General features: G+C 63.8%; 44 protein-coding genes and 2 pseudogenes (1 of these 46 running past the window's edge). 16 read left to right on the top strand and 30 right to left on the bottom strand.

The window, feature by feature from the left end:
* On the bottom strand, nt 1-2,861 hold the 5' portion of the coding sequence (locus CQW31_RS25560; protein WP_099815698.1) for an NEL-type E3 ubiquitin ligase domain-containing protein. Its footprint begins 2,692 nt before the window's first position; the window shows 2,861 of its 5,553 coding nt (coding positions 1-2,861); it begins with the start codon at nt 2,859-2,861; its stop codon lies beyond the left edge, outside the window.
* Between the two features lie 150 nt (nt 2,862-3,011).
* Complete coding sequence (locus CQW31_RS25555) at nt 3,012-8,555, bottom strand: NEL-type E3 ubiquitin ligase domain-containing protein (protein ID WP_099815697.1); 5,544 nt, start codon at nt 8,553-8,555, stop codon at nt 3,012-3,014.
* Nucleotides 8,556-8,728: 173 nt separating this feature from the next.
* Here CQW31_RS25555 and pip point away from each other — a divergent pair, with 173 nt between their 5' ends.
* The 7 genes from pip to CQW31_RS25520 all read left to right on the top strand — a co-directional run bounded on the left by pip (nt 8,729) and on the right by CQW31_RS25520 (nt 17,543).
* Nucleotides 8,729-9,700 carry a prolyl aminopeptidase gene (gene pip, locus CQW31_RS25550; RefSeq protein ID WP_099815696.1) on the top strand — a complete coding sequence of 324 codons (972 nt, stop codon included), beginning with the start codon at nt 8,729-8,731 and terminating at the stop codon, nt 9,698-9,700.
* Nucleotides 9,697-10,134, top strand: a complete 438-nt coding sequence (dtd, locus tag CQW31_RS25545; RefSeq protein WP_099815695.1) for a D-aminoacyl-tRNA deacylase — start codon at nt 9,697-9,699, stop codon at nt 10,132-10,134. The genes pip and dtd overlap by 4 nt, the downstream gene beginning before the upstream one ends.
* A 263-nt stretch (nt 10,135-10,397) precedes the next feature.
* Nucleotides 10,398-12,134, top strand: a complete 1,737-nt coding sequence (locus CQW31_RS25540; protein ID WP_212632771.1) for a glucan biosynthesis protein G — start codon at nt 10,398-10,400, stop codon at nt 12,132-12,134.
* On the top strand, nt 12,127-14,700 hold the full coding sequence (gene mdoH / locus CQW31_RS25535; protein WP_054884281.1) for a glucans biosynthesis glucosyltransferase MdoH: 2,574 nt from the start codon (nt 12,127-12,129) through the stop codon (nt 14,698-14,700). Before CQW31_RS25540 ends, mdoH begins: the two co-directional genes overlap by 8 nt.
* Before the next feature lie 276 nt (nt 14,701-14,976).
* On the top strand, nt 14,977-15,774 hold the full coding sequence (locus tag CQW31_RS25530; RefSeq protein ID WP_025752328.1) for a transporter substrate-binding domain-containing protein: 798 nt from the start codon (nt 14,977-14,979) through the stop codon (nt 15,772-15,774).
* A gap of 79 nt (nt 15,775-15,853) precedes the next feature.
* Entirely contained in the window at nt 15,854-16,816 is a 963-nt protein-coding gene (locus CQW31_RS25525) for an amino acid ABC transporter permease (protein WP_054884282.1), read from the top strand.
* Nucleotides 16,809-17,543 carry an amino acid ABC transporter ATP-binding protein gene (locus CQW31_RS25520; protein ID WP_054884283.1) on the top strand — a complete coding sequence of 245 codons (735 nt, stop codon included), beginning with the start codon at nt 16,809-16,811 and terminating at the stop codon, nt 17,541-17,543. Before CQW31_RS25525 ends, CQW31_RS25520 begins: the two co-directional genes overlap by 8 nt.
* Nucleotides 17,544-17,642: 99 nt before the next feature.
* Here CQW31_RS25520 and CQW31_RS32240 read toward each other — a convergent pair whose 3' ends face one another.
* The 12 genes and pseudogenes from CQW31_RS32240 to ubiE all read right to left on the bottom strand — a co-directional run bounded on the left by CQW31_RS32240 (nt 17,643) and on the right by ubiE (nt 27,735).
* Entirely contained in the window at nt 17,643-18,347 is a 705-nt protein-coding gene (locus tag CQW31_RS32240; RefSeq protein ID WP_371858395.1) for a methyl-accepting chemotaxis protein, read from the bottom strand.
* 198 nt (nt 18,348-18,545) lie between these two features.
* Nucleotides 18,546-19,496: pseudogene (locus CQW31_RS32235) on the bottom strand (methyl-accepting chemotaxis protein); the annotation flags it as partial.
* Between the two features lie 220 nt (nt 19,497-19,716).
* Nucleotides 19,717-21,633 (bottom strand): methyl-accepting chemotaxis protein, encoded by a 1,917-nt coding sequence (locus CQW31_RS25510; RefSeq protein ID WP_099815693.1) that lies wholly within the window; start codon nt 21,631-21,633, stop codon nt 19,717-19,719.
* Nucleotides 21,634-21,733: 100 nt separating this feature from the next.
* On the bottom strand, nt 21,734-22,441 hold the full coding sequence (locus CQW31_RS25505) for a 16S rRNA (uracil(1498)-N(3))-methyltransferase (RefSeq protein ID WP_054884286.1): 708 nt from the start codon (nt 22,439-22,441) through the stop codon (nt 21,734-21,736).
* Nucleotides 22,438-23,229, bottom strand: a complete 792-nt coding sequence (gene tatC / locus CQW31_RS25500) for a twin-arginine translocase subunit TatC (RefSeq protein ID WP_054884287.1) — start codon at nt 23,227-23,229, stop codon at nt 22,438-22,440. The genes CQW31_RS25505 and tatC overlap by 4 nt, the downstream gene beginning before the upstream one ends.
* Nucleotides 23,226-23,603, bottom strand: a complete 378-nt coding sequence (gene tatB / locus CQW31_RS25495) for a Sec-independent protein translocase protein TatB (RefSeq protein WP_099815692.1) — start codon at nt 23,601-23,603, stop codon at nt 23,226-23,228. The genes tatC and tatB overlap by 4 nt, the downstream gene beginning before the upstream one ends.
* Before the next feature lie 3 nt (nt 23,604-23,606).
* Nucleotides 23,607-23,894: a twin-arginine translocase TatA/TatE family subunit gene (locus CQW31_RS25490; protein ID WP_054884289.1), complete on the bottom strand. Its 288-nt coding sequence runs from the start codon at nt 23,892-23,894 to the stop codon at nt 23,607-23,609.
* Nucleotides 23,895-23,920: 26 nt separating this feature from the next.
* On the bottom strand, nt 23,921-24,256 hold the full coding sequence (locus CQW31_RS25485; protein WP_013974545.1) for a phosphoribosyl-ATP diphosphatase: 336 nt from the start codon (nt 24,254-24,256) through the stop codon (nt 23,921-23,923).
* A gap of 1 nt (nt 24,257) precedes the next feature.
* The gene (gene hisI, locus CQW31_RS25480) at nt 24,258-24,650 is read right to left on the bottom strand and encodes a phosphoribosyl-AMP cyclohydrolase (RefSeq protein ID WP_027592414.1); all 393 of its coding nucleotides are present in this window, start codon (nt 24,648-24,650) and stop codon (nt 24,258-24,260) included.
* Nucleotides 24,651-24,722: 72 nt separating this feature from the next.
* Nucleotides 24,723-26,345 (bottom strand): ubiquinone biosynthesis regulatory protein kinase UbiB, encoded by a 1,623-nt coding sequence (gene ubiB / locus CQW31_RS25475; protein WP_054884290.1) that lies wholly within the window; start codon nt 26,343-26,345, stop codon nt 24,723-24,725.
* Nucleotides 26,342-26,965 carry an SCP2 domain-containing protein gene (locus CQW31_RS25470; protein ID WP_054884291.1) on the bottom strand — a complete coding sequence of 208 codons (624 nt, stop codon included), beginning with the start codon at nt 26,963-26,965 and terminating at the stop codon, nt 26,342-26,344. The genes ubiB and CQW31_RS25470 overlap by 4 nt, the downstream gene beginning before the upstream one ends.
* Nucleotides 26,965-27,735: a bifunctional demethylmenaquinone methyltransferase/2-methoxy-6-polyprenyl-1,4-benzoquinol methylase UbiE gene (ubiE, locus tag CQW31_RS25465; RefSeq protein ID WP_054884292.1), complete on the bottom strand. Its 771-nt coding sequence runs from the start codon at nt 27,733-27,735 to the stop codon at nt 26,965-26,967. The genes CQW31_RS25470 and ubiE overlap by 1 nt, the downstream gene beginning before the upstream one ends.
* Nucleotides 27,736-27,859: 124 nt before the next feature.
* Here ubiE and CQW31_RS25460 point away from each other — a divergent pair, with 124 nt between their 5' ends.
* Nucleotides 27,860-28,135, top strand: coding sequence for a polyhydroxyalkanoic acid system family protein (locus CQW31_RS25460; protein WP_054884293.1), 276 nt, complete (start codon nt 27,860-27,862; stop codon nt 28,133-28,135).
* 27 nt (nt 28,136-28,162) lie between these two features.
* On the opposite strand, the gene CQW31_RS25455 is transcribed toward CQW31_RS25460, so the two are convergent.
* A complete protein-coding gene (locus CQW31_RS25455) occupies nt 28,163-32,827 on the bottom strand; it encodes a DUF6543 domain-containing protein (RefSeq protein WP_099815691.1) in 4,665 nt (1,554 codons plus the stop codon).
* 269 nt (nt 32,828-33,096) lie between these two features.
* On the opposite strand from CQW31_RS25455, the gene CQW31_RS25450 reads away from it, so the two are divergent.
* Together CQW31_RS25450 and CQW31_RS25445 are read left to right on the top strand one after the other, a co-directional pair.
* Nucleotides 33,097-33,516 (top strand): phasin family protein, encoded by a 420-nt coding sequence (locus CQW31_RS25450; protein WP_054884295.1) that lies wholly within the window; start codon nt 33,097-33,099, stop codon nt 33,514-33,516.
* A 10-nt stretch (nt 33,517-33,526) separates the two neighbouring features.
* Nucleotides 33,527-34,297, top strand: coding sequence for a phasin family protein (locus CQW31_RS25445; RefSeq protein WP_054884296.1), 771 nt, complete (start codon nt 33,527-33,529; stop codon nt 34,295-34,297).
* Nucleotides 34,298-34,428: 131 nt separating this feature from the next.
* Here CQW31_RS25445 and CQW31_RS25440 read toward each other — a convergent pair whose 3' ends face one another.
* The 14 genes from CQW31_RS25440 to gshB all read right to left on the bottom strand — a co-directional run bounded on the left by CQW31_RS25440 (nt 34,429) and on the right by gshB (nt 48,468).
* Nucleotides 34,429-35,043 (bottom strand): TetR/AcrR family transcriptional regulator, encoded by a 615-nt coding sequence (locus tag CQW31_RS25440; protein WP_054884297.1) that lies wholly within the window; start codon nt 35,041-35,043, stop codon nt 34,429-34,431.
* Nucleotides 35,044-35,056: 13 nt separating this feature from the next.
* Nucleotides 35,057-36,739, bottom strand: a complete 1,683-nt coding sequence (phaC, locus tag CQW31_RS25435) for a class II poly(R)-hydroxyalkanoic acid synthase (RefSeq protein ID WP_099815690.1) — start codon at nt 36,737-36,739, stop codon at nt 35,057-35,059.
* 67 nt (nt 36,740-36,806) lie between these two features.
* Complete coding sequence (gene phaZ / locus CQW31_RS25430; RefSeq protein WP_054884298.1) at nt 36,807-37,658, bottom strand: poly(3-hydroxyalkanoate) depolymerase; 852 nt, start codon at nt 37,656-37,658, stop codon at nt 36,807-36,809.
* A gap of 63 nt (nt 37,659-37,721) precedes the next feature.
* Nucleotides 37,722-39,401, bottom strand: a complete 1,680-nt coding sequence (gene phaC / locus CQW31_RS25425) for a class II poly(R)-hydroxyalkanoic acid synthase (RefSeq protein ID WP_099815689.1) — start codon at nt 39,399-39,401, stop codon at nt 37,722-37,724.
* A 353-nt stretch (nt 39,402-39,754) separates the two neighbouring features.
* Nucleotides 39,755-40,132: a gamma-butyrobetaine hydroxylase-like domain-containing protein gene (locus CQW31_RS25420; protein ID WP_054884300.1), complete on the bottom strand. Its 378-nt coding sequence runs from the start codon at nt 40,130-40,132 to the stop codon at nt 39,755-39,757.
* Between the two features lie 171 nt (nt 40,133-40,303).
* Complete coding sequence (hslU, locus tag CQW31_RS25415; RefSeq protein ID WP_054884301.1) at nt 40,304-41,647, bottom strand: ATP-dependent protease ATPase subunit HslU; 1,344 nt, start codon at nt 41,645-41,647, stop codon at nt 40,304-40,306.
* A gap of 74 nt (nt 41,648-41,721) precedes the next feature.
* A complete protein-coding gene (hslV, locus tag CQW31_RS25410) occupies nt 41,722-42,252 on the bottom strand; it encodes an ATP-dependent protease subunit HslV (RefSeq protein WP_054884302.1) in 531 nt (176 codons plus the stop codon).
* Nucleotides 42,253-42,496: 244 nt separating this feature from the next.
* The gene (locus CQW31_RS25405) at nt 42,497-43,768 is read right to left on the bottom strand and encodes a dihydroorotase (protein ID WP_099815688.1); all 1,272 of its coding nucleotides are present in this window, start codon (nt 43,766-43,768) and stop codon (nt 42,497-42,499) included.
* Nucleotides 43,765-44,769, bottom strand: a complete 1,005-nt coding sequence (locus CQW31_RS25400) for an aspartate carbamoyltransferase catalytic subunit (RefSeq protein WP_054884304.1) — start codon at nt 44,767-44,769, stop codon at nt 43,765-43,767. The genes CQW31_RS25405 and CQW31_RS25400 overlap by 4 nt, the downstream gene beginning before the upstream one ends.
* Before the next feature lie 13 nt (nt 44,770-44,782).
* Complete coding sequence (gene pyrR, locus CQW31_RS25395; RefSeq protein WP_054884305.1) at nt 44,783-45,301, bottom strand: bifunctional pyr operon transcriptional regulator/uracil phosphoribosyltransferase PyrR; 519 nt, start codon at nt 45,299-45,301, stop codon at nt 44,783-44,785.
* A 61-nt stretch (nt 45,302-45,362) separates the two neighbouring features.
* Nucleotides 45,363-45,788: a Holliday junction resolvase RuvX gene (ruvX, locus tag CQW31_RS25390; protein ID WP_054884306.1), complete on the bottom strand. Its 426-nt coding sequence runs from the start codon at nt 45,786-45,788 to the stop codon at nt 45,363-45,365.
* Nucleotides 45,788-46,357 carry a YqgE/AlgH family protein gene (locus CQW31_RS25385; RefSeq protein ID WP_054884307.1) on the bottom strand — a complete coding sequence of 190 codons (570 nt, stop codon included), beginning with the start codon at nt 46,355-46,357 and terminating at the stop codon, nt 45,788-45,790. The genes ruvX and CQW31_RS25385 overlap by 1 nt, the downstream gene beginning before the upstream one ends.
* Nucleotides 46,358-46,517: 160 nt before the next feature.
* The gene (locus tag CQW31_RS25380) at nt 46,518-47,423 is read right to left on the bottom strand and encodes an energy transducer TonB (protein WP_054884308.1); all 906 of its coding nucleotides are present in this window, start codon (nt 47,421-47,423) and stop codon (nt 46,518-46,520) included.
* A gap of 91 nt (nt 47,424-47,514) precedes the next feature.
* Nucleotides 47,515-48,468, bottom strand: a complete 954-nt coding sequence (gene gshB / locus CQW31_RS25375; protein ID WP_054884309.1) for a glutathione synthase — start codon at nt 48,466-48,468, stop codon at nt 47,515-47,517.
* Nucleotides 48,469-48,664: 196 nt separating this feature from the next.
* On the opposite strand from gshB, the gene CQW31_RS25370 reads away from it, so the two are divergent.
* Genes CQW31_RS25370 through CQW31_RS25345 form a run of 6 tightly spaced genes read left to right on the top strand, consistent with a single transcriptional unit; the run spans nt 48,665 to nt 57,465 of the window.
* A complete protein-coding gene (locus CQW31_RS25370; RefSeq protein WP_054884310.1) occupies nt 48,665-49,066 on the top strand; it encodes a PleD family two-component system response regulator in 402 nt (133 codons plus the stop codon).
* A gap of 45 nt (nt 49,067-49,111) precedes the next feature.
* Nucleotides 49,112-49,477, top strand: a complete 366-nt coding sequence (pilH, locus tag CQW31_RS25365) for a twitching motility response regulator PilH (protein ID WP_054884329.1) — start codon at nt 49,112-49,114, stop codon at nt 49,475-49,477.
* Nucleotides 49,474-50,028, top strand: coding sequence for a chemotaxis protein CheW (locus CQW31_RS25360; RefSeq protein WP_054884311.1), 555 nt, complete (start codon nt 49,474-49,476; stop codon nt 50,026-50,028). The genes pilH and CQW31_RS25360 overlap by 4 nt, the downstream gene beginning before the upstream one ends.
* A gap of 47 nt (nt 50,029-50,075) precedes the next feature.
* Entirely contained in the window at nt 50,076-52,100 is a 2,025-nt protein-coding gene (locus tag CQW31_RS25355; protein ID WP_189660540.1) for a methyl-accepting chemotaxis protein, read from the top strand.
* A 9-nt stretch (nt 52,101-52,109) separates the two neighbouring features.
* Nucleotides 52,110-56,999, top strand: a complete 4,890-nt coding sequence (locus CQW31_RS25350) for an Hpt domain-containing protein (RefSeq protein WP_099815686.1) — start codon at nt 52,110-52,112, stop codon at nt 56,997-56,999.
* Nucleotides 56,992-57,465 (top strand): chemotaxis protein CheW, encoded by a 474-nt coding sequence (locus CQW31_RS25345; RefSeq protein WP_054884314.1) that lies wholly within the window; start codon nt 56,992-56,994, stop codon nt 57,463-57,465. Before CQW31_RS25350 ends, CQW31_RS25345 begins: the two co-directional genes overlap by 8 nt.
* A 99-nt stretch (nt 57,466-57,564) precedes the next feature.
* Here the strand turns inward: CQW31_RS25345 and CQW31_RS31790 are convergent.
* Nucleotides 57,565-57,671 (bottom strand): annotated as a pseudogene (locus CQW31_RS31790) (IS110 family transposase); the annotation flags it as partial.

Below are 57,671 nucleotides of genomic sequence, written 5' to 3'. Positions count from 1 at the left end.
GCCGACCTGCGGGTGTGCTCGGGCAATCCGGTCGCGGCCACTGCGTCGAGCAAGGTCTGACGGCTGATGTCGGCGGTGGACGGCAGGCCGCCGCTCAACGGGTAGCCTACGCGCCCATCGGCAAGCCGCATGGGGGAGCGATAACCTGGGCGCACGGGGCGCATGCCCAGCACCGCACGCAACGCCGCTCGGGGTAGTAGCGGGCTGCGTTGCAGCAGGTGCTGCAAGTCGGTCGACCCGGAGACGCCCAGTTGCGTCATGGCTTCAGGCAATGCCGTGAAGAGCGCGGCCGGCAGGTTTGGGTAAAGGGGCGCGGGCGTGTCCGTCGGGCCATCGACATGGACGATGTAACCCGCTTCGGCGCTGCTGATGGTTTTCTGCAGGCGCGCATCGAGGGGGCCAATGCTGGCACTTTGGCTGGGCCAGAAGCGTCGTTGGCGCAGTTCCAGGCGCGTATCTGCCGGCCAGTGGGGCAAGCGCTGCAGGGTGTGGAGGATCAGGCAGTCGCTGTCCCAATTGCGCACGCTCGCCAGGAACAAACCCTCGTAGGCGCGGGCCAGGCGGGTCTGCTGTAGGTAGATGCGGGCTTCCTCGGCCAGGCGCAGGGGCATTTTTCTGCTGCCCAGTTCCTGCTGTTCACGGGCATCGGCACTGCGTGCCAGCTCGTCGATGACCGGGCCCGGTAGGCCGGGATAGACACGCCGGATGAGTTCACCGTTAGGTGCCTGGACAATGGGTAGGCTTTCATAGGCCCGTGCGAATGCGGCAGGCCAGGCTCTGCTATCTGGTATCTGGCGGATGCGTTGGTCGAGCTTGAAGCGCTGCAAGGCATCTTCCAGCAAGGCAGGCAGTCGCCCGTTTTCTGCCAGGGTTCGGCGGATTACGTCTTCGTGGGTAGCACTGATGTCGAGAATCCGCTGCAGCGTCGTTTCGTCGAAGTGTGCGCTCAAGTGACCGAGCCGGCGCAGTAACGCCGTGCCTGCCCATTGCTGCGGCTGCTCCCCGGGCAGCAGCCAGGCACCGGCGCCATTGTGCCTGAGGAGGGGCTGGTAGCGATGCGGGGTAGAGGGATGCCGCAGGCGGTATTCGCCCGTCGCCGGCGTTTGCTCGACCTGGTATTGCTGGCCTTCGACGACCAGCCATTGCTTGCCTTGGTGCTGGCGCAGGCCACGTTCATCCGGTTCGAGGCCATTGGGTAGCGCTTGGTTGCTTCGGTAGGGCGTCAGGTCGGGTTTCCACAAGCGGGTCTGGCCGTCGGGCATCTCGACTTCTTCCAGTTCTTCGATGAAGGAAGGTGTCTCCACCGGAATGCGCTCTACCTCGAGCTCTTCTGCCGGGCCGCTGGTTTCGCCCTTGATGCCTTTCAATGCCTGATGCGCAGCGGTGAGGGCAGCCATGATCGCAACGTTCTCGATCACGTCGACCAGGTAATTGAGCGCAGTGTCGCGCTCGTCGTTGTGCCAGGCTTCGATGCCGTCATAAACCTCGAAGGCCAGTTGGGTCACGCACACTGCAAGCATGAGCTGGCCTAGGCCAGGCACGAAGAAACCAGCGATGTTCAAGCCGGTCAACACACGGCCAAAGATCAGTTCGCGGTGGGCCTGGGCGGTACGGCGGTCAACGATTTCGGTAGGGACCGCATGGTACAGCGCATCCTTCTCATGGCGTTCGGCCTTCTTGAACGCCATCATGCCCTGGAACGCATGGCTGAACGGTCGGCTGACCGGGTACAGGCTGGTGTGTGGGTCAGGCACGCGCTCGTGCAGGCCGCGGGTGCTCCATTGGATGGGTGTCAGGCGGTCCGCTAGGCGGTATTGCACCGAGGCTTTGTCGCGGTCGGCAATGTGCGGGTCCAGGTAGTCGATATTCGCTCGTAGCCGGTCGCTCAGCTCTTTTTCCAGCATGTCGATGGAGCTGAAGGTCTTGATCGGTGTCTCGTCGTCCTGCGCATTGTAGAGGGCTTGGGTCTTTTGCCCATTTGCTTCCCGCGTGACGAGGACGATGCCGCTCAACTCGGCTTCCCAGAGGCTGAGTGTGCTGAAGGTGATGGTGGTATTCGCCGTCGGTGCCTTGTCCAAGGGCACGGCAAGGGCCGCTTCATAGAAGTCCTTGTCGATATCGCCCTTCAGCCGAGCGAAGTGCAAGGACTGCCTGAATGCCGAAACTTCGGCCCTGCCCAACGTCAGGTAAACATCCAGTGCCGCGTCGTCGGCGCTGCGCCCGGCCGTCGCGGCTGGGTAGTAGATGGCATGCACGAGGTCATGGTATCTGGCGCCAATATCCAGGTTGCGGCACAGGTCGGCGAAGGCCTCGGCGGTGATGTCGACCCCGTTGATGATCGGTACGGTGCCCATGAATCGCCGGTAATCGACGATGACTGACTTTTTCAGCAGCGTTTCGGGCGCGTCCATGCCATGTTCGGCCGCCGCGTCGGCATCGAAGTTGTGCAAGGCACAGTGCAGCAGCGAGCGCGTCGCCCGGTCCACGGCCTGGCGGCTGTGGATGGCATTGGTGATGTCAATCAGGCGAGCATCGATGAGGTAGGTATTGTCCACATCGATGGGGGACTCAGGCTTGAACCGTTCATTGATGGCGTCGGTCAGTGCTTTTCTGGCGTAGGTCTCAAGGTCGGGCAAATGGGCGAACAGCTTCTGCACGTCTGCCTGATGCTCACGATGCCGAGCATGTTCTTCGCTCCAGGCCCGAGCGACGTCTGGCTGTCGCTCGATGGCTGCTGCCAGCCAGGCCGGGGCCTGTTGCCAATTGCGTAGTTCGCGATGCAGGGACTCGGAGCTTCGTTTGAGCCAGGCAGGGATGTTCTTTTCGATGGTGGCGTAGTGCACATTGGGCGGGATGGGCATGGCCGGCTCCTTTGCTTGATGAGAGCAGCGGAATTTGCCTGTTCTGCCTGCCGTGCAAGTGGTAGATATCTGCACTTCAGAGACGGCCCTGCACCGGGAGCGGGTCGTCTCTGCCAAGCGTGTGCTGTTACCGCATGTTGGTTGCTTGCATCATGTCGGCGACTCCTGGCTCTGGCTCGCGAGGTGCGTCAGTTCGCGAATCAGCCCTTGCTCACGGTTGTTCTTTTCAGCTTCCAGGGTCGCGAACATGGGGCCCAACTGCTCGAGGGTCTGGTCGGGGAAGCGATCGGTCAGGCCGTTGACCTGCTGTTGGTATTCGCTTTCGATTTGTTCGAATCGCACGGCGTAGGCGCGGCGCAGGTGGTTCACCCAAGCCTCGTTATTGGCGGCATAGGTGAGAAATGCAGTGCCATGTTCGCCTTGTTGCACTTCGGACAGGACTTGGCTCAGCTCGAGCGCACTGACCGCGGCCGTGGCTTCGTACAGCATTCCGCCGGGCGGAACCGGCAGGTCCAGCTCCGCCGCCAAGCGCATGCGGTAGGCCAGGCGTACCTCCGCCTCGTCGCGCCCATTGCGCCGGGCAAGGGCGATGTCGTCCAAGGCCTGCATCCGGTACAGCCGGCGCGTGAGCCGATACAGCGCCGGCCCTTGATCTGCTTGTGGGATATCACGTAGCGCTTGCTGGTTGAACAGGCGCAGTTCGATCTGGTTGAACACCAGGTGGGCGCCGTCGTGACAGGTCTGGCTGCCGTCATCTTGCAGCAGAGCCTCTTCGGCGATCGCGCTGTAAAGCGCGCGTTCGTCGGCGTCGCTGGCGGCGTTTTGCAGCACGGCCCAGACCCGCCTGGCGAACGCCGGGCGCAGGCGGCTGTCGCGAAACGGTGCGCTCTGGCGCAGGCGTTCGACCAGTCGCAGCAGCCTGTCGCCCTGTTCGTCTTGTTCCAACGCTTGCCACGCCTGTTCGTGAAGCTGATTTTCCTCGGGCGTGTCGAGCAACCAGGGGTGCATCCCCAACACCTCGTCTTCCCCTTCCTCTTCGCCACTGGAGCCATGACTGGAACTTGGCGAATGCTCGCTCAGGGTGTCGGATGCGTCATCCTGCAGATGCGCCTGCAGGTCGTCTGGCAAGTCCATGACAAAGGCGTAGCGGCGGCCGTTGCCCTCGCTATGATAGGCCTGCCGCAGGCTGGCGTCGGTCAGTGGGTTGTCGCGTAGCGACACTTCCAGCAGCGGACGGGCGCTGACTGGGTTTTCGAGCACATGCTGGGGCAGCTCGCTGATCAGGTTGTGGTCCAGCCCCAGCAAGCGCAGTTCGCTGAACGCCTCCACCCAGGCTGGCCATTGCTGCAGGTTGCTGTTGCCCAGGTACAGTCGCTCGATCCGCGATGCCAGCGGGGCGGGCACCTGTGCAATGACGTCGAAGCGGTTGCCGGACAGGTCGAGCATGCGCAGGCTTTCTATCCGCGCCAGCAGATCCAGGCTCTGTTGCCCCACCAGCAGGCCTTGATCATGCAGGGTAAGGCCCTGCAGGTAGGTCAGCCCGGTGAGCGCCTCAGGGAGCATGGTCAAAGGCTGGACATGGCCCTCCAGATGCAACTGGGTAAGGTGGGTGAAGCGCTGAAGCAAAGCGTCCAGCTCCGCCAGTGTCATGCTCACCCGGGTCAGGGTGAGGCTGCGGACCTCGGCGGTAAAAGAGGCTGGAAGCTGCGGCGGGAAATGCGCCAGGGCGACGTCCGTGAGTGCCAGGGGCTCGCGCGCTGCTCCAGCGGGCAGGCGGTCCCAATATTCGACCAACATTCGGTTGATGGCTAACCGGCCAGCAAGGTTCGTATCGAATGGCGACGCCGTATCACTGGCAGTGTCCACCCAATGGGACAGTACCTCACGAAGTTCATCGCGCCCACGGAGGTGTTGCTCAAGCACGCCAAACGAGCCCCGCTGCACGCCCAGATTGAAGGTGAATCGATGGTTCGGGCCGTCAGGGTTGAGCTGGATCTGTTGGCCCACCGAGGCAAGCAGCGAGTTGCCACCCAGTGCAACGCGCGTTTGATGCGCTGCAGGCTCGGCATTGTCCAACAAGAAGCGCGGCAGCTCGATCAGCGAATTGTTGCGCAAAGACACCTCGGCGATGGTGTCTAACGCGTTGGCGTCCAGCCAGCTCGGCCAGCTGTAGAAACCCATGCGGTCGAGCCCCAGATAGTCGAGCGTCATGCCCGGCCCCGGCGCGCCGGCAGTCCACGCCAGGGCATTGCCGCTCAGGTCGAGATGGCGCAGTTGGCCCAGGGTGCCGAGGCGGTTCAGGTCGGCTGTGAGTATCATGGCGCCTTGGTTGACGAAGCTCAGGCGGGTGAGGGCCGGGAATTGGGTCGGAATCTGAATCAGCGCCATGGCGAAGATGGAGTATCTGTGGATCATGAACGCTGGGCGGCTGATTTCCAGGTCGACGACGTTCGCAAAGCGAGCCAGCAATGCCTGGGCCTGGGCCCAGTCGCTAGCCAGAGATGGTGAGGGGGCCAGGTTCATGTCAATGAGCTGCAGGCTGCGCGTTCGTTGGTAGATGAACTCGGGCAACGTGGCCGGGAAATCGTCGATGAATGCTTGCTCCAGACGCAGGGGCAGCCGCATCCAGGTGATTTCCGGCAAGCAGTTGGAGTACCAGTGCTGCCAGATGGCTCTGCCAATGTGGCTGCGGCTGGATGCCCTGGCCTCAGGGTCGGCCAGGGTTGCCGAAATTGCGTTCCATTGGCTCATGGCAAGGTCCAGACGCTGGCGTTCGTCCACCAGTTGCTGAAAGCGGGCGTTGATCTGGTGACGGGTCATGCCGGTTTCTTCCAGTGCCTGCAGAATGCGCTCGACCGAGACCGGCACATGGTCCTGAAAGCCAAGCATCCGCAGGCTGTCGAGCAACGTCTCCCTGAGGATGTAACCGCTCATGGCGCCCCTGCCGCTCAGCAGGTAGCCCAGGCGACCGCCAGCCAGGCGCATTGGCGGTACGTAGCCGGGCGTAACCGCTGGCAGGCCGAGCGCCTCGCGTATGTCTTGGCGAGGCGGTAGCGGAGCCTGCCGGACAAGGTCTCGCAGGCGCTCGCCGTCCCAGGCGCCAGGTACCCCCAAGGCATTGCGTTGGGCATCGGGAAGGGCATGGGCAAGCGCCGCGAAGAGGTTGTCCACCCCGTGCAACTCGCGACCGTCGGCTTCAAGGGCGCTGTAGCCGTCCGCATGACGTGCCAGGATACGAATGATCTGCGCGTCTTGCGGGCCGATACTGTCGATCAAGCTGCCCCGGCTGCCGTTAGCCCTGACTTCGATGCGCACCTGCGCCGACCAGCCCGGCAGGCGCGTCATGATGCGCAGGACCAATCGGTCCGTATCGGCGTTGCTGGCCGCAGGTATCAACAAGCCTTCGCCGGCTCGGCTGAGCCGCAGTTGCAGCAGGTAGGCGCGGATCTCCTCGGCCAGGCGCGCGGGCACCTTGCCTTGTGCCAGCTGCGCCCGTTCGCCAGGCGTGGCACCGTGCAGCACTTCGTCGCGCAAGGTGAACGGCAGGTCGGGGTAGACCCGCCGCAACAGGGCGGCATCGCTGTCATCGGTCGCCTGCAACGCCTCAAAGGCGCGCTCGAACCTGAGCCTGCGCTCGGCGGGGCTGAGCTCAGCAGGGATGGCGGCGTCCAGCTTGAGTCGCCAGAGCGTGTCCTGCAATTGTGCAGGCGGGCGCAACTGGTCGGCAAGCGTGCGCCGAAGCACGGCCTCGCTGGTGTCGGTGATCTCCAGGACGCGTGCCGCGGTGGCCTCGTCGAGTGTCGCGCCCAGCGGCCCCAAACGGCGGAACAGCGTGATGCCAGACCATTCCCGAGGCTTGTCCAGTCCATGCAGCCAGGCGCCCGCGCCATTGTGCCGGATCAGCGGCTTGTAACTTTCGGCCCTGGTCGGGTGCGCGAGTGTGAACTGGTCCGCCGCCTGGGTGGCGTCGAGTAGGTACCACCGATCCTCCAGGGCGAGCCAGGTCTTGCCCTGATAGGTGTACAAACCTGAGGCGTCTGGCTGCAGGCCTGCTGGCAGGACGATATCGTGGGCAAAGGGTGCCAGGTCGGGTTTCCACAAGCGGATGCTGGCGTCCGGCATTTCAACCGGGCCTAGGTCCTCGATGAATGAAGGTGCCTCCACCGGGATTCGCTCCACCGCTGGAATGGCGCCGCCACCGCCGGCTGCGGCGAGACCTGCCATCAGTGCGACGTTTTCCACCACATCCATCAGGTAGGTCAGCGCTTGATCGCGCTCGTCGCGTGTCCAGCTCTCGATCCCTTCGTAAACCTCGTAGCCCAGCTGCACCGCGGCCACCCCCAACATCGCGGCGCCCAGCGCAGGCACGAAGAACGCAGCGATGTTAAGTGCCTGCAGCGCGCCCTGGCCGAAGAACGCCAGCAGATGCTCAAACGATTGTTCGTCTCGCACCGCAGTGGGGACGGCATGGAACAGGGCATCGTCCTGCAGGCGCCGGGCTTTCTGGTTGGCCAACTGGGTGAGCATGGGCTGCAGCAGCGGCGACTCGCGCAGGTGCAGTTGCGCCGCAGGGTTGGGTTGGCGCTCCTGCCAGGCTTGACCAGGGGGCTGGGTCCATGGCCGCAGGCGGTTCTCGAGGTGGGTGTTGAGCGCCTGACTTGAGCGGGCGGGGATGAAACGTTGGAAGAACGCCAGGTAATCGCGGTCGAGCAGGCGATCACGCAGTGCATCGGCGAAGGCTTTGCTAGAGGCATAGACCTTCAGTGGCGAGACTGGGTCGTCAGGGATGTACGCAACTATGGGCACGCTCTGGCTGGCACCCTGGCGCGACGGCCCGATGATCAGGATGCTGGTCAGCTCCACGTCCCACAGCTTGAGGAACGAGCAGGTCAGCGTATCGTCAGTCGAGCCTGGCAAGGCGTTGAGAGCGCGGTGCCAAGTGGCATCAATGTCGCCCTTGAGCAATGCCAGATGCGTTTGCAACACAAATGCATGGTGCTCGGCTCCTTTCGCGGCAGCCATCACCGACGCTGCCGTCTCGCCGCCGAGCGGCCGCGCCGGCGGGTTGAAGAGGTTGCGGATACATTGCTGGTATTGGCCGCCCAGGTCCAGTTCACGAACCAGAGCGGCAAACGCGCTTGGCTCGATAGCGACGGGCTTTCCCTGTGGCATGAAGGCCAGGTAGCGGTCACTGTCGAGTATCTGGGCTTTCAGGTCGCCTTCGTCCAGGCCGCCCTCCCGTGCCTGCGCCGCCTCGAAATTTTGCAGGGCGCATTTCAACAATGGCTGCGTGGCCATTTTCAGCGCCGCTTGCGCCGTGGCCATTGAATCCCGTGCATCGTTGCTGCGCAGTCGGTAAGCGGCGGCCAACCTGGCGTTGAACAAGTAGGTGTGATCGACGTCGATGGTCAGGCCGAAACGCGTCTTGAGGGCGTCGACCAGGCGTGGCCGGGCGAAGTCCTCCAGGCCAGGTAATGGGGCCAGCAGCGTACGCCAGCGCGACTCGGCTTCGCGGTGGCGGGCATAGGCAGGCTGCAGTTCGCGACAGATGGCTGGGTTGGTCAGGCAGGCGTTTTCGAACCACGGCAGCGGCGTACGCAGCGAGTGTCGAAGCGTTTGGTGTGTGTCCGGTGCCGCCTTCATCCAAGCGGGAATTTTTTCGGCTATCAGGGCGTAGTGCGGGGGCAAGGTCATGATCGGGCTCGTGGTGGCGGGGCCTCGATCTTCGATGTGTGCCGGGTGCGGCAGGCGCTAGATATGTCTAGCCTCACGCGCTCGGAGGCTTTGCTGCTGCGCGGGCATGCTCAAACGGCCAATTCAGGTTTATGATGGCCCACGGCCAAATCCCCCTTCACACGGAGTGCGCAATGCAGACCCTCTACCCGCAGATCAAACCCTACGCCCGGCACGATCTGGCCGTGGAAGCGCCGCATGTGCTGTATGTCGATGAAAGCGGCTCGCCGGAAGGTCTGCCTGTGGTATTCATCCACGGTGGCCCGGGTGCGGGCTGTGATGCCCAGAGCCGTTGCTACTTCGACCCCAACCTGTACCGCATCATCACCTTCGACCAGCGCGGCTGTGGCCGCTCCACGCCGCACGCGAGCCTGGAGAACAACACCACCTGGCACCTGGTCGAGGACCTTGAGCGCATCCGCAAGCACCTGGGCATCGAAAAATGGGTACTGTTCGGCGGCTCGTGGGGCTCGACCCTGGCGCTGGCCTACGCCCAGACCCACCCCGAACGTGTTCACGGTCTGATCCTGCGCGGCATCTTTCTGTGCCGTCCGCAGGAAATCGAGTGGTTCTACCAGGAAGGCGCCAGCCGCATGTTCCCGGACTATTGGCAGGACTACATCGCACCGATCCCGGCGGAGGAGCGGGGTGACCTGGTCAAGGCCTTCCACAAGCGCCTGACCGGCAACGACCAGATCGCCCAGATGCACGCGGCCAAGGCCTGGTCCACCTGGGAAGGCCGTACCGCCACGCTGCGCCCGAACCCGCTGGTGGTCGACCGCTTCTCCGAGCCACAGCGCGCGCTGTCGATTGCCCGCATCGAATGCCATTACTTCATGAACAACGCGTTCCTGAAGCCCGACCAGCTGATTCGCGACATGCCGAAGATTGCCCATCTGCCAGCAGTGATCGTGCATGGCCGCTACGACGTGATCTGCCCGCTGGACAACGCCTGGGCGCTGCACCAGGCCTGGCCGAACAGCGAGTTGAAGGTCATCCGCGACGCCGGGCATGCTGCCTCCGAGCCAGGTATCACCGATGCCCTGGTGCGTGCGGCAGACCAGATGGCGCGCCGTCTGCTCGACCTGCCGCTGGAAGAAGCATGAAGGGCTTGCTGCAACGGGTGCGTGGCGCACGCGTGGAAGTGGGCGGGGAGATTGTCGGTGCCATTGACCAGGGCTTGCTGGTATTGGTGGCGGTGGAGCCTGAAGATACCCGTGAACACGCCGACAAACTGTTGCACAAGCTGCTGAACTATCGCGTGTTCAGTGACGAGCAGGGCAAGATGAACCTGTCGCTCAAGGATGTCGGTGGCGGCCTGCTGCTGGTGTCCCAGTTCACCCTGGCGGCTGATACCCGCAGCGGCATGCGGCCGAGCTTCTCGACCGCCGCACCACCGGCGCTCGGTGCGCAATTGTTCGACTATCTTTTGAGCAAGGCACGCGGCCAGCATGCCGATGTGGCAAGCGGGCGCTTCGGTGCAGACATGCAGGTGCATCTGGTCAATGATGGCCCTGTGACATTCTTGTTACAAATATGAGGTCGAAAAACCCTTTGTTAATAGGAAAACAAGGGGTTTTGTACGATAAATAGTTAGTCCACACTGATGCGTTGTAACGCATCCTGCTGGATAATCGCGCGCTGCGTGAGCCTGCGTTCGCAGGTTCGTTTCACTCTGACTCGAGCATTGTCTGGACCCGTTTGGGGAATCATTACGCCCTCATGGGGTCCGAACAGTGCTCGCCAACCCGGCATTTGTCGCTGGCCGTTGGTTTCATGATCTGTTTTCGGCGAGGGTTGCTCGTGATTGTTAGTCCCCAAAAAGCATCAAGAATCCCCGGCACCGGGCTGCGCAAGGCCCTGATGGCCAGTGTGGCACTGGTCGGCCTGATGAGCGCGGGCCAGCTGTGGGCATTCAATCTTGACGATGTTGCAGCCAAGGCAAAGGATCTGGCCGGCCAGAAATACGAAGCACCGAAGAGCAATCTGCCTGCGGTGTTCCGCGACATGAAGTTCGCGGACTACCAGAAGATTCACTTCCTGCAGGAAAAGGCCGAGTGGGCCAAGGACAAGACCCCGTTCAAGCTGTCCTTCTACCATCAGGGCATGCACTTCGACACACCGGTGAAGATCAACGAGATCACTGCCTCCCGTGTCGAGGAAATCAAGTACGACTCGAGCCGCTTCGAGTTCGGTGACGTGCCGCACGACCCGGAAACCGTCAAGAACCTCGGTTACGCCGGTTTCCGGGTGCTTTACCCGATCAACAAGGCCGACAAGCAGGACGAGATCATGACCCTGCTGGGAGCCAGCTATTTCCGCGTGGTCGGCAAGGGCCATGTGTACGGCCTGTCGGCCCGTGGCCTGGCCATCGACACCGCGCTGCCGTCGGGCGAGGAGTTCCCGCGCTTCACCGAGTTCTGGGTCGAGAAGCCCAAGCCGGCCGACAAGCATCTGGTGATCTACGCCCTGCTTGATTCGCCACGCTCCACCGGCGCCTACAAACTGATCCTGCGCCCGGGTACCGATACCGTGGTCGACGTACAGTCGCGCGTGTTCCTGCGTGACCAGGTCAGCCGCCTGGGTATCGCCCCGCTGACCAGCATGTTCCTGTTCGGCCCCAACCAGCCCTCCAAAGTGCTGAACTATCGCCCGGCCCTGCATGACTCCGAAGGCCTGTCGATCCACGCCGGCAACGGCGAATGGCTGTGGCGTCCGCTGAACAACCCGAAACACCTGGCCGTGAGCAACTTCAGCGTCGAAAACCCGCGTGGTTTCGGCCTGATGCAGCGCCAGCGCGCCTTCAGCGACTTCGAAGACCTCGACGACAACTACCAGAAGCGTCCAAGCGCCTGGATCGAGCCGAAAGGTGACTGGGGCAAGGGCACCGTCGACCTGGTCGAGATCCCGACCGCCGACGAAACCAACGACAACATCGTTGCCTTCTGGAGCCCGGAGAAGCTGCCTGAACCAGGCAAGCCGTTCGAATACGCCTACCGCCTGCACTGGACCATCGACGAGCAGCAGTTCCAGGCCCCTGACCTGGGCTGGGTCAAGCAGACCCTGCGCTCCACCGGTGACGTCAAGCAGTCCAACCTGATCCGCCAGCCAGACGGCAGCGTCGCCTTCCTGGTCGACTTCGCCGGTCCAGCCCTTGCCGCCCTGCCGGAAGACACCCCGGTGCGCAGCCAGATCAGCGTTGGCGACAATGCCGAGGTGGTCGAGAACAATCTGCGCTATAACCCGGAGACCAAGGGCTGGCGCCTGACCCTGCGGCTGAAGGTCAAGGAAGCCAACAAGTCCACCGAAATGCGCGCTGCGCTGGTGCGTGACGTGCCGGTCGAGCCGGCCAAGCCTGCTGCTGAAACCAAGCAGGAAAAGGCAGCAACCAAGCACGCCAAGCATGAGAAAACCGCCAAGGCGGAACCAGCCAAGGCCGAACAACCCGCCGCCGATGCGGCACCCACCAACGGGACCCCGGCCACCACTGAAAAAGTGCTGACCGAGACCTGGAGCTATCAGTTGCCTGCCGATGAGTAACTCAAGCGCAAGGCCAGAATCGCTTGGCGAATACCTGGCCCACCTCCCACTGAGCGATGAGCAGCGCGCGGAACTCGCCAGCTGCACTTCGTTCAGTGAGCTGCACCAACGCCTGGCGGCCAACCCGGTCGCCAACGCCACCGAGGCCGTGCAGGCCTCGGTCGGCCCGCGCCTGACCGTGGGCAGCGCCGCCGAGCTGGAAGATGCCGAGATGCTCGGTGTCGACGGCAGCGGCCGCCTGTGCCTGAAGATCGCGCCGCCGATCAAGCGCACCAAGGTCGTGCCCGAGCCATGGCGCACCAATGTGCTGATCCGCATGTGGCGGCGCATGACTGGCCGTGCCAACGCGCCGCAGCCGCCCAAGCGCGAGCTGCCAGCTGCGCGCTGGCGCACGGTCGGCTCGATCCGTCGTTACATCCTGCTTGCCCTCATGATTGGCCAGACCATCGTCGCTGGCTGGTACATGAAGGGCATCCTGCCATACCAGGGCTGGTCGTTCGTCGACCTGAACGAAGTCGTCAGCCAGCCGCTGTGGGACACCGTGGTGCAGGTTTGGCCGTATGCCTTGCAGACGTCCATCCTGGTGCTGTTCGGCATTCTCTTCTGCTGGGTGTCGGCAGGCTTCTGGACCGCGCTGATGGGCTTCCTCGAGCTGCTCACAGGGCGCGACAAATACAAGATTTCCGGCAGCAGTGCCGGCAACGAGCCGATTGCCCCCGAGGCGCGTACCGCCCTGGTGATGCCGATCTGCAACGAAGACGTGCCGCGTGTGTTCGCGGGCCTGCGGGCGACCTTCGAGTCGGTGGCGGCCAGCGGCAACCTCGACCGTTTCGACTTCTTCGTGCTCAGCGACACCAACGACACCGACATCGCCGTGGCCGAGCAACAGGCCTGGCTGGACGTGTGCCGCGAAACCAAGGGCTTTGGCCGTATCTTCTACCGCCGCCGCCGTCGCCGTGTGAAGCGCAAGAGCGGCAACCTCGACGACTTCTGCCGTCGCTGGGGTGGTGAGTACAAGTACATGGTCGTGCTCGACGCCGACAGCGTTATGAGTGGCGAGTGCCTGAGCAGCCTGGTGCGCCTGATGGAGGCCAACCCGGACGCCGGCATCATCCAGACCGGGCCGAAAGCCTCGGGCATGGATACCCTGTATGCGCGCATGCAGCAGTTCGCCACTCGCGTGTACGGCCCGCTGTTCACCGCCGGCCTGCACTTCTGGCAGCTGGGCGAATCGCACTACTGGGGCCATAACGCGATCATCCGTATGAAGCCGTTCATCGAACACTGTGCCCTGGCCCCGTTGCCGGGCAAAGGTGCGTTCGCCGGCGCCATCCTTTCCCACGACTTCGTCGAAGCTGCGCTGATGCGCCGTGCCGGCTGGGGCGTGTGGATTGCCTATGACCTGCCGGGCAGTTACGAAGAACTGCCGCCTAACCTGCTCGACGAGCTCAAGCGCGACCGCCGCTGGTGCCACGGTAACCTGATGAACTTCCGCCTGTTCCTGGTCAAGGGCATGCACCCGGTGCACCGTGCGGTGTTCCTCACCGGGGTGATGTCTTACCTGTCGGCGCCGCTGTGGTTCCTGTTCCTGGTGTTGTCGACGGCATTGCTGGCGACCAACACCCTGATGGAGCCGCAGTACTTCATCGAACCGTACCAGCTCTACCCGCTGTGGCCGCAGTGGCACCCGGAGAAGGCGGTGGCGCTGTTCTCCACCACTATCGTGCTGCTGTTCCTGCCCAAGCTGCTCAGCGTCATCCTGATCTGGGCCAAGGGTGCCGTCGAGTACGGTGGGCGCATCAAGGTCACCCTGTCGATGCTGATGGAGATGCTGTTCTCCATGCTGCTGGCGCCGGTACGCATGATCTTCCATACCCGCTTCGTGCTGGCGGCGTTCCTCGGCTGGGCGGCAACCTGGAACTCGCCGCAGCGTGACGACGACTCCACCCCCTGGAGCGAAGCGCTGCGCCGCCATGGTCCGCAGACCCTGCTGGGCTTCGCCTGGGCCGGGCTGGTGGCCTGGCTGAACCCGAGCTTCCTGTGGTGGCTGGCGCCAATCGTTGGCTCGCTGGTGCTGTCGATCCCGGTATCGGTCATCTCCAGCCGCACGCGCCTGGGCCTGGCGGCCAAGGACGAGAAGCTGTTCCTGATTCCCGAGGAATATGCGACGCCGCAAGAACTGCTGGCCACCGACCAGTACACCCACGAGAACCGCTGGCATGCCCTGCATGACGGCTTCGTGCGTGCGGTGGTCGACCCTCGGCAGAACGCGCTGGCCTGCGCCATGGCCACCGCCCGCCACGGCCAGGCCGCGCCGATCGAGGCGCTGCGTGCCGAGCGCGTGGCCAAGGCGATCGAGGTCGGGCCGAAAGGGCTGGACCTCAACACCCGCCTGGCCTTGCTCAGTGACCCAGTGGCCTTGAGCCGCCTGCACGAGCGGGTCTGGGCCGAGCACAATGCGGCGTGGATCGATGTCTGGCGTGCCTCGATCAAGAACGACCCGCATTCGCCGCTGCTGCCACTGCATCCGGAGAATGAAGGCCAACCGGCACTCGTCGGCGCCTGATGACCTTGGGGCCGCTTTGCGGCCCTATCGCGACACAAGGCCGCTCCTACAGGGATATGCATTCTCTTGTAGGAGCGGCCTTGTGTCGCGAAACGAGGGCAGAGCCCTCGCCTGCGATAGTCCTGCATAACGGATTTTGGCCAACAAAGTCTCCCCCGGCTCTAGGTCCGAGAGCCGCCATGCGTTAGCATCCCTCTCCGATAATCCGCATTGGCCGGTACGGCCGTGCCACGACAATAAGATTCGCTTCTTTTCTTGCTAGGGGACTTGGTGATGATCAAGAAATATCTTTCGCGACTGCTGGTCGGTGTCACCGCCCTGGTCGCCGTGACTGCGGCCCAGGCCGGCGCCATTGACGACGCAGTCAAGCGCGGCACCCTGCGGGTGGGCATGGACCCAACCTACATGCCGTTCCAGATGACCAACAAGCGCGGCGAGATCATCGGCTTCGAAGTCGATATCCTCAAAGCGATGGCCAAATCCATGGGTGTGAAATTCGAGGCTGTTTCCACCGCTTATGACGGCATCATCCCGGCCCTGCTGACAGACAAGTTCGACATGATCGGCAGCGGCATGACTCTGACCCAGGAACGCAACCTGCGCCTGAACTTCAGCGAACCTTTCATCGTGGTTGGCCAGACCCTGCTGATCCGCAAGGAGCTGGCGGGCGAGATCAAGTCGTACAAGGACCTGAACAACGAGAAGTACCGCCTGACCTCCAAGCTCGGCACCACCGGCGAGATGGTGTCCAAGAAGCTGATCGGCAAAGCCAAGTACCACGGCTACGACAACGAGCAGGAAGCGGTGATGGACGTGGTCAACGGCAAGGCTGACGCCTTCGTCTACGACGCGCCGTACAACGTGGTGGCGGTCGAGAAGGCCGGTGCTGGCAAGCTGCTGTTCCTCGAAGAACCCTTCACCTACGAGCCGCTGGCCTTTGGTCTGAAGAAAGGCGACTACGACAGCATCAACTTCATCAACAACTTCCTGCACCAGATCAAGCATGACGGGACCTACGATCGTATTCACGACAAGTGGTTCAAGAACAAGGATTGGCTGAAGGAAATGGAATAAGGCCCAGGCCACAAGCCCGGCTTTATGACCCCGACGCGCAGGCAAACCCTGCGCGTTCGCATTTACGGAAGTACCCCACGTGATCAAACACAAGAAAGCCCAGTGGCCCTGGCATGGCTTGACCGCCCTGGTCCTGGTGGGCCTGGCGTTCAGCCTGTACATGGCCACTTCGATGATTTCCTACGAGTGGCGCTGGAACCGCGTACCGCAATATTTCGCCTACAAGGCTGAAGAAACGCAACGCGCAGCCGGTTACGGCACCGTGCAGGAAATCGTCATCTCCGGCGACAATGCCCGCGTCACGCTGAAGGATGAAAGCGGCGCCGAGCAAGTGCTCGAGGTGGCCAAGGACAGCCTGCAACTGAGCCGCGGCGACGACGTCGCCGAAGGCGACCAGATCGGCGTGACCCGTCACTGGGCCGCTGGCCCGCTGGCCTGGGGCTTGTGGACCACCTTGTGGATCTCGGTGGTGTCCGGTGCGCTGGGCCTGGTGATCGGCCTGTTCGCCGGCCTGTGCCGGTTGTCGAACAACCCGACCCTGCGCGACCTGTCGACGGTGTACGTCGAACTGGTGCGCGGCACGCCATTGCTGGTGCAGATCTTCATCTTCTACTTCTTCATCGGCACCGTGCTCAACCTGTCCCGGGAGTTTGCCGGGGTGGCCGCGCTGGCGCTGTTCACCGGCGCCTATGTGGCGGAAATCGTCCGCGCCGGCGTGCAGTCCATTGCCAAGGGCCAGAACGAGGCTGCTCGCTCGCTGGGCCTGAACGCGGGCCAGTCGATGCGCCACGTGATCCTGCCGCAGGCGTTCAAGCGTGTGCTGCCACCGCTGGCCGGGCAGTTCATCAGCCTGGTCAAGGACACCTCGCTGGTGTCGGTGATCGCCATCACCGAGCTGACCAAGAGCGGCCGCGAGGCCATTACCACGTCGTTCTCGACCTTCGAGATCTGGTTCTGCGTGGCAGGCCTGTACCTGCTGATCAACCTGCCGCTGTCGCACATCGCCAGCCGGCTCGAGCGGAGGCTTGCGCAAAGTGATTGAAGTCCGTGACCTGCTGAAAGTCTTCGACACCCGTGGCCATGTGGTGCGGGCTGTGGATAACGTCACCACCCAGGTTGCCAAGGGCGAAGTGGTGGTGGTGCTCGGCCCGTCGGGTTCGGGCAAGTCGACCTTCCTGCGCTGCCTCAATGGCCTGGAGCATTTCGACGAAGGCCGCGTGGCCATCGACGGCCTGCAACTGGCCGACCCGAAGACCGACATCAACGCCTACCGCCGCGAAGTCGGCATGGTGTTCCAGCACTTCAACCTGTTCCCGCACATGACCGTGCTGGAAAACCTGTGCCTGGCGCAGAAGGTGGTGCGCAAGCGCAACAAGGCCGAGCGTGAAGCCAAGGCCCGGGCGTTGCTGGAGAAAGTCGGGATTGCGCAGAAGGCCAACGAGTATCCGTCGCGCCTTTCCGGCGGCCAGCAGCAGCGGGTGGCGATCGCCCGTGCCCTGGCGATGGACCCGAAGGTGATGCTGTTCGACGAACCGACCTCGGCGCTCGACCCGGAAATGGTCGGCGAGGTGCTGGACGTGATGAAGACCTTGGCCCAGGAAGGCATGACCATGGTCTGCGTCACCCACGAAATGGGCTTTGCCCGTGAAGTGGCGGACCGCGTGCTGTTCTTCGATCACGGCAAGCTGCTGGAAGACTCGGCACCGGCCGCCTTCTTTGCTGCGCCGAAAGACCCGCGTGCGCAGGCGTTCCTGCGCCAGGTGCTGTAACCGCACCGGCCCCTTCGCGGGCTTGCCCACAGGTACTGCAACGTCATCGGGGCAATGCAGAATCCTGTGGGGCAAGCCCGCGAAGCAGGCGATTCGGTCTCAAAGGCTGAACCGTCCCACCATCCCCCGCAACTGCCGCCCCAGCTGCTCCAGCTCCCCGCTCGAAGCCGCGGTCTGTTCACTGGCCGTACTGGTCTGGTCCGACACATCCCTGACGCTGATCACGCTGCGGTTGATCTGCTCGGCCACCACGCTCTGTTCCTCGCTGGCCGTGGCGATCTGCTGGTTCATCCCCTGAATGCTCGATACCGTGTCGGTGATCTGCCCCAAGGCTTGCCCGGCTCTGCGGCTCAGCTCGACGCTTTGCTCGGTAAGACTCTTGCTGCTGTCCAGTAGCCGGTTCACTTCGTCGGTGCCGTTGTGCAGGCTGTCGATCAGCTGGCCAATCTCTTCGGTCGCGGTAGAGGTTCGCTGGGCCAGGCCGCGCACTTCATCGGCCACCACGGCAAAGCCGCGTCCCGCTTCACCGGCCCGTGCCGCTTCGATGGCTGCATTCAAAGCCAGCAGGTTGGTCTGTTCGGACACCGACTTGATCACATCGAGGATGCTGCCGATGCGCTGGCTCTCGCCGGCCAGGTGCTGCATGGCGGCCAGGCAATGGTCCATCTGCCCCGCCAGTTGTTCGATACGGCCAATGGCGTCGCTAACCACCTGGTCACCCAGTTGCGCTTGCTGGTCGGCATTGGTGGCCGCCAGGGAAGCCTGTTCGGCGTTCTGCGCCACCTCCTGCACCGTGGCGCTCATCTGGTTCATGGCGGTGGCGACCTGGTCGGTTTCCTCGCGCTGCTGGTTGATGCGCAGCTTGGTGTCCTCACTGCTCGTTGCCAGCTGTGATGCCGCCTGGGAGAGCTGTCCGATACCCTGGTCGATGCCACCGATGAGTTCGCGCAGGCTGGCGATCATTTCGCTCATGCGGGTCTGTAGTTGTCCCATTTCGTCACGGCGCTGCACCGGTTCGAGCTGGCTCAGGTCGCCCTTGGCGATGCGCGCGGCCAGCGCCAGCGTCTGGCGCAGCGGTTGGGTGATCTGCTGGGTAATCAACCACCCGGCGATGACGCCAACGATCAGAGCCAGCAGCGCCACACTGGTGAGCAAGGCGCGGGCAGCCACGGCCTCGCTGTCGCGTTGCTCCACCTTCCTGTCGCTCAGCTCCAGGCTGACGGCCCTGAGCTCGGTGCCCATCTGTTCCATTTCGTTCTGCAACTGCTCGACCTGCAACGCCGTTTGGCGGTACTGCTCGAGGCTGCTGCGGTACTTGCCCAGTTCGATCCCGGGCTGTTGCGTCAGCGTGCGTGGCAGCCCCAGTGGTGCAAGGCCTTTGAGCAGTTGGCCGAGGCTGGTATCGGCGGCGCTCAGTGCGACATCGCCAACCTTGGCGAAGTCCTCAAGGGGCGAGAAGGTGTAGGCCGGCACCAGGCTTTGTTGATTGGCAGTGTCGACCTGACGGCTCAGGTTATCCATCAGCCCCAGCACGCCGCCCTGACTATCAGCAGGCATCTTCAGCAGAGCCTGGGTCTGCAGCTCGTCGATGACGTCATTGAGCTTCTGCTCTTGGGCCTGCATCGCTGCGCGGACGGAACGGCGCTCGTCGACACTGCGTTGCAGTGTGGAGAAGATATCGCGCAGGCGCTGCAGCAGCTGCAGCTTCTGGGTCAGCATCTGGCGTGATTCATCGACGCTGCTGCGCTGCTGCAGGGTGGTCAGCATGGCGTCGAGCTGCTGCAGAATGCTGGCGATCTGCGCCTTGCTGGCGTCATCCGCCAGTACCCGGTAGGTGATGCGCTCGGCGCGCAGGTCCTTGACCAGATCATTGATCTTGCCGATTTCGCTGAGCTGTTCCGAGCGGGTGATGGCGCCGTCCAGAGCGCGCCAGCCGCTGACCGTGGTGACCATGGTCAGCGCGAGGACCACGGCGAAGCCCAGGGCGAGCTTGGCGCCGACACTGATGTTGCCGAGCCTGTGATTGAGGTAGCCGAACATGGCAAGTCTCCGTCCAGTTGGTGGGGATGAGATGCTGGCGTAGTGCTGGCGTCTCATCCCTGCCAATCGGCGGAGGGCTTGTAGGACTTGACCTGAAAGTTCTGTAGGAAAATTCAGCGCAAGTGTAGAGGCGTCAGAGCCTGAATCGCCCGACCAACCCTTGCAGATGGGTGCCCAGGCGCGCCAGTTCGACGCTTGAACTGGCGGTCTCCTCACTCGCTGCGGAAGTCTGGTCAGAGATATCGCGAACATTCATTACGCTGCGGTTGATCTCCTCGGCGGTGGCGCTCTGCTGCTCGGCGGCGGTGGCGATCTGCTGGTTCATGGCCTGGATCGACGACACCGTGTGGGTGATGGTTTCCAGCGAGCTGCCGGCGCGGCGGGTCAGTTCGACGCTGCTGTCGGTCAATTGACGGCTGGCGTCCATCACACTGGCCACGCGCTGCGTGCCGTTTTGCAAGCCGGCGATCAGCTCTTCGATTTCCTCGGTGGATTGCTGGGTACGTTGGGCAAGGCTGCGCACCTCGTCGGCGACCACTGCAAAGCCGCGCCCGGCTTCACCCGCACGCGCCGCTTCGATGGCGGCATTGAGCGCCAGCAGGTTGGTCTGTTGCGCCACCGACTTGATCACATCAAGCACGCTGCCGATCTTGTCGCTTTCGGCCTTGAGCTGGTTCATCGCTTCGCTGGAGTTGACCACTTCGCTGGCCAGGCGCTCGATCTGCGCGACCGCTTCGCTGACGACACGATCGCCTTCGCGTGCCTGCTGGTCGGCCATGGCTGCCGCTTCCGAAGCTTGCTCGGCGTTGCGCGCCACTTCGTGGACGGTGGCAGCCATCTCGTTCATCGCAGTTGCTACCTGGTCGGTCTCGACCTTTTGATTGTTGACCCCGGCGCTGGTCTGCTCGGTGACCGCCGACAGCTCTTCGGCGGCGCTGGCGATCTGCGTCACGCCATCACCGATGCCGCCGATCAGCTCGCGCAGGCCCTGGGTCATGCGCTGCATGCTGGCTTGCAACTGACCGAGTTCGTCGCGGCGAGTCGAAAGCAGGTCCTGGCGCAAGTCGCCGTTGGCCACGCGCTCTGCGGCAGCCAGGGTCTGACGCAAGGGGACGATGATCTGCCGGGTAATGGCCCATGCCGCGAGCAGGCCCAGTACCAGGGCCAAGGCCGTGGCACCGCCGAGCATGACTTTGGCCTGGGCGGTGCCGGCATCGCGCACTTCGGTTTGCGAAACGGTCATTGCCTCACTGGTCTGCAGCAGCAGCGAGCCCTGTTCAGCCATGCGCTGCAGGGCCTGCTCGCTGGCGCTTTGGGCAGTGCCGAACTGAGTTACCGCATCGCGGTAAGCGGCCAGAGCGGTGGCCGAGTCGTCGAGGCTGGCGGCATATTCGGCCGGCAGCCTGGCGGGAAGTGCCTTGAGCTCGGCCAGTGCCTGGTCGATGGCCTGCAGCGCGGTTTGCTGGTAGTCAGCGTTGCCGCTGTAGGTGTAGCCGCGTACCTGGAAGCGCGCCTGTTGCACCAGTGTGCTGACGTCCACGGCATGCTGGTACTGGCTGATGTCGCCACCCTGCAGCAGGCGTTGCTGCACACGGCTGATCAGCTCGGCGGCCTTGTCGGCGCTGTCACCCAGCACACCACGAGCGGCATCGCGGCGTTGACCGGCTTGCTTGAGCTCGTTGAAGGCCTGCTGGTACTGGCTGACTGCGGCCTGCTGCTGTTGCAGGCGCTGACGGTCGGTGGGTTGCTCGATCTGCCCGAGCATGAAGGTGATCTGGCGCTCCAGATTGCCCAGGGCCTTTTCCAGCTCTCCGATGGCCGCGTCGTTGCGGTCGCGCTGGTAGTGCTGGCGGGCGATGCGCAGCTCCTGGGTGTACTGGTGGATCACCGAGATGTTGCCCAGTTTGTCACCACGCTCGGTGACATTGTTCAAACCCTGCCAACCGGTAAAGGTGATGGCCAGGGTCAACACCAGCACCAGGCCAAAGCCCAGCCCCAACTTGCGATTGACGCTTACATTCCCGAGCGATTGGGAAAACCATTGGTACATGTTCGACTCCCCGGCAACGTGGCAGCACAGATTATTGTAGTGTTGCCAACGCCATCGGCTTGCGCCGGGGAAACTTGATAGATAAAAGCTGACCCGTCTGTCAGAAAATCCTTGAGAGCAAGGCGGTTACCGCGGTTTCCACACGAAGAATGCGCTCACCCAGCTGTACAGGTGCCAGGCCAGCCTTGCCGAACAGCTCGATTTCGTAAGGAATCCAGCCGCCTTCGGGGCCGATGGCCAGGGTTACGGGGCCTTCAACCGCGCGTGGGCAGGCCGGGTAGGGGCCAGGGTGGCCAACCAGGCCGAGAGTGCCTTCGGCAATGGCAGGCAGGCGGTCTTCGACGAACGGTTTGAAGCGTTTTTCGATGATCACTTCGGGCAGCACCGTGTCGCGGGCCTGCTCAAGGCCGAGAATCAGGTTTTCGCGGATGGTTTCAGGGTTGAGAAAAGGCGTTTGCCAGAAGCTTTTCTCTACCTTGTAGCTGTTGACCAGGATCAGCCGCGGCACACCCAGGGTGGCCACGGTCTGGAACAGCCGGCGCAGCATCTTCGGGCGCGGGACGGCCAGCACCAGGGTCAGCGGCAGTTTGGCCGGCGGCTGTTGGTCGAAGGCGACCTCCAGCTCGGCTTCATGCTTCTCAAGGCGCAGCACGGTGGCCTTGCCCATCAGCCCGTTGATGCGGCCCACGCGCAGCGTGTCGCCCACCGCGACACCGTGGATTTCCTGCATGTGGGTGAAGCGCCGATCAGCGAGAACGACACGCTCGGCCGAGACGAAATCGGCCTCTTCAAGAAGTAACAGGTTCACGGCTGGGTCGCTGGCGGCTGGTCGTCAGGGTCGTTGGTGGCTTCTTCGTCGGCATGGCTGCGTTTGCGGATCAGGCTGCCACACAGCACGCCAATCTCGAACAGCAGCCACATCGGCACCGCGAGCAGTGTCTGCGAGAAGATGTCTGGCGGCGTGAGGATCATGCCGACCACGAAGCAGCCGATGATCACGTACGGGCGGACCTTCTTCAGGTACTTCACGTCGACCACGCCGATCCACACCAGCAGCACCACGGCTACCGGGATCTCGAAGGCGACACCGAAGGCGAAGAACAAGGTCATGACGAAGTCGAGGTAGGCGGCGATGTCGGTCATCATCGCCACGCCTTCCGGCGTGGCTTTGGCGAAGAAGCTGAACATCAGCGGAAACACCAGGAAATAGGCGAAAGCCATCCCGGCGTAGAACAGCAGGATGCTCGATACCAGCAGCGGAATGGCAATGCGCTTTTCATGGCGATACAGGCCTGGCGCGATGAAGCCCCAGATCTGCTGGAGAATGAACGGGATCGCCAGGAACAGCGAGACGATCATTGTCAGCTTGAACGGCGTGAGGAACGGCGAGGCCACGTCGGTGGCGATCATCGTCGCATTGGCCGGCAAATGGTCGCGCAGCGGCGCCGACACCAAGGTATAGATCTGCTGGGCGAAGGAGAACAGCCCGGCAAAGATCAGGAAGATGACTGCCACACAGCGCAGCAGGCGGGTGCGCAGTTCGGTGAGGTGCGAAACCAGCGGCATTGGCTGGTCATGTTCCGGGTTCTCGCTCATGGGGCTCGCGGCGGTTGAGGCGGTTCAGAAGATGTGGCCGGTGCGGCAGGTGGCTCGACCGGCCTGGCTTCGAGCCCGGCAGGTGGCTGCACGCTGGCCGTGGTTACCGGCGGCTGCGCGGGTGGCGTCAGTGGGTTGAGGATGCGCTTGGCTTCCTCTTCCATCTGCAGGATGTGCTCGTTATGCAGCTGGCGGCGGATGTCGTCGGCGCCGATTTCGCGCTCGACCTCCATCTTGATCGCATTGAAGCTGCGTTTCAGCCGCCCGATCCACAGCCCCGCAGTACGCGCGGCGCCAGGCAGGCGCTCGGGGCCGAGCACCAGCAAGGCGACCAGGCCGACGAGCAGCAGCTCGCTGAAGCTGATGCCGAACATGGGTCAGTCTTTCCGCTGCGGCTCTTGGACCGGCTGGGCCTGGCCCTCGATGGTGTGGCCTTGCTGCGGCTGCGCGCTGCTCTGCTGGTGAGGCGCCTGCACTGGCGGCACGGGCTGGGCGGGCGGTGGGGCCTGCTCGGCCGGCTTGTTCTCTTCATCGCTCATGGCCTTGCGGAAGCCCTTGATCGACTCGCCCAGGTCGCTGCCGAAGTTCTTCAGCTTCTTGGTGCCGAAGACCAGGACGACAACCACCAGCAGGACGATCCAGTGTTTCCAGTCAAAAATACCCATGGTGCTCTCCTAAGAATTCTATTGGCTCAGGCCGAAGGCTGACGCGCGGCCTTTTCATCGTGCCCGGAAAGCCCGAAGCGGCGCTCCAGTTCATCTAGCACGGCTTGCGGATGCTGGCCCAGCGCACTGAGCATGACCAGGCTATGGAACCACAAGTCTGCGGTTTCATAGATGACATCACTGTAATCCTTGCTCACGGCAGCGTCTTTGGCTGCGATGATGGTCTCGACGGACTCTTCGCCGAGCTTTTCGAGGATCTTGTTCAGGCCCTTGTGGTACAGGCTGGCCACGTAAGAGCTGTCAGGAGCCGCTTGTTTGCGCTCTTCGAGCACTTCGGCCAGGCGATTGAGGGTGTCGCTCATGTCAGTGTCCTGCGCTATAGATGGCATCCGGGTCTTTCAGAACCGGGTCGACGGTTTTCCACTGGCCGTCCTCGAAGACGCGGTAGAAGCAGCTTTCACGGCCGGTATGGCAAGCAATGTGGCCCAGCTGCTCGACCATCAGGATGATCACGTCGGCATCGCAGTCCAGGCGCATTTCATGCAACTTCTGCACATGGCCGGACTCCTCGCCCTTGCGCCACAGCTTGCCACGGGAACGCGACCAGTAGATGGCGCGTTGTTCGGCGGCGGTCAGTGCCAGCGATTCGCGGTTCATCCAGGCCATCATCAGCACACGTCCGGTCTTGTGGTCCTGGGCGATCGCCGGTACCAGGCCATCGCTGTTCCACTTGATCTCGTCCAGCCAGTCTTTCATCGTCGACTCCAAAGCGGGCCCGCTCCTGTGCCGGGCCCTTTGCGCTAGTGTGCCAGCCAGCAGCGCGGCTGGCTATTGGCGCACAATCAGGTAAAGCCCGGCGGCCAGCATCAGCCAGGCCGGCCAGGCGCCAGGTGCGGCCAGGCTGGCGGCCTCGGCGGCGCCGGTGGCCAGCACCGCACCGCCGCCAAGCAGGCCGGCACCGAGCAGGCGCAGCGCCCAGCGGTCGCCCTGGCGGCGATGTTCCGGCAGTTGCGGGTCTTCCAGGTGCGGCTGCGACAGACGTTCGAGCAGGTCGCGGGCCATGCCAGCCAGGTGCGGTAGCTGCTCGACCTGGCCATGAATGTTGCCGAGCACCGCCTTGGGGCTCATGCGTTCGCGCATCCAGCGTTCGAGGAACGGCTTGGCGGTGCTCCACAGGTCCAGGTCAGGGTACAGCTGTCGGCCCAGGCCTTCGATATTGAGCAGCGTCTTCTGCAGCAGCACCAGCTGCGGCTGGACTTCCATGTTGAAGCGCCGGGCGGTCTGGAACAGCCGCATCAGCACCTGGCCAAAGGAAATATCCTTTAACGGTTTTTCGAAGATCGGCTCGCACACGGTGCGAATCGCCGCTTCGAACTCATTGACCTTGGTATGCGCTGGTACCCAGCCCGAGTCGATGTGCAGTTCGGCAACGCGGCGATAGTCACGCTTGAAGAAAGCGATCAGGTTGCGCGCCAGGTAGTCCTGGTCTTCGGCGGTGAGGCTGCCAACGATGCCGCAGTCAATGGCGATGTACTGCGGGCTCCACGGTTTGACTGTGCTGACGAAGATGTTGCCCGGGTGCATGTCGGCGTGAAAGAAGCTGTCGCGGAACACCTGGGTGAAGAACACTTCCACGCCACGTTCGGCCAGCATCTTCATGTCAGTGCGCTGGTCAGCCAGGGTGGCCATGTCGGTCACCGGCACGCCGTAGATGCGCTCCATCACCAGCACCTTGGGGCGGCACAGGTCCCAGTACACCTGGGGCACGTACATCAGCTCGGAACCTTCGAAGTTGCGCCGCAGCTGGCTGGCATTGGCCGCTTCGCGCAGCAGGTCGAGTTCGTCGTAGATGGTCTTTTCGTAGTCGCCGACGATTTCCACCGGGTGCAGGCGGCGGGCGTCGGCCGAGGCGCGCTCGGCGGCCTTGGCGATCTGGAACAGCCAGGCCATGTCCTGGGCGATGACCGGCTTCAGGCCAGGGCGCACCACCTTTACCACCACCTCTTCGCCACTCTTGAGGCGGGCGGCATGCACCTGGGCGACCGAAGCAGAGGCCAGTGGCTCTACGTCGAAACGGCTGAACACTTCGCCGACCTTGGCGCCGAGCTGATCTTCGATCAGTGCCACGGCTTTTTTCGGGTCGAACGGCGGCACGCGGTCCTGCAACAGCATCAACTCGTCGGCGATGTCGGTGGGCAGCAAGTCGCGGCGGGTGGACAGCAACTGGCCGAACTTGATGAAGATCGGCCCCAGGTCCTGCAGCGCCAGACGCAGGCGCGCACCGCGGCTGAGCGCTGATGGCTTGCGCGGCAGCCAGCGCCAGGGCATCAGCAGGCGCAGGCTGGCCAGCCACCAGGGCAGCAGGGGTTGTTCGAACAGCAGGTCATCGAGACGGTAGCGGATTACCACGCGCTGGATGCGAAAAAGACGGCGGACGGCGAGCAGCTTCATGCGTTTTCGCTGGTATCAAGGGATCGGGAGAGGCGCTTGAGGCGGGCCTCGAGGCGTTCTGTGTCGAGCTTAAGGGCATCGAGTTCGCTGAAGGCGGCTTCAGCTTCGCGCTTGCCCACCAGGGTACGGGACTCTTCGGCCAGGTATTCGGACAGGTTCTGGCTGAAACGTGCCAGGCCCTGGCGGGTCCAGCGTGCGCGCAGGCGGATGTGCCCGGCCAGCATGGCCGTGGCAACCGGGCCGAGCCAGCGCTGCAGCTCGTGTTCCCAGTCCAGTTCCAGGTCCTGCAGCATGCCGAACAGGTCGAGCAGCACGGCACTGTCGCCATGCAGTTCGACCTGCGGGCTGTGCAGCACGGCGGTCTTGTCCCGGGCAACGGCCAGTTGTACCAGGCTACCGGCCGGGGCGCGCAGGCTGCAGTCGACTGCGCCTTCCCAGTGGGCGGCGAGCATCAGGCCTTCTTCATCGGGCAGGATGAACACCTGCAGGGCCGGCTGGCGGCAGTCGATCTCGATGACCTTGCCTGCGAGCGCGGCCAGCCGCGGCAAGGCCGTGCTGTCCATGCGCAGGACACGGTTCAGGCCATGTTCGACACTGGCGAGCAGCCCGGCCAGCAGCATCAGGGCTTGATTCCCCGGTGCACGGCAACGATGCCGCTGGTCATGTTGTGGTAGGTGACGCGGTCGAAACCGGCCTCGACCATCATGCTCTTGAGGGTTTCCTGGTCGGGGTGCATGCGGATCGACTCGGCGAGGTAACGGTAGCTTTCGGAGTCATTGGTGATCAGCTTGCCGGCCAGCGGCATGAAGGCGAACGAATAGGCATCGTAGGCTTTGGACATCAGCTTGTTGGTCGGCTTGGAGAACTCCAGGATCAACAGGCGCCCGCCTGGCTTGAGCACCCGCAGCATCGAGCGGATGGCCTGGTCCTTGTGGGTGACGTTGCGCAGGCCGAAGGCGATGGTCACGCAGTCGAAGTGGTTGTCCGGGAACGGCAGTTTTTCGGCGTCGGCCTGGACGAACTCGATATTGCCGGCCACACCACGGTCGAGCAGGCGGTCACGGCCGACCTTGAGCATCGAATCGTTGATATCGGCCAGAATCACCTGGCCCGTCGGGCCGACCAGGCGCGAGAACTTGGCGGCCAGGTCGCCGGTCCCTCCCGCGATGTCCAGCACGCGGCTGCCGGCGCGCACGCCCGACAGTTCGATGGTGAACCGCTTCCACAGGCGGTGCATGCCGCCGGATAGCACGTCGTTCATCAGGTCGTACTTGGCGGCGACCGAGTGGAACACTTCGGCGACTTTCTTCGCCTTCTGGCTTTCAGGGACGTCCTGGTAGCCGAAATGGGTGGTGGGTTCGGCGTGGTCGCCTTTGCGCTGGTCGTTCATATCGCTTCACCGGAAAAAATTACCGCCATTCTAGGGCGAACGGGCGGATTTGTCTTGGCGGGGTGTGCCTGGGGGCAGGGGCGGGCATAATGCAGATTATGTCTACATACCCAGGAACACCCGCATGACCCAGATCAGCGTCGAACGCAAACACTCCCTCGGCCGCGATGCCGCCCGCGCCAAGGCCGAAGCGCTGGTCGACAAGCTCAGCCGCGAATACGACCTCAAGGCCACCTGGAACGGTGACCGGGTCGACGTGGCGCGCAGTGGCGCCAGCGGTAGCGTGCACATCGCTGAAGACAGCATCCGCGTTGAGCTGAAACTGGGCATGATGCTGTCGATGATGAGCGGTACCATCAAGGGCGAGATCGAGCGCGCCCTGGACAAGGCCCTGGCCTGAGGCCGGGCCTTGCGTTTGCCGGGCGCCTCAGGCAGCGGGGAACGGAATGATGTCGGCGATCTGCTCCAGACGCAGGTCGCCACGGTAGATCTCCAGTCGCTGAGCGGCGGTTCCCGCTTCCTCGAGCCGCGCCTCGCGCTCCTTGCCACGCGCTTCCCAGAATTTCAGATGTGCCTTGGCGAATGCGCGCGGCGCCGCGTCGGCACTGCGGTAATGGAAGTGCGCTTCCCACAGCACTTTATGCGGGGCCTCACGGTCCCGTACTTCATACACGTCAAGAAAATCATTGGCCGTGCGCAGCGGCTTGCGTGACGTACTCAGGCTGATCTGCAGGCGCCCTTGCTCATGCAGGTAGCGCAGGGCGTTGGCGTCCGGGTGGCGGGTGTTGAGGTAGGCATCGGTGAGCAGGCGTCGTTTTTCCCCGCGGACCAGGATGATGGCATCGCTCAGCTGGCTGCTCAGGCGACGGGCTTCGGGGGCTTCTACGTTTTCCAGCTGCTGTGCGACCTGGCGCAGGTCGTCGATGTGCCAGTCCATGAGGTCTGCCAGGCTGTTCGGTTCGTTGCCATAGCGCGCTGCCAGGGCGAGCCGCTGGTCCGTTTGCGCCAGCAGGCGCGCAGCACGGCGGCCTGGCTCTGCGCTGCCCTGTGGCGCAGGTTGCTCCGCTGCAGTGAGTTCGTGCCATTGATCGCCACGTAGTTCATAGGCGCCTGCGGGCTGCTCGTTGACGGGGTTGCGCAGGACCGCGCGCTGGCCCGCCTGGTCACGCTCCACCAGCACCGAGCGGCCGTGGGACGTACGGATCAGCATGCGTCGGCCAGGTCGGACACGATGGGGCGGGCGCGGCAAGGCAGGTGCGGCACCGCTCTCGATGCTGGCCAGGACATTGCTCAGCTGGGTTTCCGTCTGGCGCACCAGGCTACTGAGTTCTTGCACGTAGGCTTCCAGCATTTCGCCATTCACTGCCTGCGACGTGAAGGACTGCATGTAATGGGCCTTGCCGAGGATCACTCGGTATTCGCGCAGTGCCTGGTTCAGTACCTCAATTTGCTGTTCGCGGGGCAGGTCGGCGGAGGCCAGGCCATCATGGCTCCAAATCGTGGCCGATAGCGCCTTGTTGCTCAGAGCATCTTGCAGCGGCACCAGGTCGGTAGCCGCTTCGGCTGTCAGCTGGGTCTTGTCAAGGGTCAGACTGGCTTGGTCGCTGAGCAGTTGCGCGCGGATGATCAATGTCGAATAGGGGCGCTGGCGAATGGCCTGGTCAACCTTCTCACGCTTGTTGGGAAAGTCAATTCGGCTGTCGTCGAGCACTGCAGGCAACAGGGTGTCCAGTTGCTCGCTGACCTCAAGTAGTTGGCGGGTGGTAACCAGCGTTTGCTGGGTCAGATCGCGAAACGCCACGTAGCGTTGCATCTGCTCCGGCGTTTGCGGATGCTTGAGCAAGCCGATGGATTGCTCCCGGAGCATATCGTGGTCGGTCAGCTCCAGCAGACGTCGAAATAGCATCATGTCATTGTCGATGGCCGCTATCGACCAGCTGCTGAGGCGCCGCTGGAAATCGGTCTTATGGCTCATCCTGAGGAAGCGCGGCTCAAGCAGTTGCCTGAAGAAACCGATGTTTTCATGCAGCAACTTCTTTTGCTTTTCCAGGTACAGGGCAGCTGCCCTGAGTTCGGGATGAAGTTGCCGGCGAAGCACCAGCAACGCCTGGCGCTGCTCAATCAGTGATTCGGGGAACTGAGCGAGGTCGCAGGTGGGCATTGCATTGAACGCTCGGCTGAATGCATCGGCCATCTCGTCATAGGTTTGAAGCTGTGTGGTGTTGCGGTCCATCAGGGTTTGCAGCTTGGCCAGCGCATCCCCATTGGCCTGAGCAGCGGCGCGCAGCGCGTCGAACTGCCGCTGGTTTTCGGCATGGATGGCTTCCCTGCTTTTCGGCATGCCGCCTGCCAAGGCCAGGTCCAGCCTCCATTCGCCGTTCCAGCGTGCCAGCCATGGGCCCTTGAGCCGTTCGCGGCCAACGATGTGGTAGTCATCAGGCGCGCCACCCCAGTGGGTCTGCCATTCTTCCTGGCTGACGTCCGGGCCGATGATCTGCATGCCGCCGTAGGTTTCCCGCACCTCGAAGGGGATTCCCTGAAGCCTTGTGTAGAGGCGTTGTTCGACCCGGTACAGGCCGCGCAAGCGGCCGCTGGTAATGGCGTCCTGGCTGTTCAGGGAAACGTGGGCCTGCAGCCTGGCCAAGTCGCCGCGTTGCGCTGCGGTCAAATAACCAAGGCGTTGCTTGTTGCGCCAGCTGGTTATCTGCAACGTGGCCGGTCTGTGCGGCTGCCAGGTGGCTTTGTCTGGCTTATCGGCCACTTCCGGGTCATTGGCGCTGCGGCCAGCCGGTTCGTCAAGACGTGTTGTGTGCGGCACGGCTTCTACAAGAATGCCCTGTTTTTCCCGGGCGCCACGGTGGGCCAACAGCATCGCCAGATTGGTCAGCAGGTCGGTAGCGGCCACGCCCCTTTGCTCCGCGCTGGCGTGGAGCACTTCGTCGAAGTCTTCTTTCAAGGCGGGCACCGCGCTCATCAGCCATACCAAATTCGCCAGGGTACCGTGCAGGAACAGCGTGGCGCCGTTGAACGCGGCCCAGGCAGCTTGCTTGGCCAGCGCCCATTTCTCTTGCGCGTTGGACGTGCTGCTGTTGGATGCCAACAGGATCATGGCCTCGATTCTGGCGTCGAACAGTTTGCTGGGCAGCTGCTCGGTCCAGGGATCGAATGCTGCGCTGACCGGGCGTTTGAGGCTTTCCAGGATGGTGTCCACCAAGGACGCGCCTGGGCCGACCAGGTGAGCCAGTTGCGAGAGCCCCGGATGCAGATGAGGTCGCGTAAAACCATCATCGGCATAGACCGGCCGGGCATCCTCGTCCAACCAGTCGAGAACGCTCTGCTGCAATTCGCCTGGTGCGCGAATCGCTGCCATCAGCAGCTCCAGGCTGGCGAACTCGCGAACGCTATCTTGCTGATAGAACGGGCGATACAGTACCCAGCCCGTGCTCCGGGGCAACTGGAGCAGAAACATCCCATGCACGATATCGTGTGCCGAGGCGCCTGGCGCGGCCAGCAGTGCCAACGGTGCGAGCCGTGCCTGGTCGGCCTGCTCGCTCATGGCTTGAGAAAAGTCGACCAGGGCCTGGCATGCGGCCTCACTCAGGTTTTTCTCGACACGGCCCTGTAGTGCGCGCAGCAACAGCGCGTTCCGCCATTCCCGGTGGTACTGGCTGACACGCTGTGCCAGTCGGGGTGGTGCGTAGGCCAGTGTTCTCACATAGCGCGGATATTCGGCACCCACGTCAACGGCATGCACCAGCGCCCTGACCTGTTCCAGCGTCAGCCAATCGTGAATAGCCTTGCCATTGGCATCGCGCAAACCGGTCATCACTTCGCCGGCATTCAGCCGCAAGCGCGCGATGGCGAGTTCCGTCAGGGTTTCCGACCTGAGATAGAGCGCGCGCGCGTCAGCAGGGAAGCTGGCCGGTATGGCCTGGGAAATCCGGACCAGCACGCGATCTGGATCGTGCTGTGCCACGTCAGGATGGGCCGCTTGCAGTTGCTCGCGAAGGCGCCGGTTGGCGAAGCTGTTGAGGTCTTCAATGTCGGCAAATGGTGCCTTGTCGCTGGCTTGCCCCTGCAGGGCGGCCAGGTCGAGCAACGCGGCGTGGTAGTGAAAGCGATTATCAGGACTAGCTGTTTCCAGCCAGGCTGGCAGCGCGATGGCCGGCCGCTGGAGAGTTGGCAGCGGCTGGTTGAGAAACTGTGGTGCCGGGTTGCTCACGGCCCTGAAGATAGTTTCCAGGGCACCGACACTGGGGATGCCGGCCAGGCGCACCCGGCGAATATCATCGAGGGTGACATTCAGTACCTGGGCTGCCTGATAAGCCAGAGGATCGCCTTGCACAAGCTGATGTGCCCAACTCAGCCTGTCGAAGCGATAGCGCTCCGCCAGCTCATCGCGCAGCGCCGTGGCGAAAGCATTCTCGTCGGGGTAGCTGCGAACGATGCCAGAGGGTTGGCAGCACAGCGTGCGTGAGCCGCTGCCGGTTATCAGCAGATGGGGTACTGGCGGGTGCCAGCTGCTGGTGCCCAGGCTAAGGGTGACCTGCAAGGCATGAATGGACACGTCCTGTTCACTCCCCACAAGCAGGTTGAAGACCATGCGTTTCTCGTCGGCATCCAGATACTGCCGGTGAACGTTGTCGAGCAACGCTGCCTTTATGACCTGCTCAAGCCAACCCAGGCGGGATATTTCCGTGCCGTCATCGCAGCCATTCCAGTAGGCCGTTTGCGCCAGCTGATAGGCCTGGGGTAGTGCGGCCAGGCATGAATCCAGGTCGCTGCCGAGCTTCTGCAGGTCAAGGTCGATTTGCGGTTTTGGGTTGCTGTAGTCATCTCGCTCCTGGGCACGGAAGACCTCCGGTGGCGCTGTGCTGAGATGATCCGCGTTGGTAAGCGAAAGACTCTTGCCGCTCAGGAAACTGTCCAGCAGTGTGTCCAAAAGGTCGCTCTGACGGGCTGCGGTTGTGGGCGTCGCGGCGTAGAGGATACTGAAGCCCTCAAGCGAACCGAGTCGGGGATGCTGTTGGCTGATCCATGGGTAGCGGTCGAGCAGGGCGATAAAACCCTCGTGGGCGATGACGTCACGCAAGGTTGGCCGGTCTGCAAAGTGATTGGCGACAAGCTGTCTGAAGGAAAGGGACGGTGTGGCAGAAGGATCGTGCATGTTGGTAAGGCTCGGCTGAAATGAGCCCTGCACGCTAGGCCTGAAATGGCCAGCCAGGTGGTCAATAAATCTAGGCACGGATGCGCAGCGGCATCCAGCTTAGGGTGAGGTTTCTAATTTTCTTGCCTACCTTGTGCTCAAGCCCAACCTCCATGGGCGGTTTTTCCTCCACTCATGAACATGAGGTACACAGCATGGCCAAAGTGACTGCGAAGAAAAAGGAAGAAGCCCTGGGCACGCTTGGCGAGGTGCGTGGTTACGCCCGCAAGATCTGGCTGGCCGGTATCGGCGCCTATGCCCGCGTCGGCCAGGAAGGTTCCGACTACTTCAAGGAGCTGGTCAAGGCCGGTGAAAGCGTCGAGAAACGTGGCAAGCAACGCATCGACAAACAGCTCGATGCCGCCAACCACCAGCTCGACGAGGCCACCGAGGAAGTCAGCCGCGTACGCGGCAAAGTCGAAGTTCAACTCGACAAGATCGAAAAAGCTTTCGACGCACGGGTAGGTCGCGCCTTGAATCGCCTTGGCATTCCGTCTAAACATGACGTTGAGGCGTTGTCCATCAAGCTTGAACAGCTGCATGAGCTGCTCGAGCGCGTCGCGCACAAACCATAAGGAGAGCAGGATGGCTGGCAAGAAGAATTCCGATAAAGAAGGCAGCTCCTGGATCGGCGGGATCGAGAAGTACTCCCGCAAGATCTGGCTGGCGGGGCTGGGTATCTATTCGAAAGTCGATCAGGACGGCCCGAAGCTGTTCGACTCGCTGGTGAAGGATGGCGAGAAGGCCGAAAAGCAGGCGAAGAAGACTGCCGAAGACGTGGCGGAAACTGCCAAGTCCTCGACCACTTCGCGTGTGTCTGGGGTCAAGGATCGCGCACTGGGCAAGTGGAGCGAGCTCGAAGAAGCTTTCGACAAGCGCCTGAACAGTGCCATCTCGCGTCTGGGCGTGCCAAGCCGCAACGAAATCAAGGCCCTGCACCAGCAAGTCGACAGCCTGACCAAGCAGATCGAGAAACTGACCGGCGCGTCGGTCACCCCGGTCTCCTCGCGCTCTGCAGCCGCCAAACCGGCAGCGAGCAAGGCAACGGCCAAACCATTGGCCAAGCCCGCAGCAAAAACGGCGGCTGCCAAGACTGCGGCTAAACCGGCAGCGGCCAAACCCGCAGCCAAGACCGCAGCGGCCAAGCCTGCGGCAAAATCGACTGCCAAGCCGGTTGCAGCCAAGCCTGCCGCAGCGAAGAAGCCAGCGGTGAAGAAGGCACCGGCCAAACCGGCAGCCGCCAAGCCAGCAGCAGCGGCCAGCGCCGCTCCGGCTGCTACCGCAGCGCCGGCGCCTACTGCTGCTCCAGCCAGCAACCCGCCTTCGGCTCCAGCCAGCACCGGCTCTCTGCTCTGATAGCGGCGTAACACCCTTCGCGGGTAAACCCGCTCCCACAGGTACAGCGCCGGGTTCAGCATCAGCGCTGTCCCTTGTGGGGGCGGGTTTACCCGCGAAGACGTCGGTGCAGCAATACATCTCCTACCGGTTCAACCCTCCAGATACCGCACCGCCAGCTCCTGCGCTGCGGTTCGTGCCTGCACCTGCAGATGCGGCGCCACCAGCATCATTACCTGGTACACCACGATCCCCGAATCCCCCTCGCGCCCCAGTACCCGCTGGTAGTCGAGCGAGAACATCAAGGTCAGGGTGATCTGCTCCACCAGTTGGCCCAATGCCTGCGTCTCACTGACCACTTGCCCCTGACCCTTCAGGCTTGCCAGCAGTGCCGCCAAGGTTCGTTTGAGTGCGTTGATCAGGCTGCGCATGCCCCTTGCCAGCTTCGGCAGGCGCCCGGTCAGGTTGGACAGGTCCTGGAACAGAAACCGGTACTGGGCCATGCGCTCGACGATCAGGTGCAGGAACAGCCAGTAATCCTCGGCCTCCAGGCGCACCTCCAGCGGTGGGTCGAGCAATGGCATCAACGCTTCCTCGAAACGGTCGAACAGCCCGTGAATCAAGGGTTCCTTGCCGTGGAAGTGGTAATACAGATTGCCCGGGCTGATGCCCAGTTCGTTGGCGATCTCCAGGGTCGATACATTGGGCTCGCCCTGCGCATTGAACAACTGCAGGGCGCATTCGAGGATACGGTCGCGGGTTTTCATCCAGTGGTGGTGCTCATCGGGTCAGGACATAGGTGCCTGGCGCAGGGCCCAGCGGTGGATACGTGGCGTTGCCCAATTCCGTGCGTGGCGCCTTGAGCGGGCCGGAGCGCGGCGTGATCCACTCCAGCCACAGCGGCCACCAGCTGCCGTCACGGCGCTGTGCGTCATGGAACCAGGCACGCGGGTCGCTCGACAGCCTGGGGTTTTCCAGGTAGTACGCCTTGGGGTTGCCGGGCGGGTTGATGATGCTCTGGATGTGCCCGCTGTTGGCCAGCACGAACTGCCGGTCGCCACCGAGCAGCAAGGCCGAGCGATACACCGCGTCCCAAGGCGTGATGTGATCGTTGCTGCCAGCCACGGTGAAGCTGTCGAGGCCGACCTGCTTGAGGTCGATCGGTGTGCCGCACACTTCCATGCCAGCTGCGCGGGTCAGCGGGTTGACCTTGAAGAAGTCCAGCAGGTCACCGTGCAGCGCGGCCGGCAGGCGCGTGCTGTCGGCATTCCAGTAGAGGATGTCGAAGGCCGGCGGCGTCTTGCCGAGCAGGTAGTTGTTGACCCAGTAGTTCCAGATCAGGTCGTTGGGCCGCATCCAGGCGAAGATCCGCGCCACCTCCCCGCCGTCCAGCACACCGCGCTGGTACGAGCGACGCTTGGCCGCCTCGATCGTCTGTTCGTCGGCGAACAGGCTGGCCGGGCTGTCGAACTTGCTGTCGAGCAGGCTGACCAGGTAGGTAGCACTGCGTACCCGGCGCAATTGATGCTTGGCCTGCAGGTGGCCCTGCAGCGCCGCCATGGTCAAACCGCCGGCGCAGGCGCCCATCAAGTTCAGGTCGCGGCTGCCGCTGATGCTGCGGCAGGCGTTCAGCGCCTCTTCCAGCGCCTGTACATAGCTCGACAGGCCCCACTCGCGGTGGCGAGGGTCAGGGTTGCGCCAGCTGACCATGAACACCTGCAGGCCGTTCTTGAGCATGTACTGGACGAAGCTGTTGGTCGGCTGCAGGTCGAAGATGTAGTACTTGTTGATTTGTGGCGGCACCACCAGCACGGGCCGGGCATGCTGCTTTTCACTCATCGGCCTGTACTGGATCAGCTCCAGCTGGTCGTTGCGAAACACCACGGCGCCGGGCGTGGTCGCCAGGTTTGCGCCCACTTCGAAGGCGCGCTCATCGACCTGACGGGGCAGCCCGTCGTTGTGGCGAAGGTCGTCGAGCAAGTGGGCGACACCGCGCACCAGGCTCTGCCCACCGGTGTTGAACAGTTCCTTGACCGCCAACGGGTTGAGCAGCGAGTTGCTCGGTGCCAGCGCATCGTTGATCAGGTTGAACAGAAAGTGCGCACGGGCCCGGTCATCGTCGTCCAGGTGGCTTTCCTCGATCCACAGGCGGGTCTGTTTCTGCCATGCCAGGTAGGCCTGCAGGCCGCGTCGGTAGAACGGGTTCTGGCTCCAGGTCGGATCGTTGAAGCGTGCATCACGCGCGCTCGGCTGATAGGGCGTGTCGCCGAGCATCACCCTGCCCAGTTGTCCGCCCAGGGCCAGCAGGTGGCGGGCGGTATGCAACGGGTTGTGCAGGCCATGACGGCCAACACTGCGCAAGGTGGAAATCAGGTCGCGACCCCGCAAGCCGAGGATGGCGTTCTGTACGTTCATGCTGGTGGCGGGAAGCGTTGACGTTCCTTTGGCCGGTTTTTCTTTCATGGCAACAACTCCCTTGTCAGGCCACGGTCGTACTCATCAGTCGTGCTGTGCAACAGCAAGCAACAATTCAGCCACCAGAGGCCGGACGGGGGTGCATGACCGCGCGCTGACGCTCTTGCTGGAGAAACTTCATGATGATGGGTGCGACAGCCTCGGCCCGGGTGATCAGGAACAGATGACCGTCGTCGATAATGTGTAGCTGGGCATTGGGAATTCGCCAGGCCAGCAGGCGCATGTTGATCAGCGGAATCAATGGGTCGTCATCGCCCGCCAGCACCAGGGTCGGTTGCTGGATCTTGTGCAGCCAGTGGATGCTGGTCCAGCCAAGGCCGGCGAACAGTTGCCAGTAATACCCCAGCTTGCCGCCCGAGCGCACCTTGGCCGCATGGTGCATGGCCAGGTCGGGGTCACGGCGAAAACCGCCACCGTAGATCAGCGGCGCGATGCGGATGACATGCGATGGCTGCACGTAGCGCCTGGGGCTGGCCATCATCCACAGCACCTTGGGCTTGCCCGGCACCATCACCGCACCGGCGGCGGTGGCTGCCAGTACCAGCTTCTTGCAGCGCTCGGGGTAGTCGTGGGCGAATTGCTGGGCCAGCGCGCCTCCCCAGGACACACCGATGGCATTCACCTGGCCGTAGTCCAGGTAATCCAGCATGCGTGCGGTCAGCTTGGCCAGGCCGGGAAAGCGGTACGGGTGGCGCGGGGTGGACGAGCCCCCCACGCCGGGCACGTCGAAGGCAATGACTTCCAGGTCTGGGTCGAGTGCCTCGATGAAAGGGAACACCAGCTCCAGGTTGGCGCCGATGCCGTTGAAGATCAGCAGCGGCGTCAGGTGCGGCTTGCCCGGGCGCACCGCAGTACGGATGGATTGGTCGTCCAGCTCGACGGTGCGGAAGATGTAGGGTAGCGGCATGCGCGTGGCTCTATGGCTTGAAAATGTACCGTGGCACGCTCCAAGCGGCCACGGCATTGCGACTCAACGCTCGTGTACGTAAGTGCCTGGTGCTGCCTCGCCGGCGGCATAGGCACGGTTGCCCAGGCGCGTCGGGGCCTTTTTCAGGTCGCCAGCGCGCTCGCCCAGCCAGGCCTGCCAGTACAGCCACCAGGAATCGGCATGCTTTTCGGCGTTTTCCTGCCAGGCCACCGGGTCACCGGGGCGGTCGGCGCCGGTCATGAAGCGGGCCTTGGGATTGCCAGGCGGGTTGAGGATGCTCTGGATGTGCCCGCTGTTGGACAGTACGAACTCGATCTTGCCGCCGAACAGGTGCGCCGAGCGGTAGCACGATTGCCACGGGGTGATGTGGTCGGAGGTGCCGGCGACACTGAAGATGTCGCACTGGACTTTTTTCAGGTCGATGGCGGTGCCGCACACTTCCAGGGCTCCCGGGCGAGTCAGCGGGTTGTTCTTGAACAGTTCGATCAGGTCGCCATGGAACGCGGCAGGCAAGCGTGTGGTGTCGTTGTTCCAGAACAGGATGTCGAACACCGGTGGCTCGTTGCCGAGCAGGTAGTTGTTGACCCAGTAGTTCCAGATCAGGTCGTTGGGGCGCATCCAGGCGAACACCTTGGCCATGTCGCTGCCCTCGAGCACGCCGGACTGATAGGAGTGGCGCTTGGCGGCTTCGAGCGTCTGTTCGTCGACGAACAGTGCGACCTCGGTGTCCAGCGTGGTGTCCAGCACGCTGACCAGCAGGGTCAGGGCATTGACCTTCTGTTCACCCAGCGCGGCATAGTGGCCGACCAGCGCTGTGCAGGTGATACCGCCGGAACAGGCGCCAAGCATGTTCAGGTCTTTGCTGCCGGTGATCGCCAGTACCGCATCGACCGCCTCCTTCAGGGCGTCGATGTACGTCGACAGGCCCCATTCGCGCTGGGCCTTGGTCGGGTTGCGCCAGCTGATGATGAAGGTCTGCTGCTGCGAGCGCAGGCAGAAGCGCGCCAGGCTCTTTTCCGGGCTCAGGTCGAAGACGTAGAACTTGTTGATCTGCGGCGGGACCACCAACAGCGGGCGGGTATGTACCTGCTCGGTGATGGGGTTGTGCTGGATCAACTCCAGCACATCGTTGCGGTAGACCACGGAGCCTTCGCTGGTGCCCAGGTTCTTGCCGACCTCGAACGCGTCCATGTTGACCTGGCTGGGCATGCCGCCGTTGTTGACCACATCCTTGGCCAGGTTGGACAGGCCGTCCAGAAGGCTCTTGCCGCCGGTTTCGAAGAAGCGTTTGATGGCCGCCGGGTTGGACAGGGTATTGGTCGGCGCCATGGCCTCGGTCAGCAGGTTGATGACGAACTGGCCGCGGGCGATGTCCTGAGGCGACAGGTCACTGTTGCCGACCCACTCCTGCAGCTCCTTGCGCCAGGCCAGGTAAGTCTGCAGGTAACGGCGGTAAAGCGGGTTCTTGCTCCAGGCCGGGTCCTGGAAGCGACGGTCGTCACCTTCCGGGGCGAGGCTGGACTTGCCCAGCAGCACGTTCTTCAGCTCCAGGCCGAAGTGCGCCACATGCTTGGCACTGTGCAGCGGCTGGCGCACGGCCTGACGCAGCACGGTACGCGCAGAGCTCAGCAGGTCCTTGCGGCGGATGCCGATGACCGGGTTCAGCCCCAGGGTGTTTTCCGAGGCCTGCCGCTGCAACTCATCGTTGTTCTTGTTACTCATCTACGACGCTCCGTTGTCCTGAGACGAGTACCGGATTGCTGTGGCGCACTGCACAGCGGACAGCCCGGTACTGCTACTCGGGTGACCAGTGATAAGGAACAGCGGTGCTGCGGGCCGGATGCTTTCGGCGATGAGCTGCGGGGGATTCTGCGTGTGAAGACAGCCTGCTTTCGCTCGCGACCTCTACATACCGGCCAGTGCCTGATTGCCTTCAAGGCGATGCAGGGAACTTGCCAGCTCCATTGGTTACCCGACTTTCATGTAATGCGCAAGACAACCCGTTCAAGAGTTGTCTGTAAGGCATTCAAACAGATGAGATTAGAAAATGCGCTCTAAAGCCTGGAAGGCTTGCGCTAGAGCATGAGTTTGACCACCGATTCCGCCGGGTCGCGGGACTTGCCGGCCTTGTGCAGCTCTTCGAGGTAGTCGGCCCACAGCTGTTCCTGGCGCAGGCACAGCTGTTCGAGGTATTCCCAGGTGAACAGGCCGCTGTCGTGACCGTCGTCGAAGGTCAATTTCAGTGCATATTGGCCGGCAGGTTCCAGGCCGATGAGGCCGACGTTGATCTTGCCGAACTGCAGGATGGGGTTGCCGTGGCCCTGAACCTCGGCGGAGGGGGAGTGCACCCGCAGGAATTCGGCGGGCAGCTGATAGACCTCGCCGGGGGCATAGGTAAGGCTGAGGGTCTTGGAGGCTTTGTGCAGGTTGATGGCGGTGGGCAGGCGGGCCATGGTGGGAATCTCTCGGGAGCTGGTGGTGCAAGCTTCGAGTGATTCAGGCCATTGTGCAAGGGGGCTGCTGCGCAGCCCTTTCGCGACACAAGGCCGCTCCTACAGAAGATCGCGGTCTCTTGTAGGAGCGGCCTTGTGTCGCGAAAGGGCCGCGAAGCGGCCCCTGCGGTCTTACAGGATGTAGCGTGACAGGTCTTCGTTCTGCGCCAGCTCACCGAGGTGGCCGTTCACGTATGCAGCATCGATGACAATCGGCGCTTCGTCGTGGCTGCTGGCCAGGTCGCCGGCACTGAACGACAGCTCTTCGAGCAGGCGCTCAAGCAGCGTGTGCAGGCGGCGGGCACCGATGTTCTCGGTCTTCTCGTTCACCTGATAGGCAATCTCGGCCAGGCGCTTGATGCCGTCGGCGGCGAAATCGATGTTCAGGCCTTCGGTCTTGAGCAATGCACTGTATTGCTCGGTCAGCGACGCGTGTGGCTCTTTCAGGATGCGCTCGAAGTCTTCCGGGGTCAGCGCCTTCAGTTCGACACGGATCGGCAGACGGCCCTGCAGCTCCGGTACCAGGTCGCTCGGCTTGCTCAGGTGGAACGCACCGGAAGCGATGAACAGGATGTGGTCGGTCTTGACCATGCCCAGCTTGGTGTTGACGGTGCAGCCTTCGATCAGTGGCAGCAGGTCGCGCTGCACGCCCTCACGGGAGACATCGGCACCGCCGACGTTGCCACGCTTGGCCACCTTGTCGATTTCGTCGATGAACACGATGCCGTGCTGCTCGACCGCTTCCAGAGCCTTGCCCTTGAGTTCTTCCTCGTTGACCAGGCGGCTGGCTTCTTCGTCGCGCACCATCTTCAGGGCGTCCTTGACCTTCAGCTTGCGGGTCTTGCGCTTGCCTTTGCCCATGTTGGCGAACAGGCTCTGCAGCTGGTTGGTCATCTCCTCCATGCCGGGCGGCGCGGCGATTTCCACGCCCATGTTCTCGGCCACTTCGATCTCGATTTCCTTGTCGTCCAGCTGGCCTTCACGCAGGCGTTTGCGGAACAGCTGGCGGGTGTTGGAATCGGTGCTGGTCTGCGCGGCTTCCTCGCTGAAGCTGCTGACCCGCGCCTGCGGCAGCAGGGCGTCAAGGATGCGGTCTTCGGCGGCGTCCTCGGCACGGTGGCGCACGCGAACGATTTCCTGCTCGCGCAGCATCTTCAGCGCGGCATCGGCCAGGTCACGGATGATCGACTCGACATCGCGACCGACATAGCCCACTTCAGTGAACTTGGTGGCCTCGACCTTGAGGAATGGTGCGTTGGCCAGCTTGGCCAGGCGGCGGGCGATTTCGGTCTTGCCCACGCCAGTAGGGCCGATCATCAGGATGTTCTTTGGGGTCACTTCGGCGCGCAGCTCGACCGGCAGCTGCATCCGCCGCCAGCGGTTGCGCAGGGCAATGGCGACAGCGCGCTTGGCGTCGTCCTGGCCAATGATGTGACGGTTGAGTTCGTGGACGATCTCGCGGGGGGTCATGGACATGATGAAAATGGTCCTCGAGCGGAGTAGGTCAGCGTGGAAAAGTTCCGCCATGAGCGGGACGCCAGAACAGCTGATTACTCGGCCAGGTCCTGCTCCTCGATGGTCAGGTTGTGGTTGGTGAACACGCAGATGTCACCGGCGATGTTCAGGGCAGTCTCGGTGATCTCCCGGGCCGACAGGTCGGTCTTGTTCAGCAGGGCGCGGGCTGCAGCCTGGGCGTAACCGCCACCGGAGCCCATGGCGATCAGGCCATCTTCCGGTTCGACCACATCACCATTGCCGGTGATGATCAGCGATGCATCCTTGTTGGCCACTGCCAGCATGGCTTCCAGGCGGCTGAGGGAGCGGTCGGTACGCCATTCCTTGGCCAGCTCGACGGCGGCACGCACCAGATGGCCGGAGTGTTTCTGCAGCTGGGCTTCGAAGCGCTCGAACAGGGTGAAGGCGTCGGCGGTGGCACCGGCGAAGCCGGCGATCACTTGGCCGTTGTACAGGCGACGGACTTTCTTGGCGTTGCCTTTCATCACGGTGTTGCCGAGGGATACCTGGCCGTCGCCGCCCATGACGACTTTGCCGTTACGGCGGACAGAAACGATGGTGGTCAAGGGGAGAGTCTCCACGCAGCGGGGCAAAATTGCCTGATGCAGACTCATATGGGGGCGGGGGGAAGGATTTCAACCGCGGGGGATGAATGGTCGCCGCACGCTCAAGGTCGAGCGCGATCAATGTGGGAGCGGCCTTGTGTCGCGAAAGGGTCGCAAAGCGGCCCCGGCAATCTATGCAAGATGCCGAGATCCTGGGGCCGCTACGCAGCCCTTTCGCGACGCAAGGCCGCTCCCACAGGGTTACTCAGGCCTCGTGGCAGACGTGCCCATCGACCAAGGTATAACGCACCGCAGCCGGCAGGCAGTGGCCGATGAACGGGCAGTTCTCGCCACGCGACAGCCATTGCTCACCGGCAATCGTCGAGGCCTTGGCGTCGAACAGCACCAGGTCGGCGGCGCTGCCGACTTTCAGCTCACCGGCCGGCAGGCGCATGGCCTTGGCCGGGCCGCTGCTCAAGCGGGCGAGCAGGGTCGGCAGGTCGAGCAGGCCGTCCTCGACCAGGGTCATGGCCAGCGGCAGCAGCAGTTCGACGCTGCTGATACCCGGCTCGGTGGCGCCGAACGGGGCCAGCTTGGCGTCGCGCTCGTGGGGCTGGTGGTGGCTGGAGATCGCCTGGATCACCCCCGATTTCACCGCCGCGCGCAGGCCGTCACGGTCGGCGGCGGTGCGCAATGGTGGCTGCACGTGGTACAGGCTGGAGAACTCACGCAGCGACTCGTCGGTAAGGATCAGCTGGTACAGCGCCACGTCGGCGGTCACCGGCAGGCCCAACTGCTGGGCCTGCTCGATCAGCCGTGCACCCCTGGCGCTGGTGATCTGGGTGAAGTGCGCACGCACGCCGGTCTGTTCCACCAGCAGCAGGTTGCGCGCCAAGGCTACGGTCTCGGCGGTCTCCGGGATGCCGGGCAGGCCGAGGAAGCTGGCCATGGCGCCTTCGTGGGCCAGGCCACCCTGGGCCAGGTCGCGGTCCTGTGAGTGGAACACCACGGTCAGGTCGAAAGTGGCGGCGTATTCCAGGGCACGGGCCAGGGTACGGTTGTTGGGGATTTCCTTCAGGCCGTTGCCGAAGGCCACGCAACCGGTGTCGCGCAGGGCAACCAGTTCGGCCAGTTGCTCGCCCTCCAGGCCCTTGGTCAGGGCGCCGATCGGGTAGACCTTGCTGTTGGCCGCTTCGCGGGCGCGGTCGAGGATCAGTTCGGCCACAGCCGAAGTATCCAGCACCGGCCTGGTCTGTGGTGGGCAGCACAGGCTGGTGACGCCACCGGCCACGGCGGCGTGGGTTTCACTGGCGATCGAGCCCTTGCGGCTGTAGCCCGGCTCGCGCAGCGAGACGCCGAGGTCGACCAGGCCGGGCGCGGCGATCAGGCCGCCAGCTTCGATCGTTCGGCTGGCGCTGAAGCCGGCCGGGGCGGCGCCGATTGCGGCGATGCGGCCGCCATCCAGGTGCAGGTCGGTGACCTGGTCCAGGCCGCTGACAGGGTCGATGACCCGGGCGCCAAGAATGCTGATGGTCACTGAGCGTTCTCCTGGTCGAATTGACGTTGCGCGTTCTGCCCGCTCATGGCCATGGACAGCACGGCCATGCGCACGGCGATGCCGTAGGTGACCTGGTTGAGAATCACCGAGTGTTTGCCGTCGGCCACCGCCGATTCGATCTCCACGCCGCGGTTGATCGGGCCCGGGTGCATGACGATGGCGTCGGGCTTGGCGCCGGCCAGGCGTGCGGTAGTGAGGCCGAACAGGCGGTAGAACTCGCCTTCACTAGGCAACAGGCCACCGGCCATGCGCTCGCGCTGCAGGCGCAGCATGATCACCACGTCGACGTCCTTGAGGCCTTCGGCAAGGTCGGTATAGACCTTCACGCCGTACTGCTCGATACCGACCGGGATCAGGGTTTTCGGGCCGATCACGCGGATGTCCGGGCAGCCCAGCGCCTTCAGCGCGAGCATGTCGGAGCGCGCCACGCGCGAGTGCAGGATGTCACCGACGATCGCCACCGAGAGGTTCTCGAAGCTGCCCTTGTGACGGCGGATGGTCAGCATGTCGAGCATGCCCTGGGTCGGGTGCGCGTGGCGACCGTCACCGCCGTTGATCACGGCGACGTCCGGGCACACGTGCTCGGCGATGAAGTGCGCGGCGCCGGAGTCGGAGTGACGCACGACGAACATGTCGGCAGCCATGGCTTCGAGGTTGCGCAGGGTGTCGAACAGGGTCTCGCCTTTGCTGGTCGAGGAGGTCGACACGTTCAGGCTGATCACGTCGGCCGACAGGCGCTGGGCGGCCAGTTCGAAGGTGGTGCGGGTACGGGTCGAGTTCTCGAAGAACACGTTGCACACGGTCTTGCCGCGCAGCAACGGGACCTTCTTCACGGCCCGGGCGCCGACTTCGAGGAACGAGTCGGCGGTGTCGAGTATCTCGGTCAGCAGTTCGCGGGGCAAACCGTCGAGCGAGAGGAAGTGGCGCAGCTGGCCCTGATCATTGAGCTGCAGCGGGCGCTTGGCGTCGATTGGCGTCATCGCGGGGGGACTCTTAAAGGGCAGAAGCGGTGGCGAGGTCCTGGCGCTCGAGGGCGAGCGGTGCGGGTCCGGTCAATTTTACCCGTTCATGGGCGGCCAGCGACAGGGTGGCGCCGAGTACATTGGGGCGGATCGGCAGTTCGCCGGCATCCAGGTCGAGCAGGCAGACCAGGGTGACACTGGCCGGGCGGCCATAATCGAACAATTCGTTGAGCGCGGCGCGGACGGTGCGGCCACTCATCAGCACGTCATCGATCAGCACCAGGTGCTGGCCTTCGACTTCGAATGGCAGCTCCGAGGGGCGCACCTGCGGGTGCAGGCCGTTCTGGCTGAAGTCATCGCGGTAGAACGACACGTCCAGGGTGCCGAGCGGGCTCTGGTCGGCCATTTCCGCCTGCAGGGCCTGGGCAACCCAGACGCCGCCGGTACGGATGCCGATGAAGCGCGGCTCGGTGATGTTGCGGCGGGCCAGATGGGCGCGAAGGTCGACAGCCATCTGCCGGATCAGGTCGGCGGGATTGGGTAGGCTCATTGCGTATCTCCTGGGGGGCGCCGAGGGCGTTGTGATTGCCCCGACGTAAACGCGGGAAAAATCAGGTATTGGCCTCCAGCCAGCCTTGCAGCAGCAGGGCGGCGGCGATGGCGTCGACCGGGTTGTCACGGTAGCTGCCGCGCTGGCCGCCACGGGCCATGCGCTCGCCCTTGGCCTCGAAGGTGGTCAGGCGTTCGTCGTGGGTGTGCACCGGCACGTTGAAGCGGCCATTGAGGCGGCGGGCGAACTTTTCCGCGCGCTCGCTCATTTCGCTGGGTGTGCCGTCCATGTTCAGCGGCAGGCCGACGACGATGGCATCGGGCTTCCACTCGCTGATGAGTTTTTCCACCTGGGCCCAGTCCGGCACGCCGTTCTGCGCCTTCAAGGTGCACAACTCACGCGCCTGGCCGGTTATCACCTGGCCGACGGCGACGCCGATCTGTTTGCTGCCGTAGTCGAATCCCAGCAGCAGGCGTAATTCGGCCATCAGGCGTGCCCCGCCTGGCTGGTCAGCAAGCTGAGGTTGATCCCCAGGCTGCGGGCGGCGGCCCCCAGGCGTTGCTCGCTGGCCATGGCGAAGAGGATGTCCGGGTCGAACGGGCAGTTGAGCCAGGCGTTGTCGGCCAGTTCCGCTTCCAGCTGGCCCGCTTCCCAGCCGGCATAACCCAGGGTGATCAGGCTTTGCTGTGGCCCTACGCCTTCGGCGATGGCGAACAGCACGTCCTGCGAAGTGGACAGCGACAGGCCCTGCAGTTCGACGGTGGCCTGGTAGCTGCATTCGCTGCTGTGCAGGACGAAGCCGCGGTCAGTCTGCACCGGGCCACCTTGGTAGATGGGCACGTGCAAGGTGCTGGCCGGAGGTACCTCGTTGGGGCGCAACTGCTCGAGAATGTCGGCCAGGTTCAGCTCCTGTGGTCGGTTGACCACCAGGCCCATGGCGCCATTGGCGTTGTGCTCGACGATGTACGTGAGGGTCTGGGCGAAGTTCGGATCGGCCATGTGCGGCATGGCGATCAGGAACTGATGCTTGAGGTAGCTCGGGGTGAGGGTTTTCATGGGGGATAGTGTGGCGCCAGGTGGCGAGGCTGACAAGGTGCGGATATGTGTCAGATGTGCCGGCCTCTTCGCGGGCTCGCCCGCTCCCACAGGATTACTACAAGCCCGGGAATTGTGAGAATCCTGTGGGAGCGGGCGTGCCCGCGAAAGGGCCGTCGGATCAGTTACTGGACAGGCGGTCGCCGCGGGCGAAGCGCCAGGTGCGGATGATCTCCAGCCGGTCGAACTCGGCCAGGTCGCCGGTAAACGGCGCGAAGGGCGCCGCCAACCGCACGATCCGCTGCGCCGCCTGGTCCAGCACCGGCTGCCCGGACGACTCCAGTACCAGCACCTCGTACAGCGAGCCATCGCGGTTGATCGAAACCATCATCCGCAAGTTGCCGTAGATCTGTTGCCGGCGTGCCTCGTCGGGGTAGTTGAGGTTACCCACCCGCTCGACCTTCTTGCGCCACTCTTCTTTGTACCAGGCGCCCTTGTCGCGCATGGTCGAAGCCGCATTGAGGCGGTGAATCTTCGGGCGCTTGGCGTACATCTGTTGTTCGTTGGACAGCTCCGCCTCAAGGCTGGCGATCTGACTCGACAATTGCGAGCTGTCGAAATCCGGGGTGGCCGCTGCCGGCTTGGGCTGCGGCTTGCTTTCCTTGGGCTTGGGCTCGACTTTCTGCGCTTTCGGCGCCTTGGTTGCCACGGCGGATTTCTCCGGCACGGGCGGTGGTGTTACTTCAGGCTTGGCGGCAGGCGGCGGGGTGACCTTGTTGATCTTGCTGTCCTGGAACGGCGCCAGCTCGGTGGTGGTCGGTACCGCTTTCTTTTCCAGGGTGCCGCTGCCCTGCTGATTGGCCTGGGCCTGGAAATCAGCCTTGTTCGGCGCCTTCTCGCTCTTGAAGGTGGCCAGGGTGATGTCCATGGTCTGGCGGATTTCGGCCGGTTTGACCACGGTAAAGCCCACGCCAAGGATCAGCGCCAGGTGCACCAGGGCAGCCACGAACAGGGTAAAGCCAAGCCGGTCCACCGGGCGAATGCGCGGTGGCAGCAGGTCGGAAGGGATGTCGGCAGGCAGCGTCATCAAGTATCCAGCAACCGCAAGGCGGGGCAGCAGCTCAGTCGAAAAGGACCGGCATCATACCCCACTCCGCGCATTTGCTCCGCGTCGGCGGTCAGCGCGCCTTGAGCTGGCGATCAATGGCATCCATCAGCTTGCCACCGATATCGGTGTTGTAGGCAGCGTCGATCTCGCGGATGCAGGTAGGGCTGGTGACGTTGATTTCGGTGAGCGAGTCGCCGATCACGTCCAGGCCGACGAACAGCAGGCCCTTTTCACGCAGGGTCGGGCCGACCTGGGCAGCAATCCAGCGGTCGCGCTCAGTCAGTGGGCGGGCTTCACCACGGCCACCGGCGGCCAGGTTGCCACGGGTTTCGCCGCTGGCCGGGATGCGTGCCAGGCAGTAGTCGACCGGTTCGCCGTCGATCATCAGGATGCGCTTGTCGCCGTCCACGATCTGCGGCAGGTATTCCTGGGCCATGATCTGCTGGGTACCGTGCTGGGTCAGCGTTTCCAGGATGACCGACAGGTTGGGGTCGTCCTTGCGGTGGCGGAATACCGATGCACCGCCCATGCCGTCCAGCGGCTTGAGGATCACGTCACCACGGCTTTCGGCGAACTCGCGCAGGATGTCGACGCGACGGCTGACCAGGGTCGGCGCCATGCACTGCGGGAACTGAGTGGCGAACAGCTTTTCGTTGCAGTCGCGCAGGCTCTGTGGGCGGTTGACCACCAGCACACCTTCGCGCTCGGCCTGCTCCAGCAAGTAGGTGCTGTAGACGAACTCCATGTCGAAGGGCGGATCCTTGCGCATCAGGATCACGTCCAGCTCGGCCAGGGCGCTGTCCTGTTCATCGCCCAGTTCGAACCAGCGCGCGGGGTCTGCGAAGACCTTCAGCGGGCGCATCTGCGCGCGGGCCTGGCCGGCACCCAGATAAAGGTCGCGCTGCTCCATGTAGAACAGCTCCCAGCCACGGGCCTGGGCGGCCAGCAGCATGGCCAGCGAGCTGTCCTTCTTGTAGGAGATGGACGCGATCGGGTCCATGACAATGCCGAGGCGAACGCTCATGGGGTGGTTCCTCTTGGCGGCCCGTGGCCGCGGTGAATCGAAAGAAAAGTGGCTCAGGGTGGCGCCGTGAACGCCGCGGGTCAAGGGGGTGGCAGATGGAACGGGCCCCCGGAGTGTGCTAAAAATGCCCTCAGCTTCAAGCGTCAAGCCATCCGTGGCTTGTCGCCCACCTAGTGCAGCGATGGTAGCGCGACTTATGGAACAGCCCCTGAAGGTGATGGTGATCGACGATTCCCGCACGATCCGCCGCACCGCGCAGATGTTGCTCGGCGAAGCGGGCTGCGAGGTAATCACCGCCAGTGACGGCTTCGATGCCCTGGCCAAGATCATCGATCACCAGCCACAGATCATCTTCGTCGACGTGCTGATGCCCCGTCTGGACGGTTATCAGACCTGTGCAGTGATCAAGCACAACAGTGCTTTCAGGGACATCCCGGTGATTCTCCTGTCGTCTCGCGATGGCCTGTTCGACAAGGCCCGCGGCCGGGTGGTCGGTTCCGACCAGTTCCTGACCAAACCATTCAGCAAGGAAGAACTGCTCGACGCAATCAGGGCCCATGTGCCCGGTTTCGCCGCGCCCGAACAACCCGCACCCTGATCACGCCGCGCTGGCGCGGCTTTCAATGTCCTGATGGGGAACAGCATGGCCCGAGTTCTGATTGTCGACGACTCGCCGACAGAGATGTACAAATTGACCGGATGGCTGGAAAAGCATGGTCACCAGGTGCTCAAGGCCAGCAACGGTGCCGACGGCGTGGCCCTGGCCCGCCAGGAAAAGCCCGATGCGGTGCTGATGGACATCGTCATGCCCGGCATGAACGGTTTCCAGGCCACCCGCCAGTTGAGCAAGGACCCTGAAACCCGCGCCATTCCCGTGGTGGTGGTGACCACCAAGGACCAGGAGACCGACCGTATCTGGGCCACGCGCCAGGGCGCCCGCGACTTTCTGACCAAGCCGGTGGAAGAGGACGCGCTGATCGCCAAGCTCGAAGAAGTACTGGGCGCTTGACCACCCGCCCACAGGGCGCGTCGCTGACCGCCTTCGAGCTGTTGCTGGACATCGACCGGCGCTGCCGCCTGCTGGTGGCCGACCAGCCGCCGCAGGACACGCGCCTGCAGCAATGGAGCGGCATCGGTTTTCGCGTCGCCGGGCAGTGGTTCGTCGCCCCCATGGGCGAGGTCGCCGAGGTGCTGCGCGAGCCACGCAGCAGCCGCGTGCCAGGCGTGCAGCCTTGGGTGTGCGGGGTGGCCAACCTGCGCGGCCGGTTGTTGCCGGTGATGGACCTGAGCAGTTTCTTCGGCCTTGGCCCCGCTGCGCCAGGCAAGCAGCGACGGGTGCTGGTGCTGGACCATGACGACCTGTTCGTCGGCTTGCTGGTCGATGAGGTGCTGGGGCTGCAACATTTCGCCCTGAGCAGCCTGGACCTGTCGCCCCCGCAACCATTGCTGCGGGCTGCTGCCCGCTTCGTGCAGGGGCACTTTCCGCGTGAACGCAACTGGGCGATCTTCAGCCCCTTCGCCCTGGCCCAGGCGCCGGGCTTTCTTGACGTGGCGCTATAGGACTTTCGAACGTGAACAAGCCGGCCACACCCGTCGCCTCCGTCAGCATGACCCCTCGCACGCGCAGCATCGTGCAGATCACCGTGCTGTTCGTGATCCTGATTCTGTCGATCATTCTGCTGTTCGCCAACTTCGCCTACCTCAACACCCAGGCCAATCACGACAAGCAGTACATCGGCCATGCCGGCGAACTGCGGGTGTTGTCCCAGCGTATCGCCAAGAATGCCACCGAGGCCGCGGCGGGCAAGGCCCTGGCCTTCAAGCTGCTGTCGGATGCGCGCAACGACTTCGAGCGGCGCTGGAGCTACCTGCGCGAAGGTGACAAGTCCACCGGCCTGCCAGCGGCGCCGCCTGCAGTGCGCGATGAAATGGAAGCGGTGCGCCAGGACTGGGAAAACCTGCGCAAGAACACCGACACCATTCTGGCCAGCGAACAGACCGTGCTGTCGTTGCATCAGGTGGCGGCGACCCTCGCCGAAACCGTACCGCAATTACAGGTCGAGTATGAAAAGGTGGTCGAGATCCTGCTGCAAAGTGGTGCCCCGGCCAATCAGGTCGTGGTAGCCCAGCGCCAGCTGCTGCTGGCAGAGCGTATCCTTGGGTCGGTCAATACCGTTTTGGCTGGCGATGACACCGCGGCGCAGGCCGCCGATACCTTCGGCCGCGATGCCAGCCGCTTCGGCCAGGTGCTCGAGGGCATGCTCGGCGGCAACCCGGCGATCCAGGTGACCCGCGTCGAGGACGCCGACGCCCGCGCGCGCCTGGCGGAAATCGCCGAGCTGTTCCAGTTCGTGGCAGGGTCTGTCGATGAAATCCTCGAAACCTCGCCCGAGCTGTTCCGCGTGCGCGAAGCGGCGGGCAACATCTTCAGCCTGTCGCAAACCTTGCTCGATGAGGCCTCGCACCTGGCCAACGGCTTCGAAAACCTTGCCAGCGGCCGCACCTTGGATACCGTCGGCGGTTATGCGTTGGGCCTGCTGGCGCTGGCGTCGATCATCCTGATCGGCTTGGTGATGGTCCGCACCACCCACCGCCAGTTGCAGGAAACCGCGGAAAAGAACGAACGTAACCAGCAGGCGATCATGCGCCTGCTCGATGAAATCGAAGAGCTGGCCGATGGCGACCTGACCGTCACCGTGTCGGTGACCGAAGACTTCACTGGCGCCATCGCCGACTCGATCAACTACTCGGTCGACCAGCTGCGCGACCTGGTGGCCACCATCAACCACAGCGCCGAGCAAGTCGCGGCTGCCGTGCAGGACACGCAGAACACCGCGCGCCAACTGGCCAAGGCCTCGGAGCACCAGGCCGAGCAGATCAGCGAGGCGTCCGAGGCGGTCGGCGATATGGTCGAGTCGATCGACCGGGTTTCCGCCCACGCCTATGAGTCGGCCAAGGTCGCCGAGCGCTCGGTGGCGATCGCCAACAAGGGCAACGAAGTGGTGCATAACACCATCAATGGCATGGACAACATCCGCGAGCAGATCCAGGACACCGCCAAACGGATCAAGCGCCTGGGCGAATCCTCCCAGGAAATCGGCGACATCGTCAGCCTGATCGACGACATTGCCGACCAGACCAACATCCTTGCCCTCAATGCCGCGATTCAGGCCTCGCTGGCAGGCGAGGCCGGTCGCGGCTTTGCCGTGGTCGCCGACGAGGTGCAGCGCCTGGCCGAGCGCTCGTCCTCGGCAACCCGGCAGATCGAAGCGCTGGTGCGGACCATCCAGGCGGACACCAACGAGGCCGTCATCTCCATGGAGCAGACCACCGCCGAGGTGGTGCGCGGTGCGCGGCTGGCCCAGGATGCCGGCGTGGCACTGGCCGAGATCGAGGGCGTATCGCAGAACCTTGCCGAGCTTATCCACAGCATCTCTGATGCAGCACAGCTGCAGACCTCTTCCGCAGGGCAGATTTCCCACACCATGGCGGTGATCCAGCAGATCACCGCGCAGACGTCCGCCGGCTCCAGCGCCACCGCCGACAGCATCCGCCACTTGGCGCGGATGGCCAGCGAAATGCGCCGCTCGGTCTCCGGTTTCACCCTGCCGGCGCCCGCCGAGCGAAGCTGAGGACCAGCCATGGCTTCTGCCGTCGTAAGCCCTGAACGCCACGATACCGTGGCCCTGGCCTGGACCCGGGCCGCCATCCTCGATTGCCTGGGCCAGGCCCGTCAGGCCCTGGAACGCTTTGCCGGCGAGACCGACGACTTGTCGATGCTGGCCTTCGTCGTGGATAACCTGCATCAGGTGCACGGCTGCCTGCGCATGCTCGAGCTGCGCGGTGCCGCCCGCCTGGCCGAAGAGCTGGAATTGCTGGCCAAGGCTTTGGCCGAGGGGCAGTTAAGCCCCCGCGGCGACTGCCTGGGGCCGCTGTTCCGCGGCCTGGAGCAGTTGCCGTCCTATCTGGAGCGGTTGCGCGGAGCGCGCCATGACCTGCCACTGGTGATGCTGCCGCTGCTCAATCAACTGCGCGCCTGCCGCGGCGTCGAGCCGTTGGCCCAGGCCAGCCTGATCAGCGGTGCCGCGCAGCGCTTTGCCGGCTCCGATGACCTGGCCAACCTCGACTTGTCCTTGGGCAACTGGCGGGAGCAGATGCAGGCCGGGCCGGGGCGTGACGCCTTGCGCTCGGTGATCAGCGCCCTGTGCGACGACCTGATGCGGATCAAGGAGCGCCTGGACCAGTTCGTGCGCGGCGACCGCCAGCACAGCGAGGACCTGGACGCACTGCTCGCACCGTTGCGCCATGTGGCCGACACCCTGGCAGTGCTGGGGTTCCAGCAGCCACGCCGGGTCATCATCGACCAGGTGCTGGCGCTGCAGGCCCTGGCCCAGGGGGAGCGCGTGGTGGACGACGCGGTATTGATGGATGTGGCCGGTGCGCTGCTGTATGTGGAGGCCACGCTCAACGGCATGGTCCTGCCGCTGGAGGAGGGCGGGCAGGGCGGCCTGCCCGGCTCGGACCTGGCCGAGATTCGCCAGCTGGTGCTGAACGAGTCACTGTCGGTGTTGCAGCAGGCCAAGGACCTGATCGGCGATTGCCTGGAATCTGGCTGGCCCCGTCAGCGCCTGCAGCCTCTGCCGGGGCTGTTGCAGCAAGTGCGTGGCGCGTTGGCGATGCTCATGCTGCCGGCGGCCGCCGAAGTGTTTGCCGGCTGTGCGGGCTATGTGCAGGGCTGGCTGCAGCACCTGGAGGAGGAGCCGCCTGCGGACGAGCTGACCCACCTGGCCGAGGCCCTAAGCGCCGCCGAGTGCTACCTGCAATGGCGGGTCGCCGACGCGCTGGCCGATGCTCAGCCGTTTCTCGACATGGCCCGCGCCAGCCTGACGGCGCTGGGCGTGCAGTGCACCCATGCGGGCCCGTCCGAGGCGCAGGATGGCAGCGATGGCATCGATGACGAATTGCGCGAAGTGTTCCTCGAGGAGGCCGGCGAATTGCTACCGGAGATCGAGCGACACTGGTTGCGCTGGCGCGCCGACAACAGCCTGCGCGACGCGTTGATCGAGGTACGCCGTGACCTGCATACGCTCAAGGGCAGCGGGCGCATGGTGCATGCCGAGGCGGTAGCGGAGCTGGCCTGGGGCGGTGAACACCTGCTCAACCGGGTGCTGGAGGGGCGCATCGCCCTGACCCCGGAAGGCGCAGTAGCGCTGCAGCAGGTGTTCGTCCATCTGCCGGACCTGCTGGCCGACTTTGCGGCTGGCCAGTTGCCGCAATTGAGCGAAATCGAACAGTTGGCGAGCCACCTGCACGCCTTGGCCGAGAACGATACCCCGGCCAGCGCCGACATCGATGGCCTCGACCCGCAACTACTGGATATCTTCCGCAACGAGGCGCAAGGCCACCTGGCCAGCCTGGAAGGCTTTCTGCAGGGCGCCGACGGCCAGGGCAGCGAAGTCAGCGACAGCCTGCAGCGCGCCTTGCACACGCTCAAGGGCAGCGCTGCCATGGCCGGGGTCATGCCGATCGCCGAGTTGGCCACTGCCTTCGACCGCCTGGTACGTGAGTACCGGGGCCACCAGCTGCCGTTGCAGGCAGCGGAGATGCAGTGGCTGCACACCGCCCATGGCCTGTTCCTGCAGGGCCTGGCGCAGCTCGGCAGTACCCCTTTGGCGACCATCCCGGGGGCGGCGCAGCTGATCGAGCAGGTCGGCGAGGCGGTGGACCTGCGCCTGGCCAGCCTGCATGCCGAGCCTCAACATACACGCAGTGGCAAGCGCGACCCACAGCTGATCGCCAGTTTCCTGGCCCAGGCCATGGACATCCTGCTGGACGCCGAGTCGCTGCTGTTGCGTTGGCAACAGCAGCCCGGGCAGCGCGAACCGCTGGAGACCTTGCTCGATGAGCTGACCAGCCTTGGCCACGCCGCGCACCTTGCCGACCTGTGGCAGATGGATGCCATCTGCGAGGCACTGCTCGATCTCTACGGCGCGGTGGAGGAGGGCAGCCTGGGCGCCAGCCCGCGCTTTTTCGCCGTTGCCCTGCAAGCCCATGAAGCCCTGCTGGACATGCTCGACGAAGTGGCCGCCGGGCAGGCGCTCAGCCCACGGCCTGACTGTATCGACGCCCTGCGCGACGTGTTGGAGGGGGCGCTGGCGGCCGATGCCACCGGCTTGGTAAGCGCTGATGCGGTTACGCCGCTTGCTGGCGCGCTGGAGCACGAAGAGGATGCTGACAGCCCAGGCGACAAGGAGCTGCTCGAGGTGTTCCTCGAAGAAAGCTCGGACATCGTCGAAAGCGCCGCCGCAGCCCTGGCGCGCTGGCAGGCCGACCCGCGCAGCGGCGTCGAGGTGGAGAACCTGCTGCGTGATCTGCACACCCTCAAGGGTGGCGCGCGCATGGTCGAGATCAGCGCCATCGGCGATCTGGCCCATGAGCTGGAATTCCTTTACGAGCTGCTCGCCGCCGGGCGCCTGCCGCCGAGCTCGGCGTTGTTCGCACTGCTGCAGAACTGCCATGACCGCCTGGCGCATATGCTCGACGCCGTGCGCCTGGGCCAGCCGCTGCACACGGCTACCGCGCTGATCGACTACATTCGTAACTTCAGCAGTGCCGCACTGACCGACAGCGCGGCCAGCCAGGCCACGGCGGACACCGCACCCGCCGAAATACCGGTGGCGGCACCGGAGCGGGCGCCGGGTGACATGGTCAAGGTCGACGCCGAGCTGCTCGACGACCTGGGTAACCTGGCCGGCGAGCATTCGGTCATTCGCGGCCGTATCGAACAGCAAGTCAACGATGCCCAGTTCGCCCTCAACGAGATGGAAACCACCCTGGAGCGCATGCGCGACCAGCTGCTGCGCCTGGACATCGAGACCCAGGGGCGGATCAGCAGCCGCCAGGCGTTCGAGGGAGACGCCTACGAAGATTTCGACCCGCTGGAGATGGACCGCCATTCGCAACTGCAGCAGCTGTCGCGGGCCCTGTTCGAGTCGGCCTCCGACCTGCTCGACCTCAAGGAAACCCTTGCCCAGCGTGCCCAGGAGGCCTACAGCCTGCTGCAACAACAGGCCCGGGTGAACAGCCAGTTGCAGGAAGGCCTGACCGCGACCCTGATGGTCCCGTTCGAGCGCCTGGTGCCGCGCTTGCAGCGGGTCGTGCGCCAGGTGGCCAGCGAGCTGGGCAAGCAGGTCGAACTGGTGGTCGGCAATGCCGAGGGTGAACTGGACCGCAGTGTGCTGGAACGGATGGTCGCGCCACTGGAGCACATGCTGCGCAATGCAGTCGACCATGGCCTGGAAGCGCGCGAGATACGCCTGGCCGCGGGCAAGCCGGAGCAGGGCACCATTCACCTGAACTTGCTGCATGAAGGCGCAGACATCGTCATCGAAATGACCGACGACGGCGCCGGCGTGCCGCTGGAGGCGGTCCGGCGCAAGGCAATCAAGCGCGGCCTGCTGGACCCGCAGGCGCACCTGAGCGATCACGAGATCCTGCAGTTCATCCTGCGCCCGGGCTTTTCCACGGCGGAGAAGATCACCCAGATTTCCGGGCGCGGCCTGGGCATGGACGTGGTCCACGAAGAGGTCAAGCAACTGGGCGGCTCGATGAGCATCGAGTCGGCACAGGGCAAGGGCGCACGGTTCCTGATCCGCTTGCCGTTCACCGTGTCGATCAACCGGGCCTTGATGGTGCACCTGGGCGAGGAGCAGTACGCCATACCGCTCAACACCATCGAAGGCATCGTGCGCGTACCACCGGCCGAACTGGCCACCTGTTATCAGCTGGACGCCCCGCGTTATGTGTATGGCGGCCACGAGTACGAGTTGCGTTACCTCGGCGAGCTGCTGCAGGGGCTGCCGCGCCCGGTGCTGCTGGGGCAGAGCGTGCCGCTGCCGGTGTTGCTGCTGCATTCCCAGGAGCAGTCGTTCGCCATCCAGGTAGATAGCCTGTCGCCGAGCCGTGAGATCGTGGTCAAGAGCCTTGGCCCGCAGTTCGCCGCCGTGACGGGTTTGTCGGGGGCGACCTTGCTCGGTGATGGCCGCGTGGTACTGATCCTCGACCTGCTGGGCCAGCTGCGTGGCCAGCAGCGGCGGCTGGCGCGTCTGCCGGGTGGCAGCGGGGTGCAGCGCACCTTGTTCGGCCCGGCACCCCGGCGGGCCACGCTGGTGATGGTGGTGGATGACTCGGTCACCGTGCGCAAGGTCACCAGCCGCCTGCTGGAGCGCCATGGCATGAGCGTGATGACGGCCAAGGATGGTGTCGATGCCATGGCCCTGCTGGAAGAGCACCGCCCCGATGTGCTGTTGCTGGACATCGAGATGCCGCGCATGGATGGTTTCGAAGTGGCCACCCGCATTCGCCGCGACGAGCGTCTGAAAGACCTGCCGATCATCATGATCACCTCGCGCACCGGGCAAAAGCACCGCGACCGGGCCATGGCCATCGGCGTCAACGATTACCTGGGCAAACCCTATCAGGAGTCGGTGCTGCTGCAGAGCATCGCCCACTGGAGCCAGACCCATGCTTGAACTGATTGCAGGGCAACGCAGCAGCCTCACAGGCCTGCTGCTGCCGCTGGGCGACCGTACGCTGGTATTGCCCAATGTCGCTGTGGTCGAACTGATCGGCCAACGCAACCTGGTGTGCGAACCGGGAGACCCGGCTTGGCACCTGGGGTGGATCGACTGGCGACAGCAGCATCTGCCGTTGATCGGTTTCGAGGCCGCCTGCGGCGGTGAGACGCCCTGTGGCGAGCGGGCGCGGATCGTAGTGCTGAATGCGCTCGGGGACACCGGCTTGCGCTACCTGGCAGTGCTGCTGCAGGACATTCCGCGCTCGTGCAAACTCGACAGCCAGCTCAACTATGTGGATGTGCCGCTGGGCAGCCTGGAGCTGGCCGCGGTGCAGGTAGGCGAGCAAGTGGCGCGTGTGCCGGACCTGGTCGGGCTGGAAAGGCTGGTGCGTGACGCTGAACTGCAACCTGTGCTTGGGTAGGATGTTCGGGCTCATGGCCCTTTCGCGGGTAAACCCGCTCCCACAGGTACTGCACTGCCCTTGAGACGTGTGCGATCCCTGTGGGAGATTCTATGGTTTTCAGCAAGCCAGTTTCCCGCCTTTGGTGACGTATTCGTCCTGATTTTTCATCAGGGCGAATGCCACCCGCGCGAGCTTTCTTGCCAGGATTACCAGAGCTTGGGTTG

This window comes from Pseudomonas sp. 382, from assembly GCF_002759075.1.
Lineage (GTDB): Bacteria > Pseudomonadota > Gammaproteobacteria > Pseudomonadales > Pseudomonadaceae > Aquipseudomonas > Aquipseudomonas vlassakiae.
Note: the sequence above shows the minus strand (reverse complement) of the source record. Positions and strands in the feature narration are given on the sequence as shown.

Excerpts from the sequence above, each read along its gene's own strand:
- CQW31_RS25555 (WP_099815697.1), bottom strand. The coding sequence starts at position 8,555 with ATGACCTTGCCCCCGCACTACGCCCTGATAGCCGAAAAAATTCCCGCT.
- pip (WP_099815696.1), top strand. The coding sequence starts at position 8,729 with ATGCAGACCCTCTACCCGCAGATCAAACCCTACGCCCGGCACGATCTG.
- dtd (WP_099815695.1), top strand. The coding sequence starts at position 9,697 with ATGAAGGGCTTGCTGCAACGGGTGCGTGGCGCACGCGTGGAAGTGGGC.
- mdoH (WP_054884281.1), top strand. The coding sequence starts at position 12,127 with ATGAGTAACTCAAGCGCAAGGCCAGAATCGCTTGGCGAATACCTGGCC.
- CQW31_RS32240 (WP_371858395.1), bottom strand. The coding sequence starts at position 18,347 with ATGAGCGCCACGGTGCAGGAGGTGGCGCAGAACGCCGAACAGGCTTCC.
- CQW31_RS25510 (WP_099815693.1), bottom strand. The coding sequence starts at position 21,633 with ATGTACCAATGGTTTTCCCAATCGCTCGGGAATGTAAGCGTCAATCGC.
- tatC (WP_054884287.1), bottom strand. The coding sequence starts at position 23,229 with ATGAGCGAGAACCCGGAACATGACCAGCCAATGCCGCTGGTTTCGCAC.
- tatB (WP_099815692.1), bottom strand. The coding sequence starts at position 23,603 with ATGTTCGGCATCAGCTTCAGCGAGCTGCTGCTCGTCGGCCTGGTCGCC.
- CQW31_RS25490 (WP_054884289.1), bottom strand. The coding sequence starts at position 23,894 with ATGGGTATTTTTGACTGGAAACACTGGATCGTCCTGCTGGTGGTTGTC.
- CQW31_RS25485 (WP_013974545.1), bottom strand. The coding sequence starts at position 24,256 with ATGAGCGACACCCTCAATCGCCTGGCCGAAGTGCTCGAAGAGCGCAAA.
- hisI (WP_027592414.1), bottom strand. The coding sequence starts at position 24,650 with ATGAAAGACTGGCTGGACGAGATCAAGTGGAACAGCGATGGCCTGGTA.
- ubiB (WP_054884290.1), bottom strand. The coding sequence starts at position 26,345 with ATGAAGCTGCTCGCCGTCCGCCGTCTTTTTCGCATCCAGCGCGTGGTA.
- CQW31_RS25470 (WP_054884291.1), bottom strand. The coding sequence starts at position 26,965 with ATGCTGCTGGCCGGGCTGCTCGCCAGTGTCGAACATGGCCTGAACCGT.
- ubiE (WP_054884292.1), bottom strand. The coding sequence starts at position 27,735 with ATGAACGACCAGCGCAAAGGCGACCACGCCGAACCCACCACCCATTTC.
- CQW31_RS25460 (WP_054884293.1), top strand. The coding sequence starts at position 27,860 with ATGACCCAGATCAGCGTCGAACGCAAACACTCCCTCGGCCGCGATGCC.
- CQW31_RS25450 (WP_054884295.1), top strand. The coding sequence starts at position 33,097 with ATGGCCAAAGTGACTGCGAAGAAAAAGGAAGAAGCCCTGGGCACGCTT.
- CQW31_RS25445 (WP_054884296.1), top strand. The coding sequence starts at position 33,527 with ATGGCTGGCAAGAAGAATTCCGATAAAGAAGGCAGCTCCTGGATCGGC.
- CQW31_RS25440 (WP_054884297.1), bottom strand. The coding sequence starts at position 35,043 with ATGAAAACCCGCGACCGTATCCTCGAATGCGCCCTGCAGTTGTTCAAT.
- phaC (WP_099815690.1), bottom strand. The coding sequence starts at position 36,739 with ATGAAAGAAAAACCGGCCAAAGGAACGTCAACGCTTCCCGCCACCAGC.
- phaZ (WP_054884298.1), bottom strand. The coding sequence starts at position 37,658 with ATGCCGCTACCCTACATCTTCCGCACCGTCGAGCTGGACGACCAATCC.
- phaC (WP_099815689.1), bottom strand. The coding sequence starts at position 39,401 with ATGAGTAACAAGAACAACGATGAGTTGCAGCGGCAGGCCTCGGAAAAC.
- CQW31_RS25420 (WP_054884300.1), bottom strand. The coding sequence starts at position 40,132 with ATGGCCCGCCTGCCCACCGCCATCAACCTGCACAAAGCCTCCAAGACC.
- hslU (WP_054884301.1), bottom strand. The coding sequence starts at position 41,647 with ATGTCCATGACCCCCCGCGAGATCGTCCACGAACTCAACCGTCACATC.
- CQW31_RS25400 (WP_054884304.1), bottom strand. The coding sequence starts at position 44,769 with ATGACGCCAATCGACGCCAAGCGCCCGCTGCAGCTCAATGATCAGGGC.
- pyrR (WP_054884305.1), bottom strand. The coding sequence starts at position 45,301 with ATGAGCCTACCCAATCCCGCCGACCTGATCCGGCAGATGGCTGTCGAC.
- ruvX (WP_054884306.1), bottom strand. The coding sequence starts at position 45,788 with ATGGCCGAATTACGCCTGCTGCTGGGATTCGACTACGGCAGCAAACAG.
- CQW31_RS25385 (WP_054884307.1), bottom strand. The coding sequence starts at position 46,357 with ATGAAAACCCTCACCCCGAGCTACCTCAAGCATCAGTTCCTGATCGCC.
- CQW31_RS25380 (WP_054884308.1), bottom strand. The coding sequence starts at position 47,423 with ATGACGCTGCCTGCCGACATCCCTTCCGACCTGCTGCCACCGCGCATT.
- gshB (WP_054884309.1), bottom strand. The coding sequence starts at position 48,468 with ATGAGCGTTCGCCTCGGCATTGTCATGGACCCGATCGCGTCCATCTCC.
- CQW31_RS25370 (WP_054884310.1), top strand. The coding sequence starts at position 48,665 with ATGGAACAGCCCCTGAAGGTGATGGTGATCGACGATTCCCGCACGATC.
- pilH (WP_054884329.1), top strand. The coding sequence starts at position 49,112 with ATGGCCCGAGTTCTGATTGTCGACGACTCGCCGACAGAGATGTACAAA.
- CQW31_RS25355 (WP_189660540.1), top strand. The coding sequence starts at position 50,076 with ATGACCCCTCGCACGCGCAGCATCGTGCAGATCACCGTGCTGTTCGTG.
- CQW31_RS25350 (WP_099815686.1), top strand. The coding sequence starts at position 52,110 with ATGGCTTCTGCCGTCGTAAGCCCTGAACGCCACGATACCGTGGCCCTG.
- CQW31_RS25345 (WP_054884314.1), top strand. The coding sequence starts at position 56,992 with ATGCTTGAACTGATTGCAGGGCAACGCAGCAGCCTCACAGGCCTGCTG.